The sequence below is a fragment of the Rathayibacter sp. VKM Ac-2857 genome (assembly GCF_013205025.1).
Classification (GTDB): domain Bacteria; phylum Actinomycetota; class Actinomycetes; order Actinomycetales; family Microbacteriaceae; genus Rathayibacter.
The window spans coordinates 241,958-299,628 of record NZ_JABMLE010000004.1 but is presented as its reverse complement, the minus strand read 5'-3'; the positions used below and the strand labels follow the sequence as shown (position 1 = coordinate 299,628).

The following is a 57,671-nucleotide window of genomic DNA, read 5'->3' as shown; positions in this document are numbered from 1 at the left end:
GGAGACGAAGCGGTGGAAGGAGGGTGAGGGGGTGGTGGAAGGGTCCGTAACGGCGTTCAGGATCGACACCTCGAAAGTGTATGCGGAGCCACCGACATCGCCCGGGGCGTTCGCTGGCCGCTGATCCCGGACTCCGCGACTTGCGCTGGACGACGCCGCCCGCACCGGCGGGCCGGCCCGCTCGGGCCGACCCTGCTCGGTCAGGACAGGTGCCCGGCCTTCTCCATCTGCCGCAGCTCGCGCTTGAGCTCGGAGACCTCGTCACGCAGGCGCGCGGCGAGCTCGAACTTCAGCTCGCCGGCGGCCTGGAGCATCTGGCCGTTGAGGTCGGCGATGATCGCCTCGAGGTCGTTGCCGCCGTTCGCGGCGAGACCCTGACGGCGCAGGTTCGGCGTCGGGCTCTTCTTCTTCGCGTCCCGGCCGGCCAGGAGCTTCGCGGTGTCGGCTCCCTCGCGGGCGAGCGCGTCCGTGATGTCCGCGATCTTCTTCCGCAGCGGCGTCGGGTCGATGCCGTGGTCGAGGTTGTAGGCGACCTGCTTCTCGCGGCGGCGATCGGTCTCGTCGATCGCGAGCCTCATCGAGTCGGTCATCTTGTCCGCGTACATGTGCACCTCGCCCGAGACGTTGCGCGCGGCGCGGCCGATGGTCTGGATCAGCGAGGTCGACGAGCGGAGGAAGCCCTCCTTGTCGGCGTCGAGGATCGCGACGAGCGACACCTCGGGCAGGTCGAGGCCCTCGCGGAGGAGGTTGATGCCGACGAGGACGTCGTAGACGCCCGCGCGCAGCTCGGAGAGCAGCTCGACCCGACGCAGTGTGTCGACATCGGAGTGCAGGTAGCGCACCCGGACGCCGGCCTCGGTGAGGAAGTCGGTGAGCTCCTCCGCCATCCGCTTGGTGAGGGTGGTGACCAGCACGCGCTCGTCGCGCTCGGTGCGGAGCTTGATCTCCTCGAGCAGGTCGTCGATCTGGCCCTTGGTCGGCTTGACGACGATCTCGGGGTCGATCAGGCCGGTCGGGCGGATGATCTGCTCGACGATGCCGTCGGCGATCCCCATCTCGTAGCGGCCGGGCGTGGCCGAGAGGTAGACCGTCTGGCCGACGCGGCCCTTGAACTCCTCCCACTTCAGCGGGCGGTTGTCCATCGCCGAGGGCAGCCGGAAGCCGTGCTCGACGAGGGTGCGCTTGCGCGAGGCGTCGCCCTCGTACATCGCGCCGATCTGCGGCACCGTGACGTGCGACTCGTCGATGACGACGAGGAAGTCGTCGGGGAAGTAGTCGAGCAGGCAGTGCGGCGCCTCGCCGGACTCGCGGCCGTCGATGTGGCGCGAGTAGTTCTCGATGCCGGAGCAGAAGCCGATCTGCTGCATCATCTCGAGGTCGAACGTGGTGCGCATCCGCAGGCGCTGCGCCTCGAGGAGCTTGTTCTGCTTCTCCAGGTCGGAGAGGCGCACCTCGAGCTCCTGCTGGATGGTGTCGATCGCGCGGTGCATGACGTCCTGGCTGGCGACGTAGTGCGAGCCGGGGAAGACGGAGACGGACTCGAGCTTCTTCACGACGTTCCCGGTGAGCGGGTGCAGCGTGTAGAGCGCCTCGATCTCGTCGCCGAACATCTCGATGCGGATCGCGAGCTCCTCGTACATCGGGATGATCTCGATCGTGTCGCCGCGGACCCGGAAGGTGCCGCGGGCGAAGTCGACGTCGTTGCGGGCGTACTGCATCGAGACGAACTTGCGGATCAGGCGGTCGCGGTCGACTCGCTGGCCGACCTGGAGCGCGACCATCGCCTCGAGGTACTGCTCGGGCTGGCCCAGGCCGTAGATGCAGGAGACGGTCGAGACGACGATGACGTCGCGCCGGCTGAGCAGCGAGTTGGTCGTCGAGTGCCGCAGGCGCTCGACCTCGGCGTTGACCGAGCTGTCCTTCTCGATGAAGGTGTCCGTCTGCGGGACGTAGGCCTCGGGCTGGTAGTAGTCGTAGTACGAGACGAAGTACTCGACCGCGTTGTTGGGGAAGAGCTCGCGGAACTCGTTGGCGAGCTGCGCGGCGAGCGTCTTGTTGTGCGCGAGGACGAGGGTCGGCCGCTGCACGGCCTCGACGAGCCAGGCGGTGGTTGCGGACTTGCCGGTTCCGGTGGCACCGAGGAGGACGACATCGGTCTCGCCGGCGTTGATCCGGGCGCTCAGATCGGCGATCGCCCCGGGCTGGTCACCGCTCGGCTGGTATTCGCTGATGACCTCGAAGGGGTGCACGGCACGGGTTGGCTCCATGCTCGAAGCGTAACCGCGACCACCGACATCGGCGTCGCCCTCCGCCGACGGCGAACGGGCCCCGTCAGGAGCGGCGGCGCAGCCGCTCCCAGAGGGCGTCGACCTGGCTCAGGGTCTCCTCCAGTGTTCCGGAGGCGTCGATCACCGCGTCCGCGAGGGCCAGGCGCTCCTCGTCGCTCGCCTGCGCGCCGACGCGGGCGCGGGCGTCCGCCTCGGTCATGCCGCGCAGGGTGATCAAGCGCTCGACGCGCGTCTGCTGCGGGGCGTGGACGACGATCACCTCGTCGAACTCCCCCGCCCCGCGCGACTCGGCGAGCAGTGGGACGTCGTAGACGACGACGGCGTGCGGGTCGGCGGCGGCCGCCGCGGCGAACAGTTCCTGCGAGCGGAGCGACACCGCGGGGTGGGTGATCGCGTTGAGGTCCTCGCGGGCGGACGCGTCCGAGAAGACGATCGCGCCGAGCGCCGCCCGGTCGAGCGTGCCGTCGGCGCGGAGGGTCGCGGGGCCGAAGCGCTCGACGATCGCGGCGAGGGCCGGCTGCCCGGGCTCGACCACCTCGCGGGCGAGCCGGTCGGCGTCGACGACGACGGCTCCGAGCTCGGCGAGACGGCGGGCGACGGTGGACTTGCCCGAGGCGATGCCTCCGGTGAGGGCTGCGAGATGCACCCGTCAAGCCTAACGAGCGGCGCAGCGGACCGGGCGGGGGTGGATCTCGATACGCCCGCTTCGCGGGCTACTCGATCAGCATGGAGAGGCAGCGCGGGTTGCTCGATCACCATGAAAGGCAGCGCGGGCTACTCGATCACCATGAAGGTAGCGGGGCGGCTCCGACCATGCTGGTCGAGTAGCCGCGCAGCGCCGTATCGAGACCCACGCGTCCAGACGGGCTGGATCTCGATACGCCCGCTGCGCGGGCTACTCGATCAGCATGCAGGGAGACCTCGCTCCTGCCGCAACGCCGAACGGCCGGCCCCCGAGGGGACCGGCCGTTCGTCGTGGTGGTGCAGCGATCAGTTGTTCGAGGACAGCTTCTCGCGCAGTGCGGCGAGCGACTCGTCGTCGGCGAGGGTTCCGCCGCCGGCAGCCGACTCGGTGTTGGTGAAGCCGCCGCCGACCGAGACGCCCTCGGAGACCGTGGCGGCCTCCTCCTGCGACTTGGCGACCTGCGCCTTGTGGGCCTCCCAGCGAGCCTGAGCAGCGGCGTACTCCTGCTCCCAGGCCTCGCGCTGGGACTCGAAGCCCTCGCGCCACTCGTTGGTCTCCGGGTCGAAGCCGTCGGGGTACTTGTAGTTCCCCTGGTCGTCGTACTCGGTGGCCATGCCGTAGAGCGCCGGGTCGAACTCGGTGCCCTCGGGGTCGACGTTCTCGTTCGCCTGCTTGAGCGAGAGCGAGATGCGACGGCGGTCGAGGTCGATGTCGATGACCTTGACGAAGACCTCTTCACCGACCGACACGACCTGCTCGGCGAGCTCGACGTGCTTGCCCGACAGCTCGGAGATGTGGACGAGGCCCTCGATGCCGTCCGCGACGCGGACGAAGGCACCGAACGGGACCAGCTTCGTGACCTTGCCCGGGGCGACCTGACCGATCGCGTGGGTGCGGGCGAAGACCTGCCACGGGTCCTCCTGCGTCGCCTTGAGCGAGAGCGACACGCGCTCGCGGTCGAGGTCGACCTCGAGGATCTCGACGGTGACCTCCTGGCCCACCTCGACGACCTCGGAGGCGTGCTCGATGTGCTTCCAGGAGAGCTCGGAGACGTGGACGAGACCGTCGACGCCGCCGAGGTCGACGAACGCACCGAAGTTGACGATCGAGGACACGACGCCCTTGCGGACCTGACCCTTGTGCAGGTTGTTCAGGAACGTGGTGCGGCTCTCGGACTGCGTCTGCTCGAGGAGCGCGCGACGCGACAGGACCACGTTGTTGCGGTTCTTGTCGAGCTCGAGGATCTTCGCCTCGATCTCCTGGCCGAGGTACGGCGTGAGGTCGCGGACGCGGCGCAGCTCGATGAGCGAGGCCGGGAGGAAGCCGCGGAGGCCGATGTCGACGATGAGCCCGCCCTTGACGACCTCGATGACCGAACCGGTGACGACACCGTCGGACTCCTTGATCTTCTCGACGTCGCCCCACGCACGCTCGTACTGCGCGCGCTTCTTGGAGAGGATCAGGCGACCCTCCTTGTCCTCCTTCTGCAGGACGAGGGCTTCGACGCTGTCGCCCACGTTGACGACCTCGGAGGGGTCGACGTCGTGCTTGATGGAGAGCTCACGCGAGGGGATGACGCCCTCGGTCTTGTAACCGACGTCGAGGAGGACCTCGTCGCGGTCGATCTTCACGACGGTGCCTTCGATGAGGTCTCCGTCGTTGAAGAACTTCAGAGTCTTTTCGACCGCGGCAAGAAAGTCTTCAGCAGACCCGATGTCGTTGATCGCGACCTGCTTGGTTGCCTTTTCGGTCGTTGCGGTTGTCATTAAGGGATGCTCCAGGATGGATGGGTATCGGGCGGCGGGCACCGACACGCTCTGCGGCGTGACGCGGTGGTGACCACTGCGGAGGTGATGGGGATGCCGCGACCCGGGAGTGCTCCGACGCCCGGGACCGTGATCCTGGACCTCGTCGCGCACCGTGGGCACGGCGGCGCCACGAATGTGACGTTCCAGACTACCGAACCCACCAGGGTGAGAGCAATCTCGACGGGCTCCGTTCCGCGTGTCCTGGCGGATCCGGGCGGTCGCGTCGCGTCGGGACGCGCTCAGGCTCCGCCGGCCAGGCTCGCGCGCAGCGTGTCGAGCCCGACGCCGCCCAGATCGAGTGCGCGGCGGTGGAAGCCGGCGAGCGAGAAGTCCGCGCCCTCGCGCGCGCTCGCCTCGTCGCGCAGCTCCTCCCAGATCCGCTGGCCGATCTTGTAGGAGGGCGCCTGGCCGGGCCAGCCGAGGTAGCGGTTGACCTCGAAGCGGACGAAGGCGTCGTCCATGTTCACGTTCGCGCGCAGGAAGGCGAGGGCGGACTCGGCGGTCCAGACGTCGGTCGAGCCGGGCATCCGCTTCTGCAGGTGCACACCGATGTCGATCACGACGCGGGCGGCGCGCATCCGCTGCCCGTCGAGCATGCCCAGGCGGTCGGCCGGGTCGTCGAGGTAGCCGAACCGCTCCATCAGCCGCTCGGCGTAGAGGGCCCAGCCCTCGGCGTGCCCCGAGCTGCCGGCGAGCTGGCGGCGCCAGGTGTTGAGGCTCGCGCGGTTGTAGACGGCCTGGCCCACCTGCAGGTGGTGGCCGGGGACGCCCTCGTGGTAGACGGTCGTCAGCTCGCGCCAGGTGGCGAACTCGGTGACGCCCGGCGGGACGGACCACCACATCCGGCCGGGGCGGGAGAAGTCGTCGCTCGGGCCGGTGTAGTAGATGCCGCCCTCCTGGGTCGGCGCGATGCGGCACTCGAGGCGGCGGAGCTCGTCCGGGATGTCGAAGGCGGTGCCGGCGAGCTCGCTCACGGCCCGGTCGCTGGTCTCCTGCATCCAGCGCTGCAGCGCGTCGACGCCGTGCAGCGTGCGGGCGGGGTCGGTGTCGAGGTGCGCGATCGCCTCCGCGACCGAGGCGCCGGGCAGGATCTCGCGGGCGATCGCCTCCTGCTCGGCGGTCATCCGCGCGAGCTCCTCGATCCCCCACTCGTAGGTCTCGTCGAGGTCGACCACCGCGCCGAGGAAGCGGCGCGACTGCAGCGCGTAGTGCTCGCGGCCGACGGCGTCCTGCTCCGTCGCCGCCGGGGCGAGCTCGGTGCGCAGGAACCGGGCGAGGCCGCCGTAGGCCGCGGAGGCGCGGCGGGCGCCCTCCTCGAGCCGCAGGGAGAGGGACGCGGGCAGGGAACCGGTGGCCGGAGCCGCATCGGCGGCCAGCGCGGCGAAGAACCCCCGCGGGCCGGCGATCGTCTCGGCCTGCTCGGCGACGAGGCCGACCTGGCGGCGCGCCGGCGTCACTCCGGCGCCGATGCCCGCGCGGAGGGTCTCGGCGTAGCCGGCGAGGGCGGCGGGGACGGCGAGGAGCCGCTCGGCGACGTCCTCCCAGTCGCCCACGGAATCCGTCGGCATCAGGTCGAAGACGTCGCGCAGCTCCTGCGCGGGCGAGGCGATGACGTTCAGGTCGCGCAACGGAAGCTGCGCCTCGTGCGCCTCGAGCGACAGCCGCAGGTCGGCGCCGAGGTCGGCGACCGTGACCGCGTCGACGGCGTCGACCGGCACGGCGGACTCGAGCTCGACCAGGGCGGCGGCCGTCGCCGCCCGCGCCCGCTCCACGCCCTCGGGTGACAGGTCGCCGAGGCGGCGGTTGGCCTCGGCGCGGCCGATCGAGGTGCCGAGGGTGGGCTCGAGCTCGACGAGGGTGTCGACCCACCGCTCGGCGACGAGGTCGACGGCGGTGGGCTCGCGGGAGATGTCGGAGGTCATGCCTTCGAGCCTAGCCAGGGGCCAGCAACGGCCCGGGGCCGCGCGACGTCAGTGCGCCGCGACGTCCCAGTCGGAGCCGTGGCCGACCTGCACCTCGAGCGGGACGGAGAGATCGACGGCGCCGGCCATCCGCGCGCGGACGACCTCCTCGAGCACGTCCTCCTCGCCGGGCGCCACGTCGAAGATGAGCTCGTCGTGCACCTGGAGCAGCATCCGCGACTCCAGGCCCTTCTCGCCGATGTCGGCCTGGACCCCGATCATCGCGATCTTCATGATGTCGGCGGCCGAGCCCTGGATCGGCGAGTTCAGCGCGGCGCGCTCCGCGTTGTCGCGGAGGACGCGGTTGCCGCTCTGCAGGTCCGGGAACGGGCGGCGGCGGCCGAAGATCGTCTCGGTGTAGCCGGTCTCGCGCGCCTGCTCGACGACCGTGCGGAGGTAGTCGCGGACGGCGCCGAAGCGGCCGAAGTAGTCGGTCATCAGCTGCTTCGCCTCGTTGCTCGAGATGCGCAGCTGCTTGGAGAGGCCGAACGCGCTCAATCCGTAGGCGAGACCGTAGGACATCGCCTTGACCTTGTTGCGCATCGCGGAGGTGACGTCGGACGGCTCGACGCCGAAGATCCGCGCGCCGACGAAGCGGTGCAGGTCCTCGCCGCTGTGGAAGGCCTCGATCAGGCCGGCGTCGCCGGAGAGGTGCGCCATGATCCGCATCTCGATCTGCGAGTAGTCGGCGGTGATCAGGGTGCTCGCCTGCTCGCCGTGCACGAACGCGGTGCGGATGCGCCGGCCGACCTCGCTGCGGACCGGGATGTTCTGCAGGTTGGGATCGTTGGAGGAGATCCGGCCGGTCGCGGTGCCGGTCTGGTCGTAGCTGGTGTGGATCCGGCCGTCGGCGGTGACCGACTTCTCCAGCGTCTCGATGATCTGCTTGAGCTTCGTCGCGTCGCGGTGCTCGAGCAGCAGCCCGAGGAACGGGTGCGGGTGCGACTCCTGCAGGTCGGCCAGAGCGGACGCGTCGGTCGTGTAGCCGGTCTTGGTCGCGCGGGTGCGCGGCATCGCCAGCTCCTCGAAGAGGACCTGCTGCAGCTGCTTGGGCGAGCCGAGGTTCATCTCGTGCCCGATCTCGGCGAAGGCGCGGTTCGCGAGGTCGACCGAGGTGGCGGTGAGTTCGCCGCGGAGGCGCGCGAGGACCTCGGCGTCGATCGCGACGCCGGTGAGCTCCATGGTGGCGAGCACCTGCACGATCGGCAGCTCGATGTCGACGAGGACGGAGAGCATGCCCTCGCCCAGGAGCTCGGTCTGCACGCCGACGAGGCGGTGCGCGTACCAGGCCTCGGTCGCGGGGCCGATCGGCGGGGCGGTCGGGACGAGCTGGTTCGGGTCGCCCTGGATCATCGCCTCGTCGAGGTACTGCAGGACCTGGGCCGGCAGCGTCGCCGCGTGACCGGTGGGCTGCAGGAGCCAGGCGGCGATGCGGGTGTCGAAGGCGAGACCGGCGACGGGGAGTCCGGCCCGGCGCAGCGCCTTGACCTGCGGCTTGGCGTCGGCGAAGTACTTGGGGGCGTCGCTCGCGAGCCACTCCTCGAGCGCGGTGTAGTCGGGCCGACCGGCGGCCCACGGCACGAAGGCCGACTCCGCCTCGACCGACAGTCCGATGCCCTCGAGGCCGCCCTCGCCGAGCTGCACCTGCACGGCGACGGGGACGGTGCCGTTCGCGGACACGCGCGCGAGCCAGTGCGCGAGCTCCTCGTCGACCATGTTCCGCACGGCCGGGGCCGCGGTGACGACGGTGTCGCCCGCGAGCGCCTCCGCCGCGCCCTCGACGCCCTCGTCGGCGGCGATCGTGAGCACGCGCTCCTGGAGCGTCCTGAACTCGAGCCTGCTGAAGATCTCGCGGACCGCGTCCGGGTCGATCGGGCGGCGGTCCAGGTCGTTCGGGCCGAGCGGCAGCTCGACGTCGGTGATCAGGCGGTTGAGCCGGCGGTTGCGGAGCGCGTTCTCCTTCTGCTCGCGCAGCTTCTCGCCGACGACGCCCTTGATCTCGTCGGCGTGGGCGATGATGTCGGCGACGGTGCCGTACTGGTTGACCCACTTCGCGGCCGTCTTCGGGCCGACCTTGTCGACGCCGGGCAGGTTGTCGCTGGTCTCACCGACGAGCGCCGCGATCTCGGGGTACTGGTGCGGCTCGACGCCGTACTTCTCGAAGACCTTGTCGCGGTCGTAGCGGGTGAGCTGCGAGACGCCCTGGGTGGACGGGTACAGCAGGGTGACGTCGGGCGTCACCAGCTGGATGGTGTCGCGGTCTCCCGAGACGACCAGCACGCGGAAGCCCGCCTCGGCGCCCTGGCGGGCGAGCGTCGCGAGGATGTCGTCGGCCTCGAAGTCCTCCTTCGAGACGGTGCGGATGTTCATCGCGTGCAGCGCCTCCTCGAGGAGGGGGACCTGGCCCTTGAACTCGGGCGGGGTCTCGCCGCGGGTGCCCTTGTACTCGGGGTACTCGCGGGTGCGGAACGAGTAGCGGGAGATGTCGAAGGCGACGCCGAGGTGCGTCGGCTTCTCGTTCTTGAGCAGCAGGATCAGCATCGACAGGAAGCCGTGGATGGCGTTCGTGTGCTGCCCGTCGCGGGTCTGGAAGCTGTCGACCGGGAGGGCGTAGAACGCCCGGAACGCGAGCGAATGACCGTCGATGAGCAGGAGGGTAGGCTGTTCCGGATCTGACACAGGGCAAGACTACACAGCGCCTCCGACACCGGTTCGGGCCCGGTCCCGCCCGTCGGCGGAGGGCCTCCGGGAGGCCCAGCACGAGGAGCACCGTGACCGAATCCGCCCCCGCCGCCGCGACCGCCGACTCCTGGGTCCGCCCGCCCGTCCTCGACCTGGAGGCGCAGATCGGCCGCGGCATGGGCGAGCTCGCCGAGCGGATGGGTATCGTCTGGCACGAGCTCACCCCGGAGCACTCGGTCGCGTCGATGCCCGTCGACGGGAACCGCCAGCCGGTCGGCATCCTGCACGGCGGCGCGCACGTCGTCCTGGCCGAGTCGATGGGCTCGATCGCCGCCAACGTGCACGCCGGAGCGGGCCGCCTCGCGATGGGCATCGAGCTGAACGCGAGCCACAGCCGCTCGATCACCCACGGCCACGTGATCGCCACCTGCGACGCGATCCACCTGGGCTCCACCCTCACCACCCACGAGATCGTCGTCCGCGACGAGCAGGGCCGTCGCCTCAGCACGGTCCGCATCACGAACATCCTCCGCGACGCCCGCTGACGACGGCACGGCCGTCGAGTAGCCCGCGAAGCGGGCGTCTCGAGCGCGGAAGCCGCTTCGCGTCTCGGTGGTGAGGAAAGGACGCGGCTGCGCCGCATCATGCTCGTCGAGCAGCCCCGCAGGGGCGCATCGAGCGGCGAAGCCGCTTCGCGTCTCGATGGTGAGGGAAGGACGCGGCTGCGCCGCGTCATGCTGGTCGAGTAGCCCCGCAGGGGCGTATCGAGACCCACCGTTACCAGCAGGACGGGTCTGCAGACTCGTCCTTCTGGCGCTGGTGGATCTCGATACGCCCGCTGCGCGGGCTACTCGATCAGCATGGCTTTCCCCCTACCTACTAGGTGATCTCTCCTAGGGTGCACTGCTCAAGGACGTCGGACTCTTCCCCGCCCTGCGCTGGCGCCGAAGGCGCCCCCTCCGCTCGATACGCCCGTTGCGCGGGCTACTCGATCAGCAACGCATTCCCATACGTACCAGGTGATCTCTTCCAGGACATTCATCGTCGCCAGGACGGCCTGTCTGCGGCCCCGGCCTTCGCCCACCTCGGCTCCACCCTCACCACGCACGAGATCGTCGTCCGCGACGAGCAGGGCCGCCGCCTCAGCACGGTCCGCATCACGAACATCCTCCGCGACGCCCGCTGACGGTTCCGTTCAGGGCGCGGTGGGAACGTTCACGACGACGACCGACCCGATGATGAGCATCAGCACCGCCGCGACCAGGATCGGCGTCTGAGAATCGACGAGGGGCGCCAGCGTCGCCCCCACCAGCCCGACCGCACTCTGGGAGTAGTACGAAGCAGATGTCGGTCGGGGCGCCGTCCGTTCGAGAAGCCACGATCTCTCGACCAGCGGAATCGCTCGGGGAACGAATGCCAGCAGCGGGACCATGATGAGAAGCGTCACCACGGGAGAGGAGTGCCGAACCTCGGGGAACGCCGCCCCGACGATGCAAAAGGAAACCAGGAACACCGTGAAGACGATCAAGCCGAGCCTCGATCGAGGTGCACCCCACCGCGCCTCGTGCGGCGTCGACGTCACTCTCATGAACTCACTCCTTGCAGGGCTCGCTGACGGGGAACGAAGCCACCGCCACGTAGTGCAGACGGCGGATGCCGACGCACCTGCCCTCGTCCTCAGCACGGTTGGCGGCGTCGATCGCGACCGCCGCTCCCGGTTCGCCCGCCCAGACCATCCGGGTATGGCCTTTGTAGCGGCGAGATCCGACCGGGTGCAACCGCTGTCGCCCTGTGCCGGTCGTCGCGCGACAGAGCCGACGCAGGTCGATGCTCGACTGCTCCGGACAACGAGGCCGCGACGGCTCCGCAAGCCCCCGACGCGGCGGGACGGGCGACCTAGGCTCGGGGCGTGACCTTCCGCGATCTGCTGCGCTCCCTGCCGTCCATGCCGTCCGAGCTGCCCGACTTCGAGGTGGAGGCGGCGCCGGCCGATCCGGTCGAGCTGTTCGGGCAGTGGCTCGAGGCGGCGAAGGACGCCGGCCAGCTCCTCCCCCACGGCGCAACGCTGTCGACCGCCGACGCCGACGGGACCGTCTCGGCGCGGGTGCTGGTGCTGCGCGACATCGACGACGCCGGCTGGGCCTTCTCGACCCATGCCTCCAGCCCCAAGGGGCGCGCGATGGCGGCGAACCCGCACGCCGCGCTGACCTTCTTCTGGCCGGTGCAGGGCCGGCAGGTCCGGGTGGAGGGCCGCGTCGAGCGCGCGTCGGCCGAGGAGTCGAAGAAGGACTTCCAGCGGCGCTCGGAGGCCGCGCGCACGGCGCTGCTGGTCGGTCGGCAGAGCGAGCCGATGAAGCGCGCCGAGGACTTCGACCTCGTGACGCTGCAGACCGGCGTCGCCGTCGCCTGCTCCCCCGCGACGCTCGACCGCGACTGGGCCGTCTACCGCGTCGTGCCCGAGCGGATCGAGTTCTGGCAGGGCTCGACCAGGGCGGAGCAGGACCACACCCGCCTGCTGTACAGCGCGACCGCCGCGGCGGGAACGACGGAGGCGGGCGGCTCCCCGTGGGAGCGCACCCGCCTCTGGCCGTGACGGCGCGGCCCTCGGGCCGCCGCCGCCCTACTTCTTGGGGCTGAGCTGCTCGATGATCGCCTGCGCGACGTCGTGCATGGTGAGGCGGCGGTCCATCGACGCCTTCTGGATCCAGCGGAACGCCTCGGGCTCGGAGAGGCCCATCTTCTCGTTCAGCAGGCCCTTGGCCCGGTCGACGAGCTTGCGGGTCTCGAAGCGCTCGACCATGTCGGCGACCTCGGCCTCGAGGGTGAGGATCTGGGCGTAGCGGGAGAGGGCGATCTCGATCGCCGGCAGTAGGTCGTTCGGTGTGAACGGCTTGACCACGTAGGCCAGGGCGCCGGCCTCGCTCGCGCGCTCGACCAGCTCCTTCTGGCTGAAGGCGGTCAGCAGGACGACGGGGGCGATGTGCGCCTTCGAGAGGCGCTCAGCGGCGGAGATGCCGTCGAGCTGGGGCATCTTCACGTCCATGATCACCAGATCGGGGCGCAGCTCGGTGGCGAGGGCCACGGCCGTCTCGCCGTCGCCCGCCTCACCGACGACCTCGAAGCCGTTGTCGCGGAGGATCTCCACGATGTCCATGCGGATGAGCGATTCGTCCTCTGCGACGACGACCCGACGGGGTGCGGTCTGCGGAGTTTCCTGGTCTGTCACGCCGAAGAGCCTACGGTATTCTCGACAGGCTCGTGATGAGCCGGTGTGGCGGAATGGCAGACGCGGGGCACTCAAAATGCTCTGTCCGAGAGGGCTTGTGGGTTCGAGTCCCACCACCGGTACTGCAGGCGCCCCGCGCGCGTCGCCGCTTCGCTACCGTCGTCGGATGGATGACGCCTCGGCGGCCTGGCCGCTCTTCTCCCTCGTGCTGCGCACGCCCCGCCTCGAGCTGCACCCGGTCCGCGACGCCGATCTGCCGGCCCTCGCGGCGGCCGCCGTCGCCGGGATCCACGAGCCCGGCCGCTCGCCGTTCCCCGCGGCCTGGGCCGAGGTGCCCGCCGAGCAGCTGCCCGCCGACCTCGCCCGCTACCAGTGGTCGCTCCGTGCCGCGACCCGGCCGGAGTCGTGGCGCATCGCCTTCGCGATCGTCGAGGACGGCGCGGTGATCGGCTGCCAGGACCTGCTCGCCGACGAGTTCGCGGCGCGGCGCACCGTCTCCTCCGGCTCGTGGCTGACGCGCGCGGCGCAGGGCCGCGGTCTCGGCCGCGAGATGCGCGCGGCCGCGCTGCTGCTCGCCTTCGACCACCTCGGTGCGGAGGTGGCGGAGAGCAGCGCGCTGGCGTGGAACACGGCCTCGATCCGGGTGTCGACAGGGCTGGGGTACGAGCTCAACGGCACGCAGCGCACGGTCGGTGCCGACGGAGTGGCGGTCGAGGAGACCCGGTTCCACGTCACGCCCGAGACCTTCCACCGCCCGGAGTGGGCGCTCGGGGTGTCCGGTCTCGAGGCAGCGCGCGCGTTCCTGATCACCCAGCCGGCGGCGAGCTCCTAGCGGGACCGGCCGGGACGAGCCGCTCAGAACTCCGCGAGGCTCCCGCGCAGACCGCCGCCCGGGTACTCCCGCCGCAGGATTCCGCGGCGACGCAGGATCGGCACCAGCTCGTCGAGCATCCGGTGCAGCGTCACCGGGTGGAAGTCGCCGGAGAAGGCGAAGCCGTCGTTGTCCGCGTCGTCACCGAGCTCCTGGACGAAGTCGGCGACCTCCTCCGCGGTGCCCACCACTCCGCTCCGGTCGGCGATCAGCCCAAGGCGCGCCTTGGCGGTGAGCAGGGCGCGCAGCGGGGCGTCGGCGTCGGCGCCGCCGTACAGGCCGGCGATGCTGCCGCGCGAGACGTGCTCGCCGAAGACCGACGGGTCGATCGGGCGGTCGAGGTCCAGCACGGTCAGGTCGGTCTCCAGGTCGCTGGACCAGGCGGCGGCCGCGGTGAGCAGCGCCGCGTCGTCGGGGTGGTCGGAGGCGTCGACGAGGCGCTGCGCCTCCTCCCGGCTCGAGACGATGATCGGCTTGAACACGAACAGGATCGTCAGGTCGTCGGGGTTGCGGCCGTGCGAGGCGGCCGCCGCGCGGGCCCGCTCGCGGTAGGAGCGGACCGTGGCGGTGTCGAGCGAGGCGAGGGCCAGCTGGATCTCGGACTGCGCGCCCGCGAAGTCGATGCCGCGCGGCGATCCGCCGGGCGAGACGAAGATCGGCTCGCCCGGGCCGGCGGCGGTCGAGGAGGATCCGGTGCCGAACGGCAGCGCGTTCAGCGGACCGTCGAAGGAGTAGTGCGTCCCTCGGTGCTGCACTGCGCGCAGCCGGTCGCCGTCGGCGAAGCGGCCGGTCGCCTCGTCCTGGACGAGCGCGCCGTCGTCCCAGCTGCGCCACAGCTCGCGGAGCGAGTCGAGCCACTCGTGCGCGCGGTCGTAGGCGCCGTCGTGCGCGAGCGGCTCCAGGCCGAAGTGCCGGCTGCTGCCGACGTCGGTGACGACGTTGAGCCCGAGGCGGCCGCCGCTGAGGTGCTGCAGCGTCGCGAACTGGCGCGCCGCCTGGTACGGGCTGTAGGCCATCGGATTCACGGTCGGCGCGACGCCGAGGTGCTGCGTCGCCTCGAAGAGCGAGGGCGCGAGCAGCAGCGGGTCGTGCTTGGGCCCGCCGTACGCGCGGCGGATCCGGAGGTCGAGGGTGCTCGCGTTCCCGAGCGAGAGCGCGTCCTCGATGATGACGAGGTCGAAGCCGGCCTGCTCGAGCTCGCGGGCACTGCGCCGGTAGACCTCGGCCGTCGTCCAGGAGTGGTCCCACTCCCAGCCGGGCTGCCCCCAGGCCTGCGGGCCGAAGCCGCGGGAGAGGAACCAGGCGAAGTGCTGCGGCCGGCTCACGACGCCTCCGCCAGCACCAGCGGCCGGACGACCGAGGCGCGCAGCCCGAGCTCGAGGTCGGCGAGCAGGTCCTCGACGTCCTCGATGCCGATCGAGAGCCGCAGCAGACCGGGGCCGATCCCCGCGGCCGCGAGCTGGTCGGCCGTGCGTCCGACGTGCGTGGTCGAGGCCGGGTGCAGCACGAGCGAGCGGACGTCGCCGAGGTGGGTCATCCGGGTGAAGAGGCCGAGGGCGTCGGAGAAGCGGCGCGCCGCCTCCTCCCCGCCGTGCAGCGTGAAGGAGAAGACCGAGCCCTGCCCGCGCGGCAGCAGTCGGCGAGCGAGCGGGTGCGAGGGGCTGGAGGCGAGTCCGCTGTAGTCGACGCTCGCGACCTCGGGCCGCTCCTCCAGCCAGCGCGCGACCACGAGGGCGCTGCGCGACTGGTGGCGGACCCGCAGCGACAGCGTCTCGAGACCCTGCTCGAGCAGGAAGGCGGTGAGCGGCGAGACGGTCGGCCCCATCCGGCCGGCGACGACGTGGCGGGCGTAGTCGGCGAAGGCGCGCTCGGGGTCGCCGCCGCGCTCGATCGCCGCGGCGAGGTGCGGGTACTGCGGCGTGCGCCAGTCGAAGCGGCCGCCGTCCACGATCACGCCGGCGATGACGGCGCCGTGCCCGGCCAGGAACTTGCTCGCGGAGTGCACCACGATGTCGGCCCCGTGCTCGAGCGGGCGGAGGAGGTACGGGGTGGCGAAGGTGTTGTCGACGACCACGGGGACGCCTGCGCGGTGCGCGACATCGGCGACGAGCCGGACGTCGACCACGTCGTTGCGCGGATTCGGGATCGACTCGATCAGGACGGCCCGGGTTCGCGGAGTGATCGCCGCGGCCCAGGCGAGCGGATCGTCGGCGTCCTCGACGAAGGTGGTGCCGATGCCGAGGCGGGCCAGGTTCTCCAGCAGGAGGTTGCGCGTGCCCTCGTAGAGGCTCGCGGCGGCGACCACGTGATCGCCCGCGGAGGCGAGCGCGAGCAGGGCGACCGAGACGGCGGCCTGACCGCTGCCGACCACGAGCGCGTCGACTCCGCCCTCGAGGGCGGCGAGGCGGCGCTCGACGGCGTCGGTGGTCGGATTGCCGACCCGGGTGTAGGTGTAGCCGTCCGCGCCGGCGAAGCGGTCGCGCGCCTCGTCGAAGGAGTCGAAGCTGAAGCCGGCCGTGAGGTAGATCGGGGTGCGCCGCGCGTGCAGCGCGTCCTCGACCGCTCCGGCGTGCAGCTGCCGGGTCGAGAAGCCCCAGCCCTCGTCGCCCGAATGCCCGTCCTGCGCCATGATCCGCCTCCTCCTGTCCACCGTCCGGCAGTGGGCATCACCGTGGCACGGGAGGCGGTCGGCGCGTCGGGTGGTTACCCGCCGTTACGCCGGAGCAGCGCTGCTCACCAGAACATCGTCCCGGGCGCGCCCTTGAACGGACCGACCACCCGCGACGTGATCCAGCCGCCGTAGAAGTCGCCCGGCTGCGGCTCCACGGTCTCGCCGTCGACGGTGCAGGAGTCCATCCGTCCCGGATAGAGCGCGACCGTGTCGACGAGCTCCTCGAATCCGGGCATCGGATCGGGGTAGATCCAGCCGGCGGCCTCGGCGACCGCGCCGCCGCCGCGCACCGTGAGGTAGGAGGCCGCGCCCTTGAACTCGCAGATGCTCCGACCGGGAGCGGGCTCGAGCGCGCCCTCCGCGAACGCGGAGCGCGGCAGGTAGTAGACGGGCGGGTGGCTGGTCTCGAGGACGCGGAACGCCTCGCGGGTGTCGGCGACGACGACGCCGCCGAGGCGGACCACGACGTGCTCGGCGGTGGGCTCGACCCTGGGCGGTCGCGGGTAGTCCCAGACGGATTCCTGTCCCTCGGCGGGGGGTGTGCGCTTCATCCCGCCCACGCTACGCGCGGCCGATGCGGCTCTTCTCCCGCTCCCAGGCGATGCGCGGCCGGGCGCGTCGGAGGTCCGCGGATCACCGCCGCGACGGCACGGGGTCGCCGAGGTCGCGTAACGTCGTCCTTGCGCCGGAATCCCGAGACCGCGCGCAGAAGGATCACACGCGTGCCCGAAGAATGCATCCACGGCCTCGACATCGCCCTCTGCGACGTCTGCTCCCCCGCCAAGCTCCCCGAGCCGCAGGGGCGCACGCGCGCACCGGTGCGCGTGCCGGGGACGTCCCGCGCGGCCACCGCGCGCGCCGCGGCCCGCGGCACTGCGCGCGAGAAGCCGCTCCCCCAGGTGGACGTCGCCGCGCAGCGCATCTACCACGTGACCCACCTCGACAACCTCGAGGCGATCGTCGCCGCCGGCGCCGTGCTCGCCGACCAGAACCTCGAGGGCCGCCCCGCGGTCGACGTCAGCGCCGAGACGACCCGCGAGCACCGCCGCGCCGTCCAGGTCAAGGACGGGGTCAGCGTCGCCGGCTACGTCCCGTTCTTCCTCTCCCCCGACGCCGCGCTCTGGGCCGACCTCCGCGGCGACCGCGTGCTGCCGCACTGGTCGCCCCGCGCGCACACCACCACCGCGTCGCAGTTCGTCGTCCTGGTCGGCTCGCTGTCCTCCGCCCCCGTGCTGAGCGACGGCGACGCGTCGCACGTGCTCACCCGCTTCACCGAGGGCGACGCCCTCGTGCGCACCTTCGCCCGGCTCCTCGTCGACGAGCCGGCGCTGCGCAGCGCCGAGGCGCTCGTGCCGGACCGCTTCCCGATCGAGGAGATCGCCGTCGTCGGCGTGCCGTCGGTCACCATGAAGAACAAGGTCAAGGCGATGTTCGAGAACAGCGGAGCCTCGCCCCGCGTCGCGGTCTACCCGCCCTGGTTCCACCCGGTCGCCGAAGAGGAGTGACCTGCGGAGTGACTCGACGGAGTGACTCCGCGGAGCAGGCCGGGCTGCGGAGTCCGGCCGGCTCCTACGCTCCGTCGAGCAGATCGAGCCGATCGGCGAGGTAGCGCTCGAGCGGCATCAGGCCCTGGTCGCCGAGACCGGGCGCCCAGCGCACGACGACCCGGTCGCCCCGAAGCGACAGCGGCTCCTGGCCGGCGGCGAGGCCCTCGGGGTCGATCGCCAGCCGGCGCCAGCCGTGGTTGACGATCTCGCCCTCGCGGAAGGGACCGTCGAAGGCCGCCTTGCGGACGGCCCGGCGCTCCTCCTGCGACTCCGACTGGTTGTTCGCGTGCAGCGGCGCGACGGAGCGAGTGACCGAGCCGGTCGCGAAGAGGTCGCCGTCGCGGCCGAGCAGCAGGACGCCGAGGCGCCAGGCGCGAGTGACGGGCGCCATCACGGGCGCGCGGCGGAAGCCGAGGATCGCGCGCGGCCGGCGGAGCTCGGCGAGGGCCTGATCGGCGACGTCGCGGCGCTCGAGCTCGGCGGCGGTCCGAGCGAGCAGCTCGCGGAGCGCTGTCGCGGCGCGCTCCGCCTCGTCCGGTGACGTCATGGTCGCGCTCCGTTCGACTCCGCTGTGCTGGACCGCCGCGGCTCGACCGCGCAAGCCCGACTCCACCAGCCTAGGTCGGGCGCCCTCGTGGCGAGGACGCCGGAGACGCCGACGGCGCGCCCGCCCCGGAGGGTGGACGCGCCGTCGAGAGGGTTCAGATCGCCGAGGCGAGGACCTCGTCGAGCTTCGCGGAGGCCTCCTCGTCGGTGGCCTTCAGCGCGAGCGAGAGCTCCGAGACCAGGATCTGGCGGGCCTTGAGCAGCATGCGCTTCTCGCCGGCCGAGACTCCGCCGGCCTGCTCGCGGCGCCACAGGTCGCGGACGACCTCGCTGACGCGGTAGACGCTGCCGCTGGCCATCTTCTCCTGGTTGGCCTTGAACCGGCGCGACCAGTTGCTGGCCTCCTCGGCCACGTCGCTGCGGAGCACGTCGTAGACGGCCTGCACACCGGCGTCGTCGATGATCTCGCGCACGCCGACGAGCTCGGCGTTCTCGACGGGCAGGGTGATCGTGAGCTCGCTGGTGTGCACGTTCATCGTCATGAACGTCTTCTCGACGCCCTTGACCGAGCGCTTCTCGAGCCCGGTGATCGTCACCGCTCCGTGGTGCGGGTAGACCAGGGTCTCGCCGACCTCGAATGTCATCATGTCGTGCCTTTCATCGTGGGGCGTAGTGGTGGGGAGGAGGAAGCGGGAGTCCGCAGCGGCGCGTCGGCGAGCCAGGGCGGGAGGAGGGCGACGAGCTGCTCGACGAGCTCCTCGTCCGTGCCGTCGAGGCCGCCCGCGAGCCAGGCGCCGACCACGGCGAGGACGCCGCCGGCGGCGAAGGTGGCCGTCAGCTCGGGATCGGTGCCGGCGGGCGCGTCGACGCGGGCGAGCACCTGGCGGTGCAGGGCGAGCACGGTGTCGAGCACGGCGTCGTCCGAGGCCACGCGGGCCGAGGCGCGGGCGCGGAGGCGAGCGTGGAAGGCGTGCCGGTCGACGAGGCGATCGACCAGGCGGACGTAGCCGCGCCGGAGCGCGCGGGCACCGGTGCGGTCCGCCGGATCGGGCGCGGCGACGTCGGACACGACGAGGTCCTCGCGGAGCAGCGCGGAGGCGACGGCCGCCGCGTCCTCGAAGTGCGAGTAGAACGAGCTGCGACTGATGCCGGCCTCGCGGACGATGTCGCTGACGGCGATGCCCTCGGCGCGACCGCCGTCGGTCTGCATGACGAGCCGCTCGACGGCGTCGAACACCCGGCGGCGGGTGCGGCGCGCCCGCGGGTCGCCCGACGCGGGCCCGGAGGGCGCCTCCGCTCCGTGCGGAGAGGCGGCTCGAGCGGAAGACATCTCCGGCAGTCTACCACTTCCCGGACAGGTGTTCGGAAAGCCCGGCGAACTGGTGGAGCGACCGGCGCGGAGGGCCGCCGAGATCAGCCCGCGGCGGTGCGCGTCGCGGCGAGGCGGCCGAGGCGGGTGCGCGCGGCGCGCTCGCTGGGCGAGACGTGGCCGAGGTACAGCTCGAGGGAGCGCATCAGCAGGCGGGTCGCGGTGATCGCGGGCCACCACGGGCGGCGGAGGCCGAGGAGGCGGCGCACCTCGGGCGACAGCGAGGCGGTGGCGCCGGCGAAGAGCAGCGGGTAGATCACGCCGGCCTCGCCGGGCAGCTTCACCGTCCGGAGGAACTCGACCGCCTCGTGCACGCGCTCGTCGGGACGCAGCTCGCCCGCGAACCCGGCCAGCTGCTCGCGCAGCTCGGCGACGCTCTCGGGCGGGTTCTCGACCCCGAGCAGGCGGCCCGACGCGGCCCACTCGCGGACGTAGGCGTCGGCGCCGCCCGGGATCGGGCCGCCCCACAGCTCGTGCGCGCCGAGGAACGCGTCGGTGAAGGCGTCGTGCACCCAGAGCAGCAGCCGCGGGTCCTGTGCCGAGTAGTGCCGCTCGACGTCGGCCGCGTCCTGGTAGGTGCCGACGATCCGCTCGTGCACTCCGGTCACCCAGCGGGCGGCCCCGGAGGCGGTGGCGGTGTCGCCGAAGCTCGTGGTGAGCACCCAGCGCACGGTGTTGTCGAGGCGGCCCATCGGGTCCTCGCGGTAGCGGGAGTGGTCGTGCACGCCGGCCATCGCGCCCGCGTGCAGCGTCTGCATCAGCAGCGCGCGGACGCCGGCGACCATCGTCGGCATCGCGCCGTTGACGGCCCAGACGGCGCTGCCGGGGCCGAAGAGTCCCGCGTCGTCCCCCGTCTCGAGGGCGGCGACCCAGTCGGGGCGGGGGCGGGGACGGCGTCGGCTCATCGGGTCAGTCTGCGCTCGGATCCTGGGGTGCGGCTGGTTGTCGCGTCACCCTTCCATGGGTCACACCGCGGGCGACCCACCACGGCGCTCACTCCCCCAGCAGCTCGCGCAGATCGTCCGCGGTCAGCGCCTGCGCGAACAGCTCGCCCTCGTCGAGCACGGCGGTGCTCAGCCGCGCCTTGCGCTCCTTCAGCCGGACGATCTTCTCCTCGATCGTGTCCTTCGCCACCAGCCGGTAGACGTTGACCCGGCGCTCCTGGCCGATGCGGTGCGCGCGGTCGACCGCCTGCGCCTCGGCCGCCGGGTTCCACCAGGGGTCGAGGATGAAGACGTGGTCGGCCTCGGTCAGCGTGAGCCCCGTGCCGCCCGCCTTCAGGCTGATCAGGAAGACCGGCGCGGCCCCGGAGCGGAACTCGTCGATCACCGCACCCCTGTCCCGAGTGGAGCCGTCGAGCTGCACGAACGGGATCCCCCGCCGGCGCAGCCGCTCGGCCGCCCGCTCGAGGTACGAGGTGAAGGTGCTGAAGACGAGCGCCCGGCGCCCCTCGGCCAGGACGTCGTCGAGCTGCTCGAGCAGCGCGTCGAGCTTGGCGGAGGGCACGTGCCGGTACGCGGGATCGACCAGGGACGCGTCGAGGGCGAGCAGGCGGAGCAGCGTGAGCGAGCGGAACACGGTGAAGCGCTGGCGGTCGAGGTCGTCGACGAGCCCGAGGAGCTTCCGCCGCTCGCGCTGCAGGTAGCCGTCGTAGAGCACGCGGTGACTCGGGGCGAGGGTGACCTCGAGGGTCTGCTCCTGCTTCTCTGGCAGCTCGGGCGCCACCGCCTCCTTCGTGCGGCGCAGCAGGAACGGGCGGATCCGGCGTCGCAGCCGGTCGAGGCGCCGCCGCGCTCCCTCGGAGTGCGAGACCGTGCGCCCCGCCGACAGGTCCGGCGAGGCGATGCCGACCGGCTCGTCCGCGTGCAGGATCGGGCGGGTGAACTCCTCGCGGAAGCGCCGCAGCGACGGCAGGAGCCCGGGCGCGGTCAGCGCGAGCACCGCCCACAGCTCGTCGAGCGAGTTCTCGAGCGGCGTGCCGGTGAGCGCGAGTGTGATCGGCGCGCCGACGCTCCGGGCCGCCTTGTGCGCCTGCGAGGACGGGTTCTTCACGAACTGCGCCTCGTCGAGCACGAGGGCCGACCACTTCCGCTCGGCCCACTGCTCACCGGCCAGGCGGAGCACGGCGTAGCTGGTAACCACGACGTCCACGTCGGCCGGCAGTGCGGCGAGCGACTCGCCGCGTCCCTCCCGCGAGCTGGTGACCGCCGCGACCCGGAGCGACGGGGCGAAGCGCGCGGCCTCCGAGAGCCAGCCGGGCAGCACCGAGGTCGGCGCGACCACGAGGAACGGCGCGGCCCGGACTCCGCCGGCGCGCGCCTCCTCGACGGCCTGAAGCATCATCGCGAGGGTCTGCAGCGTCTTGCCCAGCCCCATGTCGTCGGCGAGGATCCCGCCCAGGCCGTGCCGGCGGCGGTGCACGAGCCAGGAGTAGCCCTCGCGCTGGTACGAGCGCAGCTCGCCGGTGAGGCCGGTCGGCGGCTCGACGTCGACCGGCGCACCGGCCGCCAGTGCGTTCGCGAGCACGTCCTTCCAGGCGTCGGAGGCGACGCTCGCGTCGGCGAGCTCGTCCAGGTCGTCCCAGAGCGCGGTCTGGTGCCGGCCGATCCGCGGGCCGGTCTCCCACTCCTCCAGCTCGTCGGCGCGGTGCAGCAGCTCGCGGAGCCGGTCGAGTCCCGGATGCGCGAGCGAGAGGTAGGAGTGGTCGACGAGCCGGATCCGGTCGCCGCCGCTCGCGAGCGCTCGGAACAGCGGGCCGAACGGCACGCTCGCGTCGCCGATCGTGACGACGACGCCGAGGTCGAACCAGTCCGCGCTCTCGGTGTCGACGGCGGTGAGGGTGAGGGTCAGCGGTCCGTTGAGGAGGCGGTAATCGGGCTGCTTGCCCTCGCGCTCGATCCGCACGCCGCCGACCTCCTCCAGGAGGGGCAGCTGCTCGACCACGAAGACCGCCGCCGCCGCGCCGCGCAGGACGGCCGGCCGGTCGATGTCCGGGACGACGTCGGACTGCGCCGCTGCCAGGACGGTGCGGGCGCGCCGGAGGATGGCGGTCTCGATCACGTCGTCGCTCGCGCCGTCGAGCTCGCGGGCCCGGTCCGCGCTCCGCCGCCAGTGCCAGGAGATACGGACGACGCGGCGCGGCTCGAAGGAGACGGTGCAGACGAGCCGGGGCGGCTCGGGCTCGTCGAGCTCCACGCCCGCGTCCGCGCCGCGCACGGCGACGCGGCCACGCAGGGTCGGCAGGTGCTCCTCCAGGAACTCGGCGACGTCCTCCGCCGGGACGCTGGTCGGCTCGGGATGGCGGAGCAGCCGCAGCTCCTCGTCGTCGAGCGGCTGCGGCGTGGGCGCGAGCAGCAGCGCGGTCGGGTCACCGGACTCCACCAGGTAGACACCGTGCCGGGCGATGGGCCTGGCGGCCTCGATCGGGCGCTCGCCGGCGTCGAGCCGGAGGACGGGGGTGAGCTCCAGGGCGCCCGCCTGATCGGACGCGACCAGGGCGACGTGCGCCGAGGCGGAGCGCGCGAGAGCACCCGTGCCGGTGGTGAGCAGCGGGATGCGCAGGCCCTCGGCCTGCTCGAGCAGGCGCCAGAGCAGCGGGCTCTCGTAGTCGTCGAGGTGGATCCAGTCCGGGTCCTGGCCGAGGTGCACGGTCCGGGTGGCCCGGTGCAGGGCCGCGAACTCGGCGAACCAGCGCTGGTGCGCGGGGTCGAGCGAGAGCCGGTGGGTCTGGAAGTTCAGCGACTTCCAGGTCAGCGTCGAGCGGTTCCAGGCTCCGCCGCGACCGGGCACGACCGGGCGGGTCGCGAGGCGGTGCTCCTCGCGCTCGGCGGGGTCGTACGTCGCGGCGGTGACGCGCTCGCTCGCCGGGGCGCGCCACGGGTCGTCGGCGCGCCGGACGAGGCGGCGCAGCTCGAACTGCAGACCGATCGGGGTGAGCACCGGAGCCGCCTCGACGGGGTCGCCGCCGCTGAGCTCGCCCACGCGGGCGCGCCAGGAGGCGGCGGGCTTCTCGGGAGGCATCGCCCCATGCTGTCACGCCGCTCCGACACCGCTCCCGCGCCGAGGCGGCACCGGTCTGCGCGCCGACCCGTCGCAGCGGCAGAATCGGAGGATGAGCAGCAACGACTCCCCCGACCCCACCGTCCTCGCGATCGGCAGCGACGAGCTCCGCGTGGCGCTCACGACCGCGGGCGCCGAGATGACCTCCCTCCGCGACGGCGAGAACCGCGAGTACCTCTGGCAGGCCGGCCCCGAATGGCGTCGGCACGCTCCCGTGCTCTTCCCGATCATCGGACGGCTGCCGGGCGACACCCTGCACCACGACGGCCGGGACTACGCGATGGGCCAGCACGGCTTCGCGCGCGACCGCGTCTTCGAGCTGGCCGGCGTCGGCGGCGACGAGGCCGTCTTCCGGCTGCGCAGCGACGCCGCCACCTGCGCGGTCTTCCCCTTCGACTGGTCGCTGCTGATCGCCTACGCGGTGACCGGCGCGACGCTGCGGATCACGCAGACCGTCGAGAACCGCGGCACGGAGCCGCTCGGCGCCTCGGTCGGCAACCACCCGGCGTTCGCGCTGCCGCTGCCCGGGGCGACCGGCGAGCACCGGATCCGCTTCGCGCAGCCCGAGCCGGAGGGCTTCCGCCGGGCGCCCGAGAACCTGCTCGTCGCCGAGCGCCACCCGGCGCCGCTCGAGGACGGCGTGCTCACGGTCGACGACGCGCACTTCGAGGAGGGCGTGCTGATCTTCGACGAGCCGCGTCGCCGCACGCTGACCCTCGAGGCCGAGGGTGCGCGCTCGATCGCGGTCGATACCGGCGACTTCGACGTCGTCGGCGTCTGGAAGCCGGTCGGCGCGCCGTTCGTCTGCATCGAGCCGTGGCGGAGCGTGCCGACGCCGGAGGGGTGGGACGGCGACATCGTCGACAAGCCGCGGCAGTTCGTGCTCGCGCCGGGCGAGCAGCGCGCCTTCTCCTACAGCATCACGCTCAGCTGAGGCTCGTCGCGCTGCAGCTGCGCGTCGAGGAGCTCGAAGCGGCGGATGATCAGGCCCTCGCGGGTCGCCCACGGGCAGATCACGAGCGTCTCGACGTGCAGCGCCTCCATGGCCGCCTCGGCGACGAGCGCACCGGCCAGCAGCTGCGGGGCGCGGAGGGTGGAGACGCCGGGGAGTGCCGAGCGGTCGGCCGCGCTGATCGCGGCGAGGCGGGAGGACCAGAGCCGGAGGTCGACCAGGTGCAGCTCGCGGCGGGCGAGCGGGCCGGCGGCGCTCGGAGCGGCCCCGGCGATCCGAGCCAGGGAGCGGAAGGTCTTCGAGGTGCCCGCCACGAGATCGGGGGTGCCGAGGGCGAGGAAGGCGCGGACGGGCTCGGCGAGCACCTCGCGGGCGTGCCGGCGGGCGGCCTTGACGCTCGTCGCGGAAGCGGGATCGCCGTTCAGGAGGTCGCGAGTCACGCGGCCGGCACCGAGCGGCACCGAGACGGCGAGCTCGGGCACCTCGTCGACGCCCATCGACAGCTCGAAGGAGCCGCCGCCGATGTCGAGATCGAGGATCGAGCCGGCGCCCCAGCCGAACCAGCGGCGGACGGCGAGGAAGGTCGCGGAGGCCTCGGCCTCGCCGCCGAGCTCCTGCAGGTGCACGCCGGTCTCGGTGCGGACGCGCTCGAGCACCGCGGCGCCGTTGCCGGCCTCGCGGATCGCGGAAGTGGCGAAGGCGAGCAGGTCCTCCGCGCGGTGGCGGCGGGCGACCTCGTGCGCCTCCGCGACGAAGGAGATCAGCTCGCGCTGCCCCTCCTCGGTGATGTCCCCCGCGGCGTCGAGGTAGGCGACGAGCGCGAGGCTGCGCTTGTGCGACCGGTACGGCACGGGCCGAGCCCCCGGGTGCGCGTCGACGAGCAGCAGATGGACCGTGTTGGAGCCGATGTCGAGCACGCCGAGTCGCATGCCTCCACGCTAGCGCGGCCCGCAGCCACCCCCGGACCGGCGGCGACGTCCCCCACGGCACCGCGACCGCGGGCGCGTGCATGCTGATCGAGTAGCCCGCGCAGCGGACGTATCGAGATCCACCACGCCTGAACACGAGTCTGCAGACCCGCCCTGCTGACGACGCCGGGTCTCGATACGCCGCTGCGCGGCTACTCGACCAGCATGGGAGGCGCGGCCCTCTGAAGGGGCCGCTGTGCACGCGCAGCCAGCGTCGGCGGCTTGCTCGTGCGGCGAGGAGCGGCTCGCGCCCCGAAGGGGCCGCGGCCCTTGCACCCGATGCACTGACAAACGTGGGTCTCGATACGCCGCTGCGCGGCTACTCGACCAGCATGCTGGGGCCGCTGCGCGGCTTCTCGATCAGCGGGAGCGGGAGCGGCGCCGCGAGTCCGGGAGCGTGGCGCCCGAAGGGCCGCCACCCCTGCAGACCAGCCGCCGCTCCGCAGGGTCACCGGCGATCCGCGTGCCAGCGGATCGTCGTACCCGGAACGCGACCGGCTCCCACCAGCGCACCCCGTCGCGAAGCCGACCGCCGACGGACGACGAGGAACGAGGAGTCCGTCGCAGAAGGGCCCGGCCGCGCAAGCGACCGGGCCCTTCTGCAGAGACTCAGTGGTCCCAGTTCTCCACCGGCTCCGAGGAGCTGGAGGAGCCGACGACGTGCACGCGCATGTCGTTGGTGGTGCCGGCGCGTCCGGGGGGCGACCCGGAGACGACGACGACGGTGTCGCCGGCCTTCGCGAGGTTCTCGCGGAGGAGGACGGCGTCGACCTGGGCGAACATCGCGTCCGTGTGGTTCACGCGGGGCGTGACGTAGGACTGGACGCCCCAGTTGAGCGCCATGCGGCGGCGGACCGAGGGCTCGGGGGTGAAGCCGATGATCGGGATGCCGTGGCGCAGGCGGGTCATGCGGCGGACGGAGTCGCCGGACTCGGTGAAGACGCAGAGGAACTTGGCCTCGACGAACTCGGCGACCTCGGCGGCGGCGAGGGTGACGGAGCCGCCCTGGGTGCGCGGCTTGCTGCCGAGCGGGGGGATCCGCTCGAGGCCGTGCTCCTCGGTCGACTCAACGATGCGCGCCATGGTCTGGACGGTGACGACCGGCCAGGCGCCGACGCTGGTCTCGCCGGAGAGCATGACCGCGTCGGCTCCGTCGAGGATGGCGTTCGCGACGTCGGAGGCCTCGGCGCGGGTGGGACGCGGGCTCTCGATCATCGACTCGAGCATCTGGGTCGCGACGATGACGGGCTTGGCCCAGCGGCGGGCGAGCTCGACGGCGTGCTTCTGCACGATCGGCACGGCCTCGAGGGGCAGCTCGACGCCGAGGTCGCCGCGGGCGACCATGATGCCGTCGAAGACGTCGATGATCTCCTGCAGGTTGTCGACGGCCTGCGGCTTCTCGATCTTGGCGATGACGGGAGCCTTGCGGCCCTCCTCCGCCATGATCTCGTGCACGCGGACGATGTCGCTGGCGTTGCGCACGAAGGAGAGCGCGATGATGTCCGCGCCGAGGCGGATCGCCCAGCGGAGGTCGTCCTCGTCCTTCTGCGACAGCGCGGGCACGTTGACCGCGACGCCGGGCAGGTTGATGCCCTTGTTGTTCGAGATGTTGCCGGGGACGACGCACTCGGTGATGACGCGGGGGCCCTCGACGGCGGTGACGCGGACCGCGACCTTGCCGTCGTCGATCAGGAGCATGTCACCGGGGTTCACGTCGTCGGGCAGGCCCTTGAACGTGGTGCCCGAGAGCTCCTTGGTGCCGAGGACGTCCTCGGTGGTGATGGTGAAGACGTCGCCCTCGGCGAGGGGGTACGGACCGCCCTCGAACTTGCCGAGGCGGATCTTGGGACCCTGCAGGTCGACCATGATCGCGACGGCGCGACCGGAGTCCTCGGCGGCCTTCCGCACGAGGCGGTAGATGCCCTCGTGCACGTCGTAGCTGCCGTGGCTGAGGTTCATGCGGGCCACGTCCACGCCGGCGTCGATGATCGCACGAATGGTCTCGTACGACGACGTTGCCGGGCCGAGGGTGGCGACGATTTTCGCTCGTCTCATTGAGGGGGTGCTCCGTTGTTCTGCGCCCGGGGGCGCGTCGTTAGCGGGGAGGGTGAGCTGTGAAGCTGGCGCGCGAAGACTATCGCGTCCGTGGGACTAGAGCGTGAAGCCCCGGTCGTTGGGCCCGACGGGCGCGGGCAGCTGGGTGGTGCCTTCGAGGTAGCGGTCGATCTCGGCCGCGACGGAGCGGCCCTCGGCGATCGCCCAGACGATCAGCGACTGGCCGCGGCCGGCGTCCCCGGCGACGAAGACGCCCGGGACGCTGGTCTCGAAGCGGTCGCCGCGGACCACGTTGCCGCGGTCCGTGAAGGGGACCTCGAGCTGGCCGGCGAGGTGCTCCGACTCCGGGCCGGTGAAGCCAAGGGCCAGGAGGACCAGGTCGGCCGGGATCTCGCGCTCGGTGCCCGCCTTGGGCACGCGGCGGCCGTCGAGGTACTCGGTCTCGGCCACGCGCACCGCGCGGACCTCGCCGACCTCGTTGGCGAGGAACTCGACGGTCGAGGCGAGGAACACGCGCTCCCCGCCCTCCTCGTGCGCACTGGCGATCTCGAAGACCGTCGGGTCCATCGGCCAGGGCTGGCTGTCGGGACGCTGCGAGGGCGGCTGGGTGCCGATCGCGAGGTTGGTGACCGAGGCGGCCTTCTGGCGGTGCGCGGTGCCGATGCAGTCGGCTCCGGTGTCGCCGCCGCCGAGGACGACGACGTGCTTGCCCTCGGCCGAGATCTGCTCGAAGACGCGGTCGCCCGCGATGGCGTGATTCGACTGCACCAGGTACTCCATCGCGAAGTGCACGCCGGCCAGGTCGCGGCCGGGGATCGGCAGATCGCGCGGGACCATCGCGCCGGTGGCGACCACGACGGCGTCGTAGCGCGCGCGCAGGTCGTCCCAGGTGATGTCCGTGCCGATGTCGACGCCGGCCCGGAAGCGGGTGCCCTCGGCCTTCATCTGGTTCAGCCGCAGCTCGAGGTGCTTCTTCTCCATCTTGAAGTCGGGGATGCCGTAGCGCAGGAGGCCGCCGATGCGGTCGTCGCGCTCGTAGACCGCGACGGTGTGCCCGGCGCGGGTGAGCTGCTGCGCGGCCGCGAGACCGGCGGGGCCGGAACCGACGACGGCGACCGTCTTGCCGGTCAGGCGCTCGGGCGGGTGCGGCTGCACCCAGTCGTTGCCGAAGGCCTGATCGATGATCGAGACCTCGATCTGCTTGATCGTGACCGCGGGCTGGTTGATGCCGAGCACGCAGGACGACTCGCAGGGCGCGGGGCACAGGCGGCCGGTGAACTCCGGGAAGTTGTTGGTCGCGTGCAGGCGCTCGATCGCCTGGCGGCCCTCGCCGCGCCACATCAAATCGTTCCACTCGGGGATCAGGTTCCCGAGCGGGCAACCCTTGTGGCAGAACGGGATGCCGCAGTCCATGCAGCGGCCGGCCTGCCGGCGCAGCACGGCGGTGTCGCCCTGCTCGTACACCTCTTTCCAGTCCATCAGCCGCACGGACACCGGGCGCCGCTTGGGCAGCTCCCGGTCCTGCACCTTCAGGAATCCCTTGGGATCAGCCACCGGTCACCTCCAGAATCCGTCCCCAGACGACGTCGCCGTCGGGGTCGAGCCCCTCCTCCACGGCGGATGCTCGCGTCGCGAGCACCGCGGCGAAGTCGCGGGGCAGTACCTTGACGAAACGCGAGACGGTTCCGTCGAAATCGTCGAGCATCCCCTGGGCCAGGGTCGACTCGGTCTCGGCCACGTGCCGCTCGAGCAGGTCGCGCAGGATCTCCACGTCGGCGCTGCCGAGCTCGGAGAGCGTCAGCTCGCCGGTGGCGATCGCGTCGCGGTTCACCAGCTCGCGGCGCAGGTCGTGGATGTAGGCGGTGCCGCCGGACATGCCTGCGCCGAGGTTGCGGCCGGTCGCGCCGAGGATGACGGCGAGCCCGCCGGTCATGTACTCGAGCGCGTGGTCGCCCACGCCCTCGACGACCGCCGTGGCACCCGAGTTGCGGACCAGGAAGCGCTCGCCGACCATCCCGCGGATGAACATCGTGCCCTGGGTCGCGCCGTAGCCGATCACGTTGCCTGCGATCACGTTCGCCGACGCGTCGAAGGTGCTGCGGCGGTCGGGCCGCACCACGATCTGGCCGCCGGAGAGGCCCTTGCCGACGTAGTCGTTCGAGTCGCCCTCGAGGCGCAGCGTGATGCCCGCGGGCAGGAACGCGCCGAGCGACTGCCCGGCCGAGCCGCGCAGGTTCACCGTGATGGAGTCGGCCGGCAGCCCGTTCTCGCCGTAGCGGACGGTCACCTCGTGGCCGAGCATCGTGCCGACCGCGCGCTCGGTGTTCTTGATCTCGCGGTCGATCACGACGGTGCCGCGGTGGTCGAGGACGTTCGCGGCGAGGCGGATCAGCTCGTTGTCGAAGTGCTTCTCCAGCTCGTGCTCCTGCGCGCGGCCGTGGCGGCGCGGCTCCTCGGCCTGGAAGACCGGGCCGACCAGGATCGGCGTCAGGTCGAGCCCGCTCGCCTTCCAGTGCTCGATGGCGCGGTTGACGTCGAGCAGCTCGCGGTGGCCGACGATCTCGTCGATCGTGCGGAAGCCGAGCTGCGCGAGGTACTCGCGCACCTCCTGGGCGATGAACTCGAAGAAGTTGACGACGAACTCGGGCTTGCCGTTGAAGCGCTTGCGCAACTCGGGGTTCTGCGTCGCGACGCCCACCGGGCAGGTGTCGAGGTGGCAGACGCGCATCATGATGCAGCCCTCGACGATCAGCGGGGCGGTGGCGAAGCCGAACTCCTCGGCGCCGAGCAGGGCCCCGATCACGACGTCGCGGCCGGTCTTCATCTGGCCGTCGACCTGCACCACGACGCGGTCGCGCATGCCGTTGAGCATCAGCGTCTGCTGGGTCTCGGCGAGGCCGAGCTCCCACGGGGTGCCCGCGTGCTTGAGCGAGTTGACGGGGCTCGCGCCGGTGCCGCCGTCGTGGCCCGAGACGAGGATGACGTCGGCGAGGGCCTTGGCCGTGCCGGCCGCGACCGCGCCGATGCCCGACTGGCTGACGAGCTTCGCGTGGATGCGCGCCTTCGGATTCGCCCGCTTGAGGTCGAAGATCAGCTGCTTGAGGTCCTCGATCGAGTAGATGTCGTGGTGCGGCGGCGGCGAGATGAGGCCGACGCCCGCGGTCGCGTGCCGGGTGCGCGCGATCCAGGGGTAGACCTTGGTCGGCGGCAGCTGGCCGCCCTCGCCGGGCTTGGCGCCCTGGGCGAGCTTGATCTGGATGTCGTCGGCGTGGGTCAGGTACATGCTCGTGACACCGAAGCGGCCCGAGGCGACCTGCTTGATCGCGGAGCGGCGCTCGGGGTCGAGCAGTCGCTCCGTGTCCTCGCCGCCCTCGCCGGTGTTCGACTTGGCGCCGAGGCGGTTCATCGCGATGGCGAGCGTCTCGTGCGCCTCCGGCGAGATGGAGCCGTAGCTCATCGCCCCGGTGGAGAAGCGCTTGACGATCGACTCGACCGACTCGACCTCGTCGATCGGGACGGGCGTGCGGCCCTCCGTGTCGAGGGTGAACATGCCGCGGAGGGTCATCAGCGAGAGCGCCTGGTCGTCGACCATCTTGGTGTACTCGCGGAAGACGTCGTAGCGGCGGTTGCGGGTGGAGTGCTGCAGCCGGAAGACGGTGTCCGGGTTGAAGAGGTGCGGCGCGCCGTCGCGGCGCCACTGGTACTCGCCGCCGACCGCGAGGCGCTCGTGCGCGACGACCGCGCCGTCCTCGGGGTACGCGGCACGGTGGCGTGCGGCGTTCTCCTCGGCGACGACGTCGATCCCGATGCCGCCGAGCTTGGAGGCGGTGCCGGTGAAGTACTGGTCGACGAAGACCTGGCTGAGGCCGACGGCCTCGAAGGTCTGCGCGCCGGCGTAGCTCGACACGGTCGAGATGCCCATCTTGGACATGATCTTGAGCACGCCCTTGCCGAGCGCCTTGATCACGTTCTTGACGGCCTTCTCGGGCGAGATGTCCGAGATCATGCCGCTGCGCACCAGCTGCTCGCAGGTCTCCATCGCGAGGTACGGGTTCACCGCGGAGGCGCCGTAGCCGATCAGCGTCGCGACGTGGTGCACCTCGCGGACGTCGCCGGCCTCGACGACCAGCCCGACGCGCATCCGGTTCTCGGTGCGGATCAGGTGGTGGTGCACGGCGGCGAGCATCAGCAGCGAGGGGATCGGCGCGAGGTCCTTGGTGGAGTCGCGGTCCGAGAGCACGAGGAACTGCGCTCCGGCGGCGATGGCCTCGTCGGCCTCGGCGCACATCGCGTCGAGGCGGTCCTGCATGGCGCGGGGGCCGGCGTCGACGCGGTAGAGGCCGCGGATCGTCGTGGTGATGTGGCTGAGCGGGCGCGGCGCGATGTGCTGGATCTTGGCCAGCTCGTCGTTGTCGATCACCGGGAAGTCGAGGACGACCTGGCGGGCGTGCTCGGCGCCGGCCGAGAGCAGGTTGCGCTCCGGGCCGAGGCCGAGGCGCAGCGAGGTGACGACCTCCTCGCGGATGGAGTCGAGCGGCGGGTTGGTCACCTGCGCGAACGCCTGGGTGAAGTAGTCGAAGAGCAGGCGCGGGCGCTTGGAGAGCACCGCGACCGGGGTGTCGGAGCCCATGGCGCCGAGCGGCTCGGCGCCGGCCTTCGCCATCGGCAGCAGCAGCAGCCGCACCTCCTCCTCGGTGTAGCCGAAGGTGCGCTGGCGGCGGTTGACCGACGCGGGCGTGTGCACGATGTGCTCGCGCTCGGGCAGATCCTTGAGGTTGATGCGGCCCTTGTCGAGCCACTCGTCGAAGGGACCGGAGTCGGCGAGCTGCGCCTTGATCTCCTCGTCCTCGACGATGCGGCCCTGCTCGGTGTCGACCAGGAACATCCGGCCCGGCTGCAGCCGGCCCTTGCGGACGATCTTCGCGGGGTCGATGTCGAGCACGCCGATCTCGCTGGCGAGCACGACGAGGCCGTCGTCGGTGACGACGTAGCGGCCGGGGCGCAGGCCGTTGCGGTCCAGCGTCGCGCCGACGAGGTCGCCGTCGGTGAAGACGATCGCGGCCGGGCCGTCCCACGGCTCCATGAGCATCGAGTGGTACTCGTAGAAGGCGCGGCGCTTCTGGTCGATCGCGGCGGCCTGGTTCTCCCACGCCTCCGGCACCATCATCATGATCGCGTGCGGCAGCGAGCGGCCGGCCAGCGTGAGCAGCTCGACGGTCTCGTCGAACGAGGCCGAGTCGCTGCGGCCGGTCGAGACGATCGGGAACAGCGGCGAGAGGTCGCCGAGCTCGGCGCTCTTCAGCTGCGACTGGCGCGCGCGCATCCAGTTGCGGTTGCCCTGCACCGTGTTGATCTCGCCGTTGTGCGCGATCATCCGGAACGGCTGCGCGAGCGGCCAGGACGGGAAGGTGTTGGTCGAGTAGCGCGAGTGCACCAGCGCGAGCTTCGAGGTGAAGCGCTCGTCGGACAGGTCGGGGTAGAACGGCTCGAGCTGGAGCGTCGTGACCATGCCCTTGTAGACGAGCGTGCGGCTCGAGAGCGACATGAAGTACACCTCGAGCTCGCGCTCGACGCGCTTGCGCAGGCGGAAGGTGAGGCGGTCGAGGCGGAGCCCGGCCAGCGGCACGCCGGCGGCGTCGGTCAGCTCGCTCGCGACGTAGAGCTGCTCGATCGCCGGCATCGCGGCGCGGGCGAGCGTGCCGATCTCGTCGGGCTGGACCGGGATGGAGCGCCAGCCGAGGACCGTGAGGTTCTCCTCGCGGGCCATCTCGGCGATGGTCGACTTGACCCGCTCGCGCTCGAAGACGTCGACGGGCAGGAAGGCGTTGCCGACCGCGTACTGCCCGACGGGGGGCAGCTCGACGGCCGCGACGGCGCGCAGGAAGTCGTCGGGGATCTGGGTGATGATCCCCGCGCCGTCACCGGTGCCGGCGTCCGAGCCGACGGCGCCGCGGTGCTCGAGGTTGCGCAGCGCGTTCAGCGCGGCGTCGATGATGTCGTGCCCGGCCGTCCCGCGCATGGTGGCGACCATGGCGAGACCGCAGGCGTCCTTCTCGGCCGCCGGGTCGTACATCCCCTGGGCACTCGGGGTGCCGAGGAACGGCACGGCGGGGACGCGGGGCGAGGGCTGAACGGGAGCCATGGGGACCGTCCTCACGAGAGTCGTAGCGGATCGGGACGTCGCTGGCCCGCGGTGTGGTGGTGGAGGAGCGGCTCCCCGATCGGGAGGGCCGTGCGTTCTGTGGTCGCGGAGCGGAGATCTGGCGCCGTCGGCGGGGCCGTGCGATCGCGCCCCGCGGCAGCGCTTGTGGCTGAGCCGCGGGGAGCGATCGGACGGGGTGGGAGCTGGATGCGGGGCCGCGGGGGTGCCGCGGACCGCGTCAGCTGCGGGAGACCGTCGACTTCTCGGCGTCGGTGCCGGAAGAAGGAGTGGTGGGTGCGTCGGAGTCGGACTCGACGTCCTCAAATTCTACCGCAGCCGGGGCGGGCGTCCACTCGCGACCGGGCCGGTAGGCCGAGGTCTCGCGGCCGGGGTGCTCGCGCCGCTGGATCACGACGAGGAGCAGGCCGATCACGATCGCGATCAGGGCGGCCCAGACGTTGGTGCGGATGCCCCAGAAGAACTCGCTCGGGTCGATGCGGATCGACTCGAACCAGACGCGGCCGACGCCGTACCAGATCAGGTAGGCGGCGAACACGGTGCCCCACTGCAGCTTGAGGCGGCGCTCGAGCAGCAGGATGACGGCGATGCCGACGGCGTTCCAGAGGATCTCGTAGAGGAAGGTCGGGTGGAAGAGCGTGCCGGCGGGCAGGCCGACCGGGAAGGCCGGGTTGCTGCTCTCGATCTCGAGGCCCCAGGGCAGGGTCGTCGGCAGGCCGAACAGCTCGTGGTTGAACCAGTTGCCGAGGCGGCCGATGGCCTGCGCGGCGAGCATGCCGGGGGCGAGGGCGTCGGCGAAGGTCCAGAAGCGCACGCCGGTCCAGCGGCAGCCGATCCAGGCGCCGACGGCACCGCCGATCAGGCCGCCGAAGATCGCGTTGCCGCCGTTCCAGATCCGGATGATCTCCCACGGGTCCGCGCCGGCGAAGAAGTAGTCGCCGGGGTGCGTGAGCACGTGGTAGAGCCGCGCGCCGATGATGCCGAGCGGCACGGCCCAGATGATGATGTCGAGGACGACCCAGGGCTCGGCGCCGCGGCGCTTGAGGCGGGCGTTCGTCATGATCGTGGCGACGACGATGCCGACCAGGATGCACACGGCGTAGGTGTGGATCGAGAACGCGCGATCGAAGAGCGTGAAGTCGTACTGACTCCACGCCTCGGGCGGACTCGGGATGCTCAGCGGTACGGACACCGGTACGTCGACCTTTCGAAGGAGGGATCCCGCGGTCGCGGCGGCGCCGCGCCCCGACGGGCATCCCGAGTGTACTGGGAGGCGTCAGGCTCGCGGACGCGTGCCCTCTGCCAGACCTCGTGCCGTCTCCGCCACGGCGTCGACCCCGCCCGAGGCGAGCGCGCGCACGAGGGCCGAGCCCACGATCGCGCCGTCGGCGTAGGCGAGGATCTCGGCGACCTGGTCGCCGGTCGAGACGCCGACCCCGACGCAGGCGCTGTCGGAGCCCGCGGCGCGCAGCCGGTCGACCAGGGTGCGGGCGGCGCGGTCCACGTCGGCGCGGGCGCCGGTGATGCCCATCGTCGAGACGGCGTAGACGAAGCCCCGGCTGGCCTCGACGGTCGCGCGCAGACGCGCGTCGGTGGAGGACGGTGCCGCGAGGAAGACGCGGTCGAGGCCGAGGCGCTCGGAGACGGCGATCCACTCGGCGCCCTCGTCGGGGATGAGGTCGGGGGTGATCAGGCCGGAGCCGCCCGCCTCGGCGAGGTCGGTGGCGAAGCGCTCGACGCCGTACTGCAGCACGGGGTTGTAGTACGTCATGACGAGCACCGGCACGTCGACCCGCGCGCGGATCTCGCGCACGGCCTCGAAGCCGTGGCGGAGGCGGAAGCCGCCGGCGAGGGCCGCCTGCGTCGCCTCCTGGATGACCGGGCCGTCCATCACCGGGTCGGAGTAGGGCAGGCCGAGCTCGATCGCGTCGACGCCGTTCTCGGCCAGGGCGACCGCGGCGTCGATGCTCGTCGCGAGGTCGGGGAAGCCGGCGGGCAAGTAGCCGATCAGGGCACCCGCGGCCTCCTGGTTGCGGCGGCGGACGGTCTCGGCGACGCTCGGTCCGAGGCCGCTCACGACTGCACCGCGCCCTGGTCGATCAGGCCGAAGTAGCGCGCGGCGGTCGTCATGTCCTTGTCGCCGCGACCGGAGAGGTTGACCAGGATGGTCGCGTCGGGGCCCAGCTCGCGGCCGAGCTCGAGCGTGCCGGCCAGGGCGTGCGCCGACTCGATGGCGGGGATGATGCCCTCGGTGCGGCTGAGCAGCATCAGGGCGTCCATCGCGGCGGAGTCGGTGACCGCGCGGTAGTCGGCGCGGCCGATGCTGGAGAGCCAGGCGTGCTCGGGGCCGACGCCGGGGTAGTCGAGCCCGGCCGAGATCGAGTGCGAGTCGATGGTCTGGCCGTCCTCGTCCTGGAGCAGGAAGCTGCGGGCGCCGTGCAGGACGCCGGGGCGGCCCTTGCTGATGGTCGCCGCGTGGCGCGGGGTCTCGATCCCGTCGCCGCCGGCCTCGAAGCCGACGAGCCGGACGTCCGCGTCGTCCAGGAACGCGTGGAAGATGCCCATCGCGTTGGAGCCGCCGCCGACGCAGGCCGTGACCGCGGTGGGCAGGGCGCCTGTGAGCGCGAGGACCTGCTCGCGCGCCTCCTCGCCGATGATCTTCTGGAAGTCGCGCACCATCGCCGGGAAGGGGTGCGGGCCCGCGACGGTGCCGAAGATGTAGTTGGTGGTCTCGACGTTGGTGACCCAGTCGCGCATCGCGTCGTTGATCGCGTCCTTGAGGGTGCGCGAGCCGGTGGTCACCGAGACGACCTCGGCGCCGAGCAGGCGCATCCGGGCGACGTTGAGCGCCTGGCGCTCGGTGTCGACCTCGCCCATGTAGACGACGCAGTCGAGGCCGAAGAGCGCGGCGGCGGTGGCCGTGGCCACGCCGTGCTGACCGGCGCCGGTCTCCGCGATCACGCGGGTCTTGCCGATCCGCTTGGTGAGCAGTGCCTGGCCGAGCACGTTGTTGATCTTGTGCGAGCCGGTGTGGTTGAGGTCCTCGCGCTTGAGGATGATCCGCGCGCCGCCCGCGTGCTCGGCGAAGCGCGGCACCTCGGTGATGATCGAGGGCCGGCCGGTGTAGCTGCGGTGCAGCTCCGTCAGCTCGGCCGCGAACCCGGGGTCGACCTTGGTGCGCTCGTACTCGGCGCTCAGCTCGTCGAGCGCCTCCACGAGGGATTCGGGGACGTAGCGTCCGCCGAAGTCGCCGAAGTACGGGCCGAGTTCATCCCGGAGTGCCATGGCAGGTGCCGCCTATCAGTGGATCGTGGATCGGTGCGGGGATCGTGCGGATCCCGGCTCAGTGCGCGAGGAAGCCGGCGAGGGTGGAGACCGGGTCGCCGCCGGTGACGAGGGCCTCGCCGACGAGGACGACGTCGGCGCCGGAGCGGCGGTAGTGCGCGACGTCGTCGGCCGAGAGGACCGCCGACTCCGCGACCTTGACCGCGTCGGCCGGGAAGCGCTCGGAGAGGCGGCCGAAGAGGTCGCGGTCGAGCTCGAAGGTGGAGAGGTCGCGGGCGTTGACGCCGATCAGGCGCGCGCCGAGGTCGGCGGCCCGCTCGAGCTCGTCGCCCGAGTGCGTCTCGACCAGCGGAGTCATCCCGAGCTCGAGGACGAGGGCGTGCAGCTCGGCCAGCACGGGCTGCTCGAGTGCGGCGACGATGAGGAGGACGAGGTCCGCCCCGGCCGCGCGCGCCTCGAGGACCTGGTACGGCTCCGCGATGAAGTCCTTGCGCAGCACCGGGATCGAGACCTTCGCGCGGACGGCCTCGAGATCGGCGAGGGAGCCCTTGAAGCGGCGCTCCTCGGTGAGGACGCTGATCGCGCTCGCTCCCCCGAGCTCGTACTGGCCGGCGAGCAGCGCCGGGTCGGGGATCTCGGCGAGGGCGCCGCGGGAGGGGCTGGAGCGCTTGACCTCGGCGATGATCCGCACGCGCTCGGCGGGGGCCAGCGCGGCGAGGGCGTCGAGGGCGGGCGGGCGCTCGGCAGCACGCCGCTCGAGGACGGCGAGGGGGACGGTCTCGCGACGCCGGGCCGCATCGGCCAGGGCGCCGGCGGTCAGATCGCTGAGCACTCTACGCGCGCGCCTTCGGGTTGGCCTTCGCGCCGTCGACGCCGTAGCCCAGACGGGCCAGGATCACGCCGACGAGCAGGCCGACCACGACGAGGCCGGCGGACAGCCAGACGACGAGGGGCTGGTCGAACCAGAAGGCGATCGTGCCGACCGTGAAGCCGACCAGCATGATGACGACGGCCGTCCACGCTGCGGGCGAGTGGCCGTGGTTGTCGTCGTCGTGCTCGGTGCTCATGGCTCTCCTCCTGGACGTGCGTGGGAACCAGAGCAGTCTAGCGGCTCGGGGGCGAAGGGCTCCGCCGCCGGGCGGGGTCTGCGGAGGGCGTGCTCAGCGGGCGGAGGTCGGGTCGTCGCCGCGGGACAGCTCGTCCCAGGAGACGACGGGATCGATGTCGCCGTCGTCCGTCTGCAAGGTGGTCGCGCCGTGACCGTAGCCGTCGGCGGGCTCGAACCGGGAGGCGCGCTTCTTCTTCGCTCCCGGCCAGCGCCGGACCGTCACGAGCACGAAGACGCCGATCACGGCGGTCAGCACCCCGGCGACCAGGGCGACGACCGGCCAGGCGGTCGAGGAGGACGACTCGACGAGCGCCGCGACCGACTCCCGGCCCGCGATCGCGGTCGCATCGGTGACCAGTGACGAGCCCGCGCGGACGGGATCGGCGAGCGCGGTCGAGGCGGCCAGGACGACGGAGCCGCCGAGGACGATCTGCAGCAGCCCGAGCACGATGCGGAACGCGGGACCGGCGATCGCAAGTGCGGCCGCGAGCGCGAGCCCGGCCAGCGCGAGGGCCGACAGCGCCGGCGCCGCGACGGTGCCCGCCACAGAGAGGGCGCGGCCGTCGCCGACGCCCGGGGTGAGCACGAGGGTCGCCCAGGGCTGCGTGGACGAGGTGAGCTCGAGCGCGGCGAGCAGCACGATCCCGAGGATCGCGGAGTACTTCAGCCGCCGGCCGCTCACGCCGTGGGCCCGAGGTCCGTCACCGGCTGGAGCGGATCCACGTCGAAGCAGGAGTGCTCGCCGGTGTGGCAGGCGGCGCCGATCTGCTCGACCTGCACGAGCAGCGTGTCGGCGTCGCAGTCGAGCGCGGCCCCGCGGACGTACTGGGCGTGTCCGGAGGTGTCGCCCTTCCGCCAGTACTCCTGGCGCGAGCGCGACCAGAAGGTCACCCGGCCCTCGGTCAGCGTGCGGCGCAGCGCCTCGCGGTCCATCCAGCCGAGCATCAGCACCTCGCCGGTGTCGTGCTGCTGGATGACGGCGGGCAGGAGGCCGCTCGCGTCGAAGGTCGCGCGGTCGAGGACCGCGGTGAGGTCGTCCGGAACGGTCGTGTCGGTGCTCATCGGCGGATCTCGATCCCGGAGTCGTCGAGGGCGCGCTTGACGTCGCCGATCGTCAGCTCGCGATTGTGGAAGACGGAGGCGGCGAGCACCGCGTCGGCGCCCGCCTCGATGGCGGGGGCGAAGTGCTCGAGGGCGCCGGCGCCGCCCGAGGCGATCACCGGAACGGTGCTGAGCTCGCGCATCGCACCGATCAGCGGCAGGTCGAAGCCCTGCTTGGTGCCGTCGGCGTCGATGGAGTTGACCAGCAGCTCGCCGGCCCCGCGCTCGACGGCCTCGGCCGCCCAGGCGAGCGCGTCGAGGGTCGTCTCACGGCGACCGCCGTGGGTGGTGACGACGAAGCCCGAGGGCGTGGCGTCACTCCGCTTGACGTCGAGGGAGAGGACCAGCACCTGCGCGCCGAAGACGTCGGCGATCTCGCCGATCAGCTCGGGGCGGGCGATGGCGGCGGAGTTGACTCCGACCTTGTCCGCGCCGTGCGCGAGCAGGCGCGAGACGTCCTCGACGGAGCGCACTCCCCCGCCGACGGTGAGCGGGATGAAGACCTGCTCGGCGGTCGCGCGGACGACCTCGTAGGTGGTGGAGCGGTCGTCGACGGTGGCGGTGACGTCGAGGAAGGTCAGCTCGTCGGCGCCCTGCTCGAAGTAGAGGCGGGCGAGCTCGACCGGGTCGCCGGCGTCGCGCAGGTTCTGGAAGTTGACGCCCTTGACGACGCGGCCGGCGGCCACGTCGAGGCACGGGATGACGCGGACGGCGAGACTCATCGCTCCCCCTCCTAGAGGCGTGCGGCGTGGATCGAGGTGACCAGGATCGCGCGGGCGCCGAGGTCGTACAGGCGGTCCATCACCTGGTTCATGTCGGCGCGCGGCACCATCACGCGCACGGCGACCCACTCGGGGTCGTGCAGCGGCGAGACGGTCGGCGACTCGAAGCCGGGCGCGAGCGCGGTGGCGGTCTCGAGCAGGGCGACGGGGCAGTCGTAGTCGAGCAGCACGTACTCGCGGGCGACGAGCACGCCCTGGAGGCGGCGCAGCAGGACCGGGATTCCCTCCGGCTCGCCCGCGCCGGAGACGAGGACGGCCGTGGACTTCAGGATGACCGGGCCGAAGATCTCCAGGCCCGCCTTCCGCAGCGTGGTGCCGGTCTCGACGACGTCGGCGATCACGTCGGCGACGCCGAGCTGGATGGCCGACTCGACCGCGCCGTCCAAGCGGATGAGGGTGACCTCGACGCCGTGCTCGCGCAGGAAGCGGCCGACGAGACCGGGGTAGCTGGTCGCGACGCGGAGGCCGTCGATCTGCTGCAGCTCGGTGTAGCGGCCGGCCGGACCGGCGAAGCGGAAGGTCGAGTCGGCGAAGCCGAGGCTGGCGATCTCGCGCGCCTCGGAGCCGGAGTCGATCAGCAGGTCGCGGCCGGTGACGCCGACGTCCAGCGCGCCGGAGCCGACGTAGGTGGCGATGTCGCGCGGGCGGAGGTAGAAGAACTCGACGCCGTTGCGCTCGTCGACGACGTGCAGCTCCTTGGGATCGCGGCGGCCGGTGTAGCCGGCCTCGGCCAGCATCTGGCCGGCGGTCTCGGAGAGCGAGCCCTTGTTCGGGACGGCGACGCGCAGGAGCGCGGGCGGGGCGGTGGTGCCGGTGGTGTCAGGAGTGGTGCGGGTGGTCGTGGTCACGACGGGACGTCCTCTGGAGGTCGAGGGTGATTCGGTGAGCGGAGGCGCGACGGCGCCTCGGAGAGCGTGGGAGCGCGCGGCCACGTGGCGGCGGCGCACTCCGGCGATCGGGGGGATGCTCACAGATGTCGGTAGACGTCGGCCGTCGTCAGGCCCTTCGCGAGCATCAGCACCTGCAGGTGGTAGAGCAGCTGCGAGATCTCCTCGGCCGTGCGCTCGTCGCCCTCGTACTCGGCGGCCATCCACACCTCGGCGGCCTCCTCGACGATCTTCTTGCCGATGAAGTGCACACCGGCGTCGAGCTCGCGGACCGTGCCCGAACCCTCGGGACGCGCGGCGGCCTTCTCGCCCAGCTCAGCGAAGAGGTCGTCGAAAGTTTTCACCGGGGAAGTCTATACGCGGCGGCGGACCGGCGAGGGCGGCCGGGTCAGTGGCGGTGCAGGAGGGAGGACGCGGTGTCGCGGAGCGCGGCGATGGCCGCCTCCGGGTCGTCGGCGCCGAACACGGCGGAGCCGGCGACGAAGGTGTCGGCACCCGCCTCGGCGGCGATCTCGATCGTGCCGGGGGCGATGCCGCCGTCGACCTGGAGCCAGACGTCGAGGCCGATGCGGTCGACGACCTCGCGCAGCGCGTGCAGCTTCGGCATCGTCTCCGCCATGAAGGACTGGCCGCCGAAGCCGGGCTCGACCGTCATCACGAGCACCTGGTCGAACTCGGGCAGCAGGTCGAGGTAGTCGTCGACCGGCGTGCCGGGCTTGAGCGCGACGCCGGCGCGCGCGCCGATCTCGCGCAGCCGGCGGGCCAGGGCCACGGCGTCGCGTGCGGCCTCGGCGTGGAAGGTGACGGAGTAGGCGCCCGTCTCGGCGTAGCCGGGGGCCCAGCGGTCGGGGTCGTCGATCATCAGGTGCACGTCGAGCGGGCGCGGCGACACCTCCTGCAGGCGCTGCACCATCGGCAGGCCGAAGGTGAGGTTCGGCACGAAGTGGTTGTCCATCACGTCGACGTGCACGAGATCCGCTCCGGCGATCCGCTGCAGCTCGGCCTCGAAGTTGACGAAGTCGGCGGACAGGATGCTGGGGTTGATCCGTGCGGGCATGCTCCCCAGCCTAGGCGCGGCGACCGGGCCGTCAGGCCGGGCTGCGGCGCAGCAGCTGGATGAACATCGCGTCGGTCCCGTGCCGGTGCGGCCAGAGCTGCGCGTGCAGCGCGCCCTCGGCGAGCGGCAGCGGCTCGCGGGTGATGCCGCGGAGGACCGCCGGGGTGTCGACGAGCTCGAAGCCGTCGGGGTGGCGTTCCGCGGCGAGGGCGAGCACGCGCTTCGTCTCGCCGAGGTGCGGCGAGCAGGTGACGTAGGCGAGCAGGCCGCCGGGCGCGAGCGCGGCGAGGGCGGAGTCGAGCAGCTCGCCCTGCAGAGTCGCGAGCGGGGCGACGTCGTCGGCGGTCTTCCGCCAGCGCGCCTCCGGTCGGCGGCGGAGGGCGCCGAGCCCGGTGCACGGGGCGTCGAGGAGGATGCGGTCGAACGCGCCCGGCTGCTCCTCGCCGAGCGTGCGCCCGTCGCCGGTGCGGACCTCGACGGACGGGTCCACGGCGGCGAGGGCCTGGCGGACCAGCCCGGCCCGCGCGGGGACGACCTCGTTGGCCAGCAGCGTCGCGCCGCCCGCGCGCGCCTCGGCGGCCAGCAGCGCCGCCTTGCCGCCGGGACCGGCGCAGAGATCGAGCCAGCGCTCGCCGTCGCGGACGGGCTCGGCGCGGGAGAGCGCGAGCGCGGCCAGCTGCGAGCCCTCGTCCTGGACGCGGACCCGCCCCTCGTGCACGGGCGCGATCGCCTCGGGGTCGCCGCCGGTGCTGACGAGGCCGACCGGCGAGTAGCGGTCGGGCGCGGCGTCGGGCAGCTCGGCGGCCTCAGCGAGACCGGGCAGGGCGACGAGGTTCACCCGCGGCGCCGCGTTGTCGGCGGCGAGCAGCGCCTCGAGCTCGTCGGCGGCGCCCTCCGCGGCGAGGGCGCGGCGCAGGGCTTTGACGATCCAGACCGGGTGCGAGGTCGTCGCGGCGATGCGGTCGTCGCCGGAGGTCGCGGCGGCGGCGACGCGCTCCTGCCACTCCTCCGCGCTCGAGCGGGTGACCGAGCGCAGCACCGCGTTCGCGAAGGCGACAACGCCGCGGGAGGAGCCGCCCGCGACCAGCGCGACGCTCTCGTTGACCGCGGCGTGCGCGGCGACGCGGGTGCCGAGCAGCTGGTGCACGCCGAGCCGGAGCGCGTCGAGCACCGGGGCGTCGACGGTCTCGACGGCGCGGCCGGCGGCGAGGGCGATCACCCGGTCGTAGTAGCCGGAGAGGCGGAGGGTGCCGTAGCAGAGCTCGGTCGCCAGGCCCGCGTCGGCCGGCGACAGCTCGGCGGCGCGGATCCGCGCGGGCAGCACGAGGTTGGCGTAGGCGTCGCCGCCGCTGACCGCGAGCAGCACGTCGTAGGCGACCTGGCGGGCCGGCGCGACGCGGGTGCGGCCGCTCACGCGAGCACCGTGCTCTCGCGCAGGCCCCGGGCCCAGGCGGCACCGGGCATCGGGGTCTTGCCGGCGGGCTGCACCGAGACCAGCTCGACGGCGCCGTCGCCCGTGCCGACCAGCGCGCGGCCGGCGGAGAGGAGGACGGCGCCGGGGAGCACAGCGCCGGGCGCGAGGGGAGCGTCCGTGAGCGCCTCATCGACGGCGAGCACCTTGAGCCGTGCGTCGCCGACCGCCGTCGACGCTCCGGGCTCGGGAGTGACGCCGCGGACCAGCGCGAGGATCCGCGCGGTCGGCAGCGACCAGTCGATCCGGCCGTCGGTCACGTCGAGCTTGGGCGCGAGGGTCACCTCGCCCGACTGCGGCACGGCCACCGCGGTGCCGGCGGCGAGCCCGTCGACGACCTCGCCGGTCAGCCCGGCGCCGCGCTCGGCGAGCACCTCGAGCAGCTCGCCGGCCGAGCGCCCGGCGACCTCCTCCTCGATCTCGGCGAAGACGTCGCCCGCGTCGAGCTCGGCGACCAGCTGGAAGACGGCCGCACCGATCCGCTCCTCCCCCGCCATCAGCGCGCGCTGGACCGGTGCCGCCCCGCGCCAGCGCGGCAGCAGCGAGAAGTGCAGGTTGATCCAGCCGAGGCGCGGCACCGCCAGCAGCCGGGCGCGGACGAGGCCGCCGTACGCGACGATCACGCCGAGGTCGGGCTCGAGGGCCGCGATCCGGTCGGTGACCTCCTCGTCGAGGCGGTTCGCTTTGAGCACCGGCAGGCCGAGCTCCTCGGCGACCGCGGCGACCGGCGAGGGCGTGAGCACGCGCTTCCGGCCGACGGGGGCGTCGGCGCGGGTGACCACCGCCACGATCTCGTGCTCGGAGGCGGCGAGGGCGCGCAGGGTCGGGACGGCGGCGGCCGGCGTGCCGGCGAAGACGAGGCGCACGAGGAGCTCCTGAGCGTGGGGATCGAGCGGAGAACGGGTCCGGGGGGACGGGTCTAGAGGATGTCGGGGTCGTCCAGCCGGACGCGCAGCTTCGGCGCCGGCCGGAAGCGGCCCGGCGTGGTGGGCGGCCGGCGGCGGCGGGTCGCGTTGCGGATCACGGCGGACCGGAGGCGGGCGGCGACCTCCGCCCCGCGAGCGTAGTCGAAGCGCACGATCGCCCGGACGGAGCCGTCCTCGAGCCCCACCGGGCCGAGCACCTCGTGGCGGTCGGCCTCGTCCAACGCGTCGAGCGCCTCCGTCACCGCGTGGGCGTCGCCGCTCACGGTCGCAAGCCGGACGGCGGGCGGGAAGCGCAGCTCGCGCCGCTCGATCAGCTCGGCGCGGAGGTACTCGTCCTGGCGCCAGGTCGCGAGTGCCGTCGCGAGGCGCCCGGCGACGCCGACCAGAAGCACGGGAGCGCCGGGGCGGGCCAGCGCGGCCGCGTTCGACCAGGTGCGCAGGGCGTCGTCGGCGACGCGCAGGCTCTCGCGCGCGAGCATCCGCTCGCCGTCGAGCAGCAGGACGGCGTGGTAGCCGCCGTCGGCCCGGGGCTCACCGCCGCGGGTGGCGACGACGAGCGCGGGCGTGCCGGGCACGGTGAGGATCGGGTGGGCGCCGTCCGCGACGACGACCTTGACGCCCGGGAAGGCCCGGCCGAGCTCCTCCGCCGTCCGCCCAGCGCCGAGGCTCACCAGGCGCAGCGCCGTCGCCTCGCAGACCGAGCAGTGCCAGTCGGCGGCGATCAGACCGCACCAGCCGCAGCTCGGCCGCGCCCCCGCCGCGTGCACGGCGAGCGGACCCTGGCAGCGGTTGCAGCGCGCCACGGTGCGGCAGCGCGCGCAGGCGACGACCGGTGCGTAGCCGGGGCGGGCGACCTGGACGAGCACGGGACCCGAGTCGAGGGCGAGCCTGGCCTGCCGCCAGGCGGTCGACGGGATGCGCGCGGCCTGGTCGTGCTCGTCGGCGGCCGTCTGCTGCGCGGTCGGCACGACGTGCGGGCGCCGGGAGGGCCGGGGCTGCACCGGAGCGGCGAAGCCCAGGCCGACCAGCCGCTCCACCTCGACCGTGCGGGTGTTGCCGAGCAGGACCAGCCCGGCGCCGCTCTGCTCCTGCCGGACGAGCGCCACGTCTCGAGCGTGCGCGTAGGGCGCGAGCGGCTCGGCGAAGAGCGGATCGCCGTCGTCCCAGAGCGCGATCAGTCCGAGCGCCGACGACGGCGCGTAGAGCACGGAGCGGTTGCCGACGATCACCCGCGGGCCCGGCGTGAGGCAGCGCAGGAACGCGGCGTACCGGCCCGCGCCCTTCTGCCGGGCATCGAGGCGGACGACCGCGTCCTCGGGGACGTGCTCGGCGAGGGCCTGCTCGAGCTGCTCCTGGTCGCGGTAGTCCGGCACCGCGAGGATCGTGTCGCGGCCGGCCGCGAGCGCGGTGCGGGCGAGCTCGGCGAGCGTCACCGCCCAGCCGCCGACCCAGGCTCCGGAGGCGAGCTGCACCGGCGCGGGCACCGCGTTCACGGCGAGGCGACCGCCGTCGAGGAGGCCGTCGAACGTCTCCGCGGGGTAGCCGGTCACCGCGCCGGGCACGGTGCCGTTCGCGACCGGCTCGGCCGGGGCGGAGTCCGCGTCCGCCTCGGCCGGAAGGGCGTCCGCATCCGCCTCGGAGGGGACGGCGGCCGCGTCCGCCTCGGCGAGGGCCGCGAGGTGCGCCCGCTCGACCCGCACGTGGCGCCGCGGCACCGCGAGGCGCAGCACGTCGCTCGCTCCCCCTGCGGCGCGGTCGGCGACCCGCCGTGCGAGCGCCCAGACCTCGGGGGTCAGCACGACGAGCGGCGAGACGAGCTCCTCGAGCTCGCTCAGCGCCCCCGCGTGCTCGGAGCCCTCGCCGACCTCGACGACGAACGCGTCGGCGATCCGTCCGCCGGTGCGCAGCGGCACCCGCACCCGGACACCCGGCCGCACGCCCTCGCTCAGCGCCTCGGGGATCGCGTAGTCGAGCAGCCGATCCAGCTGCGGGAGCGGCGAGTCGAGGAGCACGCGCGCGACGCGCCCCTCCGGACCGGTCACCGCCTCCCCCGCCGCGTCGGCGCCTACGAGAGACCCGCGGCGGAGCGGAGGTCGTCGACGCGGTCGAGGCGCTCCCAGGTGAAGTCGGGCAGCTCGCGGCCGAAGTGCCCGTAGACCGAGGTCTGCGAGTAGATCGGGCGGAGCAGGTCGAGCGCGTGGATGATCGCGGCGGGACGGAGGTCGAAGACCGAGCGGATCGCCTCGGTGATCTGCTCGTCGGGCAGCGTGCCGGTGCCGAACGTCTCGACGTAGAGGCCGACCGGGGCGGCCTTGCCGATCGCGTAGGCGACCTGCACCTCCATCCGGCGGGCGAGCCCCGCGGCGACCGCGTTCTTCGCGACCCAGCGCATGGCGTAGGCGGCCGAGCGGTCGACCTTCGACGGGTCCTTGCCCGAGAAGGCGCCGCCGCCGTGGCGGGCGGCTCCGCCGTAGGTGTCGACGATGATCTTGCGGCCGGTGAGCCCGGCGTCACCCTGCGGGCCGCCGATCTCGAAGCGGCCGGAGGGGTTGATCAGCAGGCGCACCGCGGAGGAGTCGAGGTCGACGCGCTCGAGGACGGGGCGGATCACGTGCTCCTCGATGTCCGCGTGGATCGTGGCGGTGCTGACGTGCTCGGCGTGCTGGGTGGAGAGGACGACCGTGTCGATCGTCGCCGGCGTCGTGCCGTCGTAGCCGATGGTGACCTGCGTCTTGCCGTCGGGCCGGAGGTAGTCCAGCTCGCCGGTCTTGCGGACCTCGGCCAGGCGCTCCGCGAGGCGGTGCGAGAGCCAGCTCGGCAGCGGCATGTACTCGGGGGTCTCGTCGGTGGCGAAGCCGAACATCAGGCCCTGGTCGCCCGCGCCCTGGCGGTCGAACACGTCGTCGTCGGAGGCGTCGCCGCGCACCTCGAGAGCCGTGTCGACGCCCGCGGCGATCTCGGGCGACTGCTGCCCGATCGAGACGGAGACGCCGCAGGAGCGGCCGTCGAAGCCCTTGAGCGAGGAGTCGTAGCCGATCTCGACGATGGTGTCGCGCACTATCGCGGGGATCTCGACGTAGCCCGAGGTGGAGACCTCGCCGGCGACGTGCACGAGGCCCGTGGTGACGAGCGTCTCGACGGCGACGCGGCTGCGCGGGTCCTCACGCAGGAGCGCGTCGAGGATGCGGTCCGAGATCTGGTCGCAGATCTTGTCGGGGTGACCCTCGGTCACGGACTCGGAGGTGAACAGGCGGAGGGGGCCGGAGGTCATGTCGAGCGTCTCATTCCGTAGGGCGCGGCAGCCGGAGCTGTCTCGATCCGGTGCAGTCCCGCACCGGGCTCGCCCTCTCACCGGGGGCGGACCGGGCCAGGGAGGCGCCCTAGCGCGCGACCACGTCGAGGACGCGATCGGCGACCGACGCCTTGCTGCCGGAAGCCTCGATCACTATATCTCCGGCCCGATCGAGGACCACGACGGTGTTGCTGTCGCTCTGGAAACCCTCGGCCCAGCCGACCCTGTTGAGGACGAGCAGATCGCAGCCCTTGCGGGCGATCTTGGCGCGGCCGAGCGCGAGCATCGCGTCCCGGTCGGGCTCGGTCTCGGCGGCGAAGCCGACGATCAGCTGCCCGTCGGTCTTGGCGGCGGAGATCTCGGCGAGGACGTCCGGGTTCTTCACGAGCTCGAGGACGAGGCGGTCGCCCTGCTGCTCCTTCTTGATCTTCGCCTCGGAGACGTCGGCCGGACGGTAGTCGGCGACGGCCGCGGCCATGATCACGATGTCGGCGTCGCGGGCGGCGGCCAGCGCCGTCTCGCGCAGCTCGAGCGCGGTCCCGACGGGGACCACCTCGACGCCGCCGGGCGCCTCGATGTCGAGGTTCGCGGCGAGGAGGGTGACCCTCGCTCCGCGCGCGGCCGCGGCGACCGCGAGCGCGACGCCCTGCCGGCCGCTGGAGCGGTTGCCGACGAAGCGGACCGGATCGAGCGGCTCGCGGGTGCCGCCGGCGGTGACGAGGACGCGCAGGCCCTCGAGGTCGCGCCGGGCGGCGGTGGCGCGCGCGTGGACGGCGAGGGCCTCGGCGACGATCGTCGCGGGCTCCTCCATCCGGCCGGCCCCCGAGTCGGCGCCGGTGAGCTGGCCGACGGCGGGACCGACGACGTGGACGCCGCGGGAGCGGAGGGTCGCCGTGTTGGCGACCGTGGCCGCGTTCGCCCACATCTCGGTGTGCATCGCCGGAGCGACCACGACCGGAGCGGTGCTCGCGAGCACGGTGTTGCCGAGCAGGTCGTCGGCGAGGCCGGTGGCGAGCTTGGCCAGGGTGTGCGCCGTCGCCGGGGCGATCACGATGAGGTCGGCCGCCTGGCCGATCGCCACGTGCCGCACCTCGGCGACGCCCTCGTAGAGCTCGGTATGCACCGCGTTGCGCGAGATGGCCTCGAGCGTCGGCTTCCCGACGAAGCGCAGCGCCGCCTCGGTGGCCACGACGTGGACGTCGTGGCCCTCGAGGACCAGCGCGCGGACGACCCCGACCGCCTTGTAGGCGGCGATGCCGCCGGTGATCCCGACGACGACGTTCAGCCGTGCGGCCCGTCTCGATGACCGCATGTCGCGGAGCGCCCCCGGTCGGGACTACTCGTCGAGGGGCTCGGCGACCGGACGGGCGACGAGCTTGTCCTCGTTGATCTCGTGCAGGGCGACCGAGAGCGGCTTGTCGTCGATGGTCGAGTCGACCAGCGGGCCGACGTTGTCGAACAGGCTGCCCTCGTGCAGGTCGGCGTAGTAGTCGTTGATCTGGCGCGCGCGCTTGGAGGCGAAGATGACGAGCGCGTACTTCGAGTCGACCTTCGAGAGCAGCTCGTCGATGGGCGGGTCGATGATGCCGAGGTTGTTGGCCATGGTGTCTCCTAGCGTGGCGCGAAGCGCCGATCTGCGGCTCCGGAGCGGCACGGCGCGCGATCACCGGCGAGGGCGATCAGGGCGTCGGCCCGGAGGTGGTCGGTGGTCTCGGTCTCAGCGGCCCGGATCGGCGGGCGTGCTGTCGGCACGAGGCGACATCAATTCTACGACCTCGCGGGCCGCTTCGGGCACGGTGCTGTTCACGACGCAGAAATCGAACTCGTCCTGCGCGGCCAGCTCGACCTTCGCGGTGGCGAGCCGGCGCTCCTGCTCCTCGGGGCTCTCGGTGCCGCGGCCGACCAGGCGGCGCACCAGCTCCTCCCAGCTCGGCGGCAGCAGGAAGACCAGCCGGGCGTCGCTCATCCGCTCGCGGACCTGCCGCGCGCCCTGGATGTCGATCTCGAGCATGACCTGACGGCCGGCGGCGAGGGCGGCGTCGATCGGGCCGCGGGGCGTTCCGTAGCGGTAGGCGTTGTGCACCGTGGCGTACTCGAGGAACTCCCCTGCCTCGACCATGCGGTCGAACTCCGCGTCGTCGACGAAGTAGTAGCTGACGCCCTCGACCTCGCCGGGGCGCGGGGCGCGGGTGGTCGCCGAGACCGAGAGCAGCACCTCGGGGTAGTTCTCGCGGATGTAGGTGGAGACGGTGCCCTTGCCGACCGCGGTCGGCCCGGCCAGCACGACGAGCCGGTTGCGCTCGCCGCGGCGCTGACGCGACTCGCGCTCCTCCAGGAACGCGCCGAGGCCCTCGACCTGGCGGCGGCCGAGGCCGCCCAGGCGCTTGGACGGCGCGATGCCGAGCTGCTCCATCACCCGCGGGGTCTTGACCACGCCGAGGGCGGGCACCGCGCGCAGCAGCTCGCTGACGCGCATCCGCCCCTCGACACCGGTCGGGTCCTCCTGCGCGGCGGCGAGCACGGCCGTGGCGGGGCGATCGCCGGCGGCGACGCCCTTCTTCACCTGGGCGCGGGCGCGGCGGGCGGCGATCGCGGCCTCGGAGGCGGCGCGGCGGTCGACCGCGGGCGGGGCGGGGCGGCGCGCGCCGGACGGCGCCTCGGCGGCGGGATCGATCGGGCTGACGGCTTCAGCGGACAAGGGTCTCCTGGAGGTGTGCGGCTCGGCGGTCGATCTCGGCGGCGATCCCGTCGGGTCCGGCGCCGAGGACACTGCGCGATTCGCTCACGATCGTCGAGGCGGCCAGCGCTCCGAACAGCCTCGACGCGTCCGCGGTGTCGGCGCCCTGGTGGCCGAAGCCGGGCGCCAGCACCGGCAGTGCGGGGCGGAGCGGAGTGCCCGTGCCGATGCCGTAATCGCCGAGTGCGACCGTGGCTCCGAGCACGACGCCGACCGAGCCGATCGACGAGCGCGCGTGTCCCGCGTTCCAGGATGCCACGTCGGCCAGCACCGTGTGCGCCACGGTCGAGCCGGCGGCGGCGCCGTCCTGCAGCAGCGCGCGCTGCACCGGCCGCGCCTCGGCGTTGGAGGTCGCCGCGAGGACGAAGACGCCCTTGCCCGACTCCTCGGCCAGGGCGAGCATGCCCTCGAGCGAGCCGACGCCCTGGTAGGCGGCGGCCGTCATCGCGTCGGCCTCGAGCGGCGAGCCCGGGCGGAGCCACGCCTCGGCGTAGGCCGTGACGCTCGTGCCGATGTCGCCGCGCTTCGCGTCCGCGATGACCAGCAGGCCCGCGGCGCGCGCGTCGGCGAGGACGCGCTCGAGCGCCGCGTAGCCCGCGGAGCCGTGCCGCTCGAAGAACGCGACCTGCGGCTTGACCAGGCCGACCCTGCCGGCCGACACCTCGACGACCCGCCGGCCGAACGATTCCAGGCCCGCGGCGCTGTCGTCCAGACCCCAGGCGTCGAGCAGGAACGCGTGCGGATCGATCCCGACGCAGAGCTGCCCGAACGCGTCGAACGCGGCCTCGAGCCGGGCGCCGAAGGACTCGGCGCCCGGCTGTGCGGCGGCGTCCGTCACGCCGTGCGCTCCGCCCGGCGGATCGCGTAGTCCTGCAGGCTGGTCACCTCGAACGGCTCCGCCCCGGCGTCGAGCGAGGCGACGGCCGCGGCGAGCTGGGCGATGGTGGTGAACAGCGGCTTGTCCGCGGCGACCGCGGCGGCGCGGATCTCGTAGCCGTCGGCGCGGGAGGCCCCGCCGCTCGGCGTGTTGATCACCACGTCGACCTGGTCGCGGTTGACCAGCTCCACGATCGAGGGCGCGTCGTCGACGGCCTCCTCGCTGTACTTGCGGACGACCCGGGCCTGGATGCCGTTGCGGTTCAGCACCTCGGCCGTGCCCTCCGTGGCGAGGATCTCGAAGCCGAGCTGGCGCAGGCGCAGCGCCGGCAGCACGATCGAGCGCTTGTCGCGGTCGGCGACCGAGATGAACACGGTGCCGCTCGCGGGCATGCCGCCGTAGGCCGCCTCCTGGCTCTTCGCGAACGCCCGGGGGAAGTCGCGGTCGATGCCCATGACCTCGCCGGTCGAGCGCATCTCGGGGCCGAGCAGCGAGTCGACGATCTTGCCCTCCTTGGTGCGGAAGCGCTTGAACGGCAGCACCGCCTCCTTCACCGCGATCGGCGAGTCCATCGGAACGTCGGAGCCGTCGCGCTCGGGCAGCAGGCCCTCGGCCTTCAGCTCGGCGATGGTCTCGCCGACCATCAGGCGCGAGGCGGCCTTCGCGAGCGGGATGCCGAGCGCCTTCGAGACGAACGGCACGGTGCGCGAGGCGCGCGGGTTCGCCTCCAGGACGTAGAGCACGCCCTGGCCGATCGCGAACTGCACGTTCAGCAGGCCGCGGACGCCGACGCCCTCGGCGATGGCCAGGGTCGCCTCGCGGACCTTGTCGATCTGCTGGCGGCCGAGGGTGACCGGCGGCAGGGTGCAGGCCGAGTCGCCGGAGTGGATGCCGGCCTCCTCGATGTGCTCCATCACGCCGCCGATGTAGAGCTGCTCGCCGTCGTAGAGCGCGTCGACGTCGATCTCGATCGCGTCGTCGAGGAAGCGGTCGACCAGCAGCGGGTGCGTCGCGTCGATGATGCCCTCGTCGGCCATCCGGGCGAAGTAGTCCTCGAGCTGCGGCGAACCGTAGACGATCTCCATGCCGCGGCCGCCGAGCACGAACGACGGGCGGACGAGCACGGGGTAGCCGATCTCGACCGCGACGGCGAGGGCGCCCTCGAGGTCGATCGCCGTGCCGTTGCGCGGGGCGAGCAGGCCCGCCTCGTCGAGGATGCGGGAGAACGCACCGCGCTCCTCCGCGAGGTCGATGTTGGCGGGGGTGGTGCCGAGGATCGGCACGCCCTCGGCCTCGAGGCCGGCGGCGAGGCCGAGCGCGGTCTGGCCGCCCAGCTGCACGACGACACCGACCAGCTCGCCGGACTGCGACTCCGCGTGGATGACCTCGAGCACGTCCTCGAGCGTCAGCGGCTCGAAGTACAGGCGGTCGGAGGTGTCGTAGTCGGTCGAGACCGTCTCGGGGTTGCAGTTGATCATGATCGTCTCGAACCCGGCGGCCGAGAGCGCGAAGGACGCGTGCACGCAGGAGTAGTCGAACTCGACGCCCTGCCCGATGCGGTTCGGGCCGGAGCCGAGGATGACGACCTTGCGGCGGTCGGCCGCGACGACCTCGGTCTCCTCGTCGTAGGAGGAGTAGTGGTACGGCGTGAGCGCCGGGAACTCGCCCGCGCAGGTGTCGACCGTCTTGTAGACCGGGCGGACGGCGAGGTCGTAGCGGGTGCGGCGCACCTCGGCCTCGTCGAGACCGCGCAGCTGCGCGATCTGCACGTCGGAGAAGCCGTGGTCCTTGGCCAAGCGCAGGACGCCGGCGTCGAGGCCGTCGTGCTCGCGCACCAGGTCGGCGATCTCGTTGATCAGCACGATCTGGTCGAGGAACCACGGGTCGATCTTGGTGGCCTCGAAGGCCTGCTCGACGCTCGCGCCGAGACGCAGCGCCTGCTGCACGGTGACGATGCGGCCATCGGTCGGGGTCTCCGCGATCTCGAGCAGCTCCTCGACCGAGCGCGACTGGTCGCCCCAGTGGAAGGAGGAGCCGCGCTTCTCGAGCGAGCGGAGCGCCTTCTGCAGCGCCTGCGCGTAGTTGCGGCCGATCGCCATCGCCTCGCCGACCGACTTCATGGTCGTGGTCAGCGTCTTGTCGGCGGCCGGGAACTTCTCGAAGGCGAAGCGCGGCACCTTGACCACGACGTAGTCGAGGGTCGGCTCGAAGCTGGCCGGCGTCACCTTGGTGATGTCGTTCGGGATCTCGTCGAGGCGGTAGCCGATCGCGAGCTTCGCGGCGATCTTGGCGATCGGGAAGCCGGTCGCCTTCGAGGCCAGCGCCGAGGAGCGCGAGACGCGCGGGTTCATCTCGATCACGATGATCCGGCCGTCGGCGGGGTCGATCGCGAACTGGATGTTGCAGCCGCCGGTGTCGACGCCCACGTCGCGGATGATCCGGATGCCGATGTCGCGCAGCTTCTGGTACTCGCGGTCGGTCAGGGTCAGCGCCGGGGCGACCGTGATCGAGTCGCCGGTGTGCACGCCGACCGGGTCGACGTTCTCGATCGAGCAGACGACGACCGTGTTGTCGGCCGTGTCGCGCATCAGCTCGAGCTCGTACTCCTTCCAGCCGAGGATCGACTCCTCGAGGAGCACCTCGGTGGTCGGGCTCTGGTGCAGGCCGTCGCCGACCATCCGCACGAGCTCGTCGACCGAGTGCGCGAAGCCGGAGCCGAGGCCGCCCATGGTGAAGGAGGGGCGGATGACCAGCGGGTAGCCGAGGTCCTCGGCGAAGCCGATCGCCTCCTCGACGGTGTGCGCGATGTACGACTTGGCGACGTCGGCACCCGCGTCGAGCACGAGCTGCTTGAAGATCTGGCGGTCCTCGCCGCGGTTGATCGCCTCGAAGCTCGCGCCGATCAGCTCGACGTCGTACTTCTCCAGGATCCCGAGGTCGTGCAGCTGGATCGCGGCGTTCAGCGCGGTCTGGCCGCCGAGCGTCGGCAGGATCGCGTCGGGGCGCTCCTTGGCGATGATCGCCTCGATCGCCTTCGGGGTGATCGGCTCGACGTAGGTCGCGTCGGCGAAGTCCGGGTCGGTCATGATCGTCGCCGGGTTCGAGTTGACGAGGATGACGCGGACGCCCTCCTCGCGCAGCACGCGGCAGGCCTGGGTGCCCGAGTAGTCGAACTCGACCGCCTGGCCGATGACGATCGGGCCGGAGCCGATGACGAGGACGCTTCTGATGTCTTCCCTGCGGGGCATTACTTCTGCTCTCCGGTGGTGGTCGAGGTGGTGGAGTCTGCGGTGGCGGGCTCGGCGCCGCCCTGCTCGGCCGTGCGCTGCACGACCATGGCGCGGAAGCGGTCGAAGAGGTGGTTGGAGTCGTGCGGGCCGGCCGCCGCCTCCGGGTGGTACTGGACCGAGAACGCGGGGATGTCGAGGCAGCGCAGTCCCTCGACGACCGAGTCGTTGAGGCTGTAGTGGCTGACCTCGACCCGGCCGAAGCCCTCGGGCGAGTCGAGCTCGCCGTCGATGGGCGCGTCGACCGCGAAGCCGTGGTTCTGCGAGGTGATCTCGACCCGGCCGGTCAGCTTGTCGAGCACCGGCTGGTTGATCCCGCGGTGGCCGAACGGCAGCTTGTAGGTGCCGAAGCCGAGCGCGCGGCCGAGCAGCTGGTTGCCGAAGCAGATGCCGAAGAACGGCAGGTCGGCGCGGAGCGTGGTGCGCAGCAGGTCGACGTGGCGGTCCGAGGCCTCCGGGTCGCCGGGTCCGTTCGAGAAGAACAGCGCGGAGGGGTCGAGGGCGAGCACCTGCTCGGCGGTCGTCGACTCGGGCAGGACGTGCACGTCGAAGCCGCGCTCGGAGAGGTAGTTGACCGTCGAGGTCTTCACGCCGAGGTCGATCACGGCGACGGAGCCGACGCGCTCGCCCTGCGCGGGAACGGTGTAGCGCTCCTCGGTGGAGACGGAGGACGAGAGGTTCAGGCCCGCCATCTGCGCGCCGCCGAGCACCAGCGCGAGCTGCTCCTCCTCGGGGAGGGCGAGGTCCTCGCCGGAGAAGACGCCGGAGCGCATCGAGCCGAGCGAGCGGATGTGCCGGGTGATCGCGCGGGTGTCGACGCCGGAAATGCCGACGATGCCGTCCTTCTCCAGGTCGTCGTCGAGCGAGCGCTGCGAGCGGAAGTTCGAGACCACGCGGGAGGGGTCGCGGACGACGTAGCCGGCGACCCAGATGCGGCGCGACTCCTCGTCCTCGTCGTTCATCCCGGTGTTGCCGATGTGCGGGGCGGTCTGCACGACGATCTGGCCAGCGTAGGACGGGTCGGTCAGCGTCTCCTGGTAGCCGGTCATGCCGGTCGCGAAGACGATCTCACCGAGCGTGCGGCCGCGTGCGCCGTAGGCCTGACCCGAGAATCGTCGCCCGTCCTCGAGGACGAGGACGGCGGTGGGTTCGGTGCTGAGGCGTGTGGTTGGCACGGACTAGGAGCCCTTCTGGATCGAGTCGGGTCCGCTGTCGGCGGATCCGGGGTGGGAGGGGGAGGAATCGGGGCCGGCGAGCCGCTGGAGCTCGTCGACCAGGCGTCGTCGGAGCGCGGGATCGGCCACACGGAGGTAGCTGTCCACGACCTCCTCGCCGCGCGGCGACCAGGAGAGCACGAGCAGCCCGCCCTCCTCGACGACGCGGTCGATGGCGTAGGAGCCCTCGCCGGCGCCGCGCAGGAGCGCCGCGGGGATGACGGTCTCGCGCTCGCCGACCGGGGCGATGACGACGCCGCGCTCGTGCAGCCGGAGCGTCGCCCGGCCTCGGAAGCCGAGGCCCGGCAGCACGACGCGCTCGAGCGGCTGCTCGAAGCGGGTGGTAGCGACGTAGGGCAGCTCGACGGCCTCGAGCTCGGCGCCGAGCGACGCGGCGGGCACCGCCTCGGGAGCGAGCGCGGCTGAGCGGCGGCGGCGCGCGCGCCAGGAGAGGGCCATCCCGACGAAGACGAGCGCGACGACCGCGGCGATCACGATCGCGATGACGGTCCTATCCACGGGAGCTCCTCGCTGCGGCCGCGACGGTCGGCGCGTCGACGAGCTCGCCGTCGAGGACCGTCGGGACACCGCGGTGCAGCGTCGCGACGACGCGGCCCGGCAGCTCCCGGCCGAGGTAGGGCGAGTTGGTGCTGCGCCCGCGCAGGTCTCCGGTGGAGAAGCGGCGGCGCACCTCGGGGTCGTAGAGGACGACGTTCGCGCTCGCGCCGACGGCGAGGCCGTGCTGGTAGCCGTCCAGCCGGCCGATCCGCGCGGGGGCGGAGGAGAGCACGCGGGCGACGTCCGTCCAGCTCAGCCGGCCGTCCTCGACGACCGCGGCGTGCACGACGCTCAGGGCGCTCTCGAGGCCGACCATGCCGAACGCGGCGGCGTCCCACTCGCAGTCCTTGGCCTCGACCGGGTGCGGGGCGTGGTCGGTGGCGACGATGTCGATGGTGCCGTCGGCGAGGGCCTCGCGGAGGGCGAGCACGTCCTCGTCGCGGCGCAGCGGCGGGTTGACCTTGTAGCGGGCGTCGTAGCCGGCCGCGCCGTCCTGGCCCGCGATCAGCTGCTCGGAGAGGAGCAGGTGGTGCGGGGTGACCTCGGCCGTCACGTCGATGCCGCGGGCCTTGGCCCAGCGGATCACGTCGACGGAGCCGGCGGTGGAGACGTGGCAGACGTGCAGTCGCGAGCCGACGTGCTCGGCCAGCAGCACGTCGCGGGCGATGATCGCCTCCTCGGCCACGGCCGGCCAGCCCTGCAGCCCGAGGGCGCTGGAGACGGCGCCCTCGTTCATCTGCGCGCCGACGGTGAGCCGCGGCTCCTGCGCGTGCTGGGCGACCACGCCGTCGAAGGCCTTCACGTACTCGAGCGCGCGGCGCATCAGCAGCGCGTCCGAGACGCACTTGCCGTCGTCCGAGAAGACCCGCACCGCGGCACGGCTGCGGGCCATCGCGCCGAGCTCGGCGAGCGACTCCCCCGCGAGGCCGACGGTGACGGCGCCGATCGGGCGGACCGTGGCGTAGCCGGCATCCTCGCCGAGGCTCTGCACCTGCTCGACGACGCCGGCCGTGTCCTGCACCGGCGAGGTGTTCGCCATGGCGAAGACCGCGGTGAAGCCGCCCGCCGCGGCGGCGCGCGTGCCGGTCAGCACCGTCTCGCTCTGCTCGAAGCCGGGCTCGCGGAGGTGGGTGTGCAGGTCGACGAGGCCCGGCAGCGCCAGGAGTCCGTCGGCATCGATCACGCGCGCGCCGCTCGAGTCGACGTCGGTCCCGATCTCGACGATCGTCCCGCCGTCGATC

At 72.6% G+C, this 57,671-nt stretch carries 47 protein-coding genes, 1 tRNA gene and 1 pseudogene (1 of these 49 cut by a window edge); 7 read left to right on the top strand and 42 right to left on the bottom strand.

Annotated elements, in window-relative coordinates; genetic code table 11:
- Positions 1–200 precede the first annotated feature (200 nt).
- The 5 genes from uvrB to polA all read right to left on the bottom strand — a co-directional run bounded on the left by uvrB (position 201) and on the right by polA (position 9,421).
- Entirely contained in the window at positions 201–2,267 is a 2,067-nt protein-coding gene (gene uvrB / locus HQQ86_RS18260; protein WP_173289761.1) for an excinuclease ABC subunit UvrB, read from the bottom strand.
- Between the two features lie 64 nt (positions 2,268–2,331).
- On the bottom strand, positions 2,332–2,934 hold the full coding sequence (gene coaE, locus HQQ86_RS18255; protein ID WP_173289759.1) for a dephospho-CoA kinase: 603 nt from the start codon (positions 2,932–2,934) through the stop codon (positions 2,332–2,334).
- A 344-nt stretch (positions 2,935–3,278) separates the two neighbouring features.
- Positions 3,279–4,739, bottom strand: coding sequence for a 30S ribosomal protein S1 (gene rpsA, locus HQQ86_RS18250; RefSeq protein WP_123446259.1), 1,461 nt, complete (start codon positions 4,737–4,739; stop codon positions 3,279–3,281).
- A gap of 281 nt (positions 4,740–5,020) precedes the next feature.
- Positions 5,021–6,703 carry a DUF885 domain-containing protein gene (locus HQQ86_RS18245; protein ID WP_173289757.1) on the bottom strand — a complete coding sequence of 561 codons (1,683 nt, stop codon included), beginning with the start codon at positions 6,701–6,703 and terminating at the stop codon, positions 5,021–5,023.
- Positions 6,704–6,751: 48 nt separating this feature from the next.
- Positions 6,752–9,421 (bottom strand): DNA polymerase I, encoded by a 2,670-nt coding sequence (gene polA / locus HQQ86_RS18240; RefSeq protein WP_173289755.1) that lies wholly within the window; start codon positions 9,419–9,421, stop codon positions 6,752–6,754.
- Between the two features lie 179 nt (positions 9,422–9,600).
- Here polA and HQQ86_RS18235 point away from each other — a divergent pair, with 179 nt between their 5' ends.
- Complete coding sequence (locus tag HQQ86_RS18235) at positions 9,601–9,969, top strand: PaaI family thioesterase (RefSeq protein ID WP_173290424.1); 369 nt, start codon at positions 9,601–9,603, stop codon at positions 9,967–9,969.
- A gap of 536 nt (positions 9,970–10,505) precedes the next feature.
- A pseudogene (locus tag HQQ86_RS21490) lies at positions 10,506–10,610 on the top strand (thioesterase); the annotation flags it as partial.
- A 9-nt stretch (positions 10,611–10,619) separates the two neighbouring features.
- Here the strand turns inward: HQQ86_RS21490 and HQQ86_RS18230 are convergent.
- Positions 10,620–11,012, bottom strand: coding sequence for a hypothetical protein (locus HQQ86_RS18230; protein ID WP_173289753.1), 393 nt, complete (start codon positions 11,010–11,012; stop codon positions 10,620–10,622).
- Between the two features lie 321 nt (positions 11,013–11,333).
- On the opposite strand from HQQ86_RS18230, the gene HQQ86_RS18225 reads away from it, so the two are divergent.
- Positions 11,334–12,017, top strand: a complete 684-nt coding sequence (locus tag HQQ86_RS18225) for a pyridoxal 5'-phosphate synthase (protein ID WP_173289751.1) — start codon at positions 11,334–11,336, stop codon at positions 12,015–12,017.
- A 27-nt stretch (positions 12,018–12,044) separates the two neighbouring features.
- On the opposite strand, the gene HQQ86_RS18220 is transcribed toward HQQ86_RS18225, so the two are convergent.
- Positions 12,045–12,650 (bottom strand): ANTAR domain-containing response regulator, encoded by a 606-nt coding sequence (locus HQQ86_RS18220; protein ID WP_123446252.1) that lies wholly within the window; start codon positions 12,648–12,650, stop codon positions 12,045–12,047.
- Between the two features lie 39 nt (positions 12,651–12,689).
- Between HQQ86_RS18220 and HQQ86_RS18215 the strand changes: the two genes are divergently transcribed.
- Positions 12,690–12,772: transfer RNA gene (locus tag HQQ86_RS18215), tRNA-Leu, on the top strand.
- Positions 12,773–12,816: 44 nt separating this feature from the next.
- The gene (locus tag HQQ86_RS18210; protein ID WP_173289750.1) at positions 12,817–13,482 is read left to right on the top strand and encodes a GNAT family N-acetyltransferase; all 666 of its coding nucleotides are present in this window, start codon (positions 12,817–12,819) and stop codon (positions 13,480–13,482) included.
- A 23-nt stretch (positions 13,483–13,505) separates the two neighbouring features.
- On the opposite strand, the gene HQQ86_RS18205 is transcribed toward HQQ86_RS18210, so the two are convergent.
- The 3 genes from HQQ86_RS18205 to HQQ86_RS18195 form a co-directional block, all read right to left on the bottom strand.
- Positions 13,506–14,846 carry an LLM class flavin-dependent oxidoreductase gene (locus HQQ86_RS18205; RefSeq protein WP_173289748.1) on the bottom strand — a complete coding sequence of 447 codons (1,341 nt, stop codon included), beginning with the start codon at positions 14,844–14,846 and terminating at the stop codon, positions 13,506–13,508.
- Complete coding sequence (locus tag HQQ86_RS18200) at positions 14,843–16,150, bottom strand: O-acetylhomoserine aminocarboxypropyltransferase/cysteine synthase family protein (RefSeq protein WP_173289746.1); 1,308 nt, start codon at positions 16,148–16,150, stop codon at positions 14,843–14,845. The genes HQQ86_RS18205 and HQQ86_RS18200 overlap by 4 nt, the downstream gene beginning before the upstream one ends.
- Before the next feature lie 104 nt (positions 16,151–16,254).
- Positions 16,255–16,743, bottom strand: a complete 489-nt coding sequence (locus tag HQQ86_RS18195) for a DUF427 domain-containing protein (protein ID WP_173289744.1) — start codon at positions 16,741–16,743, stop codon at positions 16,255–16,257.
- A 171-nt stretch (positions 16,744–16,914) separates the two neighbouring features.
- Between HQQ86_RS18195 and HQQ86_RS18190 the strand changes: the two genes are divergently transcribed.
- Positions 16,915–17,697: a DarT ssDNA thymidine ADP-ribosyltransferase family protein gene (locus tag HQQ86_RS18190; protein WP_173289742.1), complete on the top strand. Its 783-nt coding sequence runs from the start codon at positions 16,915–16,917 to the stop codon at positions 17,695–17,697.
- 64 nt (positions 17,698–17,761) lie between these two features.
- Here HQQ86_RS18190 and HQQ86_RS18185 read toward each other — a convergent pair whose 3' ends face one another.
- From HQQ86_RS18185 to HQQ86_RS18165, 5 genes are all read right to left on the bottom strand, one after another.
- A complete protein-coding gene (locus tag HQQ86_RS18185) occupies positions 17,762–18,286 on the bottom strand; it encodes a hypothetical protein (protein WP_173289740.1) in 525 nt (174 codons plus the stop codon).
- 154 nt (positions 18,287–18,440) lie between these two features.
- The gene (locus HQQ86_RS18180; RefSeq protein ID WP_123446565.1) at positions 18,441–18,929 is read right to left on the bottom strand and encodes a CarD family transcriptional regulator; all 489 of its coding nucleotides are present in this window, start codon (positions 18,927–18,929) and stop codon (positions 18,441–18,443) included.
- Positions 18,929–19,615 carry a TetR/AcrR family transcriptional regulator gene (locus HQQ86_RS18175; protein WP_173289738.1) on the bottom strand — a complete coding sequence of 229 codons (687 nt, stop codon included), beginning with the start codon at positions 19,613–19,615 and terminating at the stop codon, positions 18,929–18,931. Before HQQ86_RS18175 ends, HQQ86_RS18180 begins: the two co-directional genes overlap by 1 nt.
- An 83-nt stretch (positions 19,616–19,698) precedes the next feature.
- Positions 19,699–20,559 (bottom strand): oxygenase MpaB family protein, encoded by an 861-nt coding sequence (locus HQQ86_RS18170; protein ID WP_173289736.1) that lies wholly within the window; start codon positions 20,557–20,559, stop codon positions 19,699–19,701.
- Between the two features lie 88 nt (positions 20,560–20,647).
- Positions 20,648–23,674, bottom strand: a complete 3,027-nt coding sequence (locus HQQ86_RS18165) for a DEAD/DEAH box helicase (protein WP_173289734.1) — start codon at positions 23,672–23,674, stop codon at positions 20,648–20,650.
- 91 nt (positions 23,675–23,765) lie between these two features.
- Between HQQ86_RS18165 and HQQ86_RS18160 the strand changes: the two genes are divergently transcribed.
- Positions 23,766–24,647 (top strand): aldose 1-epimerase family protein, encoded by an 882-nt coding sequence (locus tag HQQ86_RS18160; protein ID WP_173289732.1) that lies wholly within the window; start codon positions 23,766–23,768, stop codon positions 24,645–24,647.
- Here HQQ86_RS18160 and HQQ86_RS18155 read toward each other — a convergent pair.
- The 27 genes from HQQ86_RS18155 to HQQ86_RS18025 all read right to left on the bottom strand — a co-directional run.
- A complete protein-coding gene (locus HQQ86_RS18155) occupies positions 24,626–25,594 on the bottom strand; it encodes a Ppx/GppA phosphatase family protein (protein ID WP_173289730.1) in 969 nt (322 codons plus the stop codon). The genes HQQ86_RS18160 and HQQ86_RS18155 overlap by 22 nt on opposite strands.
- A gap of 648 nt (positions 25,595–26,242) precedes the next feature.
- A complete protein-coding gene (gene pyk / locus HQQ86_RS18150) occupies positions 26,243–27,688 on the bottom strand; it encodes a pyruvate kinase (protein WP_123446241.1) in 1,446 nt (481 codons plus the stop codon).
- 96 nt (positions 27,689–27,784) lie between these two features.
- The gene (locus tag HQQ86_RS18145; RefSeq protein ID WP_160089816.1) at positions 27,785–29,242 is read right to left on the bottom strand and encodes a glutamate synthase subunit beta; all 1,458 of its coding nucleotides are present in this window, start codon (positions 29,240–29,242) and stop codon (positions 27,785–27,787) included.
- A complete protein-coding gene (gltB, locus tag HQQ86_RS18140) occupies positions 29,235–33,761 on the bottom strand; it encodes a glutamate synthase large subunit (protein WP_254072255.1) in 4,527 nt (1,508 codons plus the stop codon). Before gltB ends, HQQ86_RS18145 begins: the two co-directional genes overlap by 8 nt.
- Positions 33,762–34,068: 307 nt before the next feature.
- Positions 34,069–35,022, bottom strand: a complete 954-nt coding sequence (lgt, locus tag HQQ86_RS18135) for a prolipoprotein diacylglyceryl transferase (protein WP_367948749.1) — start codon at positions 35,020–35,022, stop codon at positions 34,069–34,071.
- A 102-nt stretch (positions 35,023–35,124) separates the two neighbouring features.
- Positions 35,125–35,925: a tryptophan synthase subunit alpha gene (gene trpA / locus HQQ86_RS18130; RefSeq protein ID WP_173289726.1), complete on the bottom strand. Its 801-nt coding sequence runs from the start codon at positions 35,923–35,925 to the stop codon at positions 35,125–35,127.
- Positions 35,922–37,133, bottom strand: a complete 1,212-nt coding sequence (trpB, locus tag HQQ86_RS18125; RefSeq protein WP_173289725.1) for a tryptophan synthase subunit beta — start codon at positions 37,131–37,133, stop codon at positions 35,922–35,924. The genes trpA and trpB overlap by 4 nt, the downstream gene beginning before the upstream one ends.
- Before the next feature lie 58 nt (positions 37,134–37,191).
- A complete protein-coding gene (gene trpC, locus HQQ86_RS18120) occupies positions 37,192–37,965 on the bottom strand; it encodes an indole-3-glycerol phosphate synthase TrpC (protein WP_173289723.1) in 774 nt (257 codons plus the stop codon).
- A gap of 1 nt (position 37,966) precedes the next feature.
- A complete protein-coding gene (locus HQQ86_RS18115) occupies positions 37,967–38,200 on the bottom strand; it encodes a DUF6704 family protein (RefSeq protein WP_173289721.1) in 234 nt (77 codons plus the stop codon).
- Between the two features lie 93 nt (positions 38,201–38,293).
- Positions 38,294–38,923, bottom strand: a complete 630-nt coding sequence (locus tag HQQ86_RS18110) for a Trp biosynthesis-associated membrane protein (RefSeq protein WP_173289719.1) — start codon at positions 38,921–38,923, stop codon at positions 38,294–38,296.
- Positions 38,920–39,303, bottom strand: a complete 384-nt coding sequence (gene hisI, locus HQQ86_RS18105) for a phosphoribosyl-AMP cyclohydrolase (protein ID WP_173289717.1) — start codon at positions 39,301–39,303, stop codon at positions 38,920–38,922. Before hisI ends, HQQ86_RS18110 begins: the two co-directional genes overlap by 4 nt.
- A complete protein-coding gene (gene hisF, locus HQQ86_RS18100; RefSeq protein ID WP_173289715.1) occupies positions 39,300–40,064 on the bottom strand; it encodes an imidazole glycerol phosphate synthase subunit HisF in 765 nt (254 codons plus the stop codon). Before hisF ends, hisI begins: the two co-directional genes overlap by 4 nt.
- Positions 40,065–40,075: 11 nt before the next feature.
- Positions 40,076–40,972 (bottom strand): ATP phosphoribosyltransferase, encoded by an 897-nt coding sequence (hisG, locus tag HQQ86_RS18095; protein ID WP_173289713.1) that lies wholly within the window; start codon positions 40,970–40,972, stop codon positions 40,076–40,078.
- A gap of 119 nt (positions 40,973–41,091) precedes the next feature.
- On the bottom strand, positions 41,092–41,355 hold the full coding sequence (locus HQQ86_RS18090; protein WP_055791842.1) for a phosphoribosyl-ATP diphosphatase: 264 nt from the start codon (positions 41,353–41,355) through the stop codon (positions 41,092–41,094).
- A 44-nt stretch (positions 41,356–41,399) separates the two neighbouring features.
- Positions 41,400–42,068 carry a ribulose-phosphate 3-epimerase gene (gene rpe / locus HQQ86_RS18085; protein ID WP_173289711.1) on the bottom strand — a complete coding sequence of 223 codons (669 nt, stop codon included), beginning with the start codon at positions 42,066–42,068 and terminating at the stop codon, positions 41,400–41,402.
- Positions 42,069–42,099: 31 nt separating this feature from the next.
- Positions 42,100–43,482 (bottom strand): RsmB/NOP family class I SAM-dependent RNA methyltransferase, encoded by a 1,383-nt coding sequence (locus HQQ86_RS18080; protein WP_367948721.1) that lies wholly within the window; start codon positions 43,480–43,482, stop codon positions 42,100–42,102.
- The gene (locus HQQ86_RS18075; RefSeq protein WP_173289709.1) at positions 43,479–44,405 is read right to left on the bottom strand and encodes a methionyl-tRNA formyltransferase; all 927 of its coding nucleotides are present in this window, start codon (positions 44,403–44,405) and stop codon (positions 43,479–43,481) included. The genes HQQ86_RS18080 and HQQ86_RS18075 overlap by 4 nt, the downstream gene beginning before the upstream one ends.
- Positions 44,406–44,458: 53 nt before the next feature.
- A complete protein-coding gene (locus HQQ86_RS18070; RefSeq protein ID WP_173289707.1) occupies positions 44,459–46,507 on the bottom strand; it encodes a primosomal protein N' in 2,049 nt (682 codons plus the stop codon).
- A 23-nt stretch (positions 46,508–46,530) separates the two neighbouring features.
- A complete protein-coding gene (gene metK, locus HQQ86_RS18065; protein WP_173289705.1) occupies positions 46,531–47,736 on the bottom strand; it encodes a methionine adenosyltransferase in 1,206 nt (401 codons plus the stop codon).
- 109 nt (positions 47,737–47,845) lie between these two features.
- On the bottom strand, positions 47,846–49,042 hold the full coding sequence (gene coaBC, locus HQQ86_RS18060; RefSeq protein ID WP_173290418.1) for a bifunctional phosphopantothenoylcysteine decarboxylase/phosphopantothenate--cysteine ligase CoaBC: 1,197 nt from the start codon (positions 49,040–49,042) through the stop codon (positions 47,846–47,848).
- Positions 49,043–49,093: 51 nt separating this feature from the next.
- Positions 49,094–49,360, bottom strand: coding sequence for a DNA-directed RNA polymerase subunit omega (rpoZ, locus tag HQQ86_RS18055; protein ID WP_123446225.1), 267 nt, complete (start codon positions 49,358–49,360; stop codon positions 49,094–49,096).
- A 114-nt stretch (positions 49,361–49,474) separates the two neighbouring features.
- Positions 49,475–50,431 carry a guanylate kinase gene (gmk, locus tag HQQ86_RS18050; RefSeq protein ID WP_173290416.1) on the bottom strand — a complete coding sequence of 319 codons (957 nt, stop codon included), beginning with the start codon at positions 50,429–50,431 and terminating at the stop codon, positions 49,475–49,477.
- A gap of 13 nt (positions 50,432–50,444) precedes the next feature.
- The gene (gene pyrF / locus HQQ86_RS18045; protein ID WP_173289704.1) at positions 50,445–51,332 is read right to left on the bottom strand and encodes an orotidine-5'-phosphate decarboxylase; all 888 of its coding nucleotides are present in this window, start codon (positions 51,330–51,332) and stop codon (positions 50,445–50,447) included.
- Positions 51,329–54,619 (bottom strand): carbamoyl-phosphate synthase large subunit, encoded by a 3,291-nt coding sequence (gene carB, locus HQQ86_RS18040; protein ID WP_173289702.1) that lies wholly within the window; start codon positions 54,617–54,619, stop codon positions 51,329–51,331. Before carB ends, pyrF begins: the two co-directional genes overlap by 4 nt.
- The gene (gene carA, locus HQQ86_RS18035; protein WP_159422545.1) at positions 54,619–55,833 is read right to left on the bottom strand and encodes a glutamine-hydrolyzing carbamoyl-phosphate synthase small subunit; all 1,215 of its coding nucleotides are present in this window, start codon (positions 55,831–55,833) and stop codon (positions 54,619–54,621) included. The genes carB and carA overlap by 1 nt, the downstream gene beginning before the upstream one ends.
- Before the next feature lie 3 nt (positions 55,834–55,836).
- Entirely contained in the window at positions 55,837–56,391 is a 555-nt protein-coding gene (locus tag HQQ86_RS18030; protein WP_173289700.1) for a hypothetical protein, read from the bottom strand.
- Positions 56,384–57,671 carry the 3' portion of a dihydroorotase gene (locus HQQ86_RS18025; protein ID WP_173289698.1) on the bottom strand. Its footprint extends 65 nt past the window's final position, so only the last 1,288 of its 1,353 coding nucleotides appear in the window; the start codon falls outside the window, past its right edge; the stop codon is at positions 56,384–56,386. Before HQQ86_RS18025 ends, HQQ86_RS18030 begins: the two co-directional genes overlap by 8 nt.

What these genes read in the sequence shown, in the direction of transcription:
- uvrB (WP_173289761.1), bottom strand. Translation starts at nt 2,267, where the DNA reads ATGGAGCCAACCCGTGCCGTGCACCCCTTCGAGGTCATCAGCGAATAC.
- rpsA (WP_123446259.1), bottom strand. Translation starts at nt 4,739, where the DNA reads ATGACAACCGCAACGACCGAAAAGGCAACCAAGCAGGTCGCGATCAAC.
- HQQ86_RS18245 (WP_173289757.1), bottom strand. Translation starts at nt 6,703, where the DNA reads ATGACCTCCGACATCTCCCGCGAGCCCACCGCCGTCGACCTCGTCGCC.
- HQQ86_RS18235 (WP_173290424.1), top strand. Translation starts at nt 9,601, where the DNA reads ATGGGCGAGCTCGCCGAGCGGATGGGTATCGTCTGGCACGAGCTCACC.
- HQQ86_RS18230 (WP_173289753.1), bottom strand. Translation starts at nt 11,012, where the DNA reads ATGAGAGTGACGTCGACGCCGCACGAGGCGCGGTGGGGTGCACCTCGA.
- HQQ86_RS18210 (WP_173289750.1), top strand. Translation starts at nt 12,817, where the DNA reads ATGGATGACGCCTCGGCGGCCTGGCCGCTCTTCTCCCTCGTGCTGCGC.
- HQQ86_RS18200 (WP_173289746.1), bottom strand. Translation starts at nt 16,150, where the DNA reads ATGGCGCAGGACGGGCATTCGGGCGACGAGGGCTGGGGCTTCTCGACC.
- HQQ86_RS18195 (WP_173289744.1), bottom strand. Translation starts at nt 16,743, where the DNA reads ATGAAGCGCACACCCCCCGCCGAGGGACAGGAATCCGTCTGGGACTAC.
- HQQ86_RS18185 (WP_173289740.1), bottom strand. Translation starts at nt 18,286, where the DNA reads ATGACGTCACCGGACGAGGCGGAGCGCGCCGCGACAGCGCTCCGCGAG.
- HQQ86_RS18180 (WP_123446565.1), bottom strand. Translation starts at nt 18,929, where the DNA reads ATGACATTCGAGGTCGGCGAGACCCTGGTCTACCCGCACCACGGAGCG.
- HQQ86_RS18175 (WP_173289738.1), bottom strand. Translation starts at nt 19,615, where the DNA reads ATGTCTTCCGCTCGAGCCGCCTCTCCGCACGGAGCGGAGGCGCCCTCC.
- HQQ86_RS18170 (WP_173289736.1), bottom strand. Translation starts at nt 20,559, where the DNA reads ATGAGCCGACGCCGTCCCCGCCCCCGCCCCGACTGGGTCGCCGCCCTC.
- HQQ86_RS18165 (WP_173289734.1), bottom strand. Translation starts at nt 23,674, where the DNA reads ATGCCTCCCGAGAAGCCCGCCGCCTCCTGGCGCGCCCGCGTGGGCGAG.
- HQQ86_RS18160 (WP_173289732.1), top strand. Translation starts at nt 23,766, where the DNA reads ATGAGCAGCAACGACTCCCCCGACCCCACCGTCCTCGCGATCGGCAGC.
- HQQ86_RS18155 (WP_173289730.1), bottom strand. Translation starts at nt 25,594, where the DNA reads ATGCGACTCGGCGTGCTCGACATCGGCTCCAACACGGTCCATCTGCTG.
- pyk (WP_123446241.1), bottom strand. Translation starts at nt 27,688, where the DNA reads ATGAGACGAGCGAAAATCGTCGCCACCCTCGGCCCGGCAACGTCGTCG.
- gltB (WP_254072255.1), bottom strand. Translation starts at nt 33,761, where the DNA reads ATGTACGACCCGGCGGCCGAGAAGGACGCCTGCGGTCTCGCCATGGTC.
- trpB (WP_173289725.1), bottom strand. Translation starts at nt 37,133, where the DNA reads ATGGCACTCCGGGATGAACTCGGCCCGTACTTCGGCGACTTCGGCGGA.
- HQQ86_RS18115 (WP_173289721.1), bottom strand. Translation starts at nt 38,200, where the DNA reads ATGAGCACCGAGCACGACGACGACAACCACGGCCACTCGCCCGCAGCG.
- hisI (WP_173289717.1), bottom strand. Translation starts at nt 39,303, where the DNA reads ATGAGCACCGACACGACCGTTCCGGACGACCTCACCGCGGTCCTCGAC.
- hisF (WP_173289715.1), bottom strand. Translation starts at nt 40,064, where the DNA reads ATGAGTCTCGCCGTCCGCGTCATCCCGTGCCTCGACGTGGCCGCCGGC.
- rpe (WP_173289711.1), bottom strand. Translation starts at nt 42,068, where the DNA reads ATGCCCGCACGGATCAACCCCAGCATCCTGTCCGCCGACTTCGTCAAC.
- metK (WP_173289705.1), bottom strand. Translation starts at nt 47,736, where the DNA reads ATGACCTCCGGCCCCCTCCGCCTGTTCACCTCCGAGTCCGTGACCGAG.
- rpoZ (WP_123446225.1), bottom strand. Translation starts at nt 49,360, where the DNA reads ATGGCCAACAACCTCGGCATCATCGACCCGCCCATCGACGAGCTGCTC.
- carB (WP_173289702.1), bottom strand. Translation starts at nt 54,619, where the DNA reads ATGCCCCGCAGGGAAGACATCAGAAGCGTCCTCGTCATCGGCTCCGGC.